The sequence below is a fragment of the Lysinibacillus sp. NPDC056185 genome (assembly GCF_047737915.1).
GTDB lineage: Bacteria > Bacillota > Bacilli > Bacillales_A > Planococcaceae > Lysinibacillus.
In genome coordinates this window covers 1-46,836 of the sequence record NZ_JBLLLQ010000012.1, presented here as the reverse complement: position 1 = coordinate 46,836, position 46,836 = coordinate 1, and the positions used below count along the sequence as shown (strand labels likewise).

The window sequence follows — 46,836 nt, the reverse complement described above, 5'->3', positions numbered from 1 at the left end:
GAGCCGAAGCGACGGAAGAAAACCAGAGCGACGAAAAGAAGAGTCAAAGCGACGGATAGGAAGTCCAGAGCGACGGAAAGAAGAGCCGAAGTGACGGAAGAAAACCAGAGTGACGGAAAGAAGAGCCAGAACGACGGATAGAAATGCCAAAGCGACGGAAGAAGAGCTGAAGTGACGGAAGAAAACCAGAGCGACGGATAGAAAGGCCAGAGTGACGGAAAGAAGAGTCAAAACGACGGATAGAAATGCCAGAGCGACGGAAAGAAGAGCCGAAGCGACGGAAGAAAACCAGAGCGACGAAAAGAAGAGTCAAAGCGATGGATAGAAAGGCCAGAGCGACGGAAAGAAGAGCCGAAGCGACGGAAGAAAACCAGAGCGACGAAAAGAAGAGTCAAAGCGACGGATAGGAAGTCCAGAGCGACGGAAAGAAGAGCCGAAGCGACGGAAGAAAACCAGAGTGACGGAAAGAAGAGCCAGAACGACGGATAGAAATGCCAAAGCGACGGAAAGAAAAGCCAGAATGACGGATTGAAACCAGAGCGACGGAAAGAAGAGTCAAAACGACGGATAGAAATGCCAAAGCGACAGATAGCTCAACAAACATCCGCAGGAAAGCGCTCGTTCGGAATGAAAATCAACCCCACACAATGGTATTGATCCATATTTTCATGCTATATTAGTTATTCTGAGATGGGCTGTTATGGTAGAATAGGTTAGATGTTGAGCGAACGGAGGAGTGTCTGTGTATAAATATTATGGATTGGCCGCATTCGTGATTCTTTTAGATCAATGGACGAAATGGCTAATTGTGAAAAATATGGAGTTACGCGAACGAATTTCAGTATGGGATCCGTGGTTTGGGATATTGTCTCATCGAAATAAAGGAGCAGCATGGGGAATGTTAGAAGGCCAAATGTGGTTATTTAGCATTGTCACGATAGGTGTTATTTGTGCCATCCTATATTTTTATCATAAAGAGGCTAAAGGTAAACCTATTTTTCAAGTGGGCTTAATGCTTTTATTAGGCGGAGCTGTAGGGAATTTTATTGACCGTATCTTTAGAGGTGAAGTGGTCGATTTTGTAAATGTATTAATTCCAGTAATTAATTATGATTTCCCAATCTTCAATATTGCGGATGCAGCTTTAACAATGGCGGTAGTAATATTAATGATTGGCATAATCATGGAGGATAAAAAAGGAAAGAAACAGGTGAAAGAATGACGCAAGTATCATTTACAATGGAAGAACAACAACAGGGAGAGCGCATTGATAAGGCGCTTTCGGGTGTGCAATCAGAGTGGTCGCGTACACAAATTGGTAATTGGATTACTGATGGTATTATCAAAGTAAATGGAGAGACTGTCAAGGCGAAGTATAAGGTAAAAGTAGGGGATATTGTAGAAATTGATGTACCCGAAGCAGAGCCATTAGATGTCATTCCTGAAAACTTAGATCTTGATATTGTTTATGAGGATGCAGATGTCCTTGTTGTGAATAAACCAAAGGGCATGGTTGTCCATCCAGCGCCTGGACATATGACGGGTACACTAGTGAATGGTTTAATGCATCATTGTAAGGATTTGTCGGGTATCAATGGCATTATGCGACCAGGAATTGTGCATCGTATTGATAAAGATACATCAGGATTATTGATGGTTGCTAAAAATGATGCAGCTCATGAATCGTTAGTGAATCAGCTAGTCAATAAAACAGTGACACGTAAATATACGGCGCTAGTTCACGGGCATATTGCACATGATAAAGGCACAATTGATGCACCGATTGGACGCGATCAAAAAGATCGTCAAAAACAAGCAGTTGTCGATAAAGGGAAGCATGCAGTAACTCACTTCCAAGTTATCGAACGCTTTGGTGAATACACTCTTGTAGAATGTCGTTTAGAAACAGGACGAACTCATCAAATTCGCGTGCATATGAAATATATTGGCTACCCTCTTGTTGGTGATCCAAAATATGGACCAAAAAAGACAATAGACTTTAATGGACAAGTATTACATGCAGGAATTTTAGGATTCGATCACCCTACATCAGGCGAATATATGGAGTTCGAAGCACCACTTCCTGCTGATTATGAACAATTATTACTAGATTTAAGAAATAAGCATTGACGTATAGGAAAAGAAGGTCTATACTAACGAAAGTGAATGAACAACTTAACTAAATATTCACCTTTAATGACAGTCCAGAGAGGCTGAGAAGGTACATGTGAATGTGTTGTAAAAAATTTGTGCTGCAAATTTTCCAACATACTATTTAAACACGTATATAACCCTCTCAGGCCATTCGCCTTGAGAGGTTTTTTTATGGACACATGACCAACAATAAATAAAAGAGAGGAGGAAACTTACATGGCACAAAATGAGCTATTAGATGGCCCATCTATGGCAAGAGCGTTAACACGCATTGCACATGAAATTATTGAACGTAATAAAGGAATCGATGAATGTATTTTAGTTGGTATTAAAACACGAGGTGCCTTTCTTGCAAGACGCCTTGCAGAACGAATTGAAAAAATTGAAGGCAAACCAATCCGTACGGGGGAGCTAGACATCACCCTCTATCGAGATGATTTAACGACAAAGCATGATAATGAACAGGCACATGTTGAACAAGTAGATATTGATGATGTGGTCGTTAATCAAAAAATTATTTTAGTCGATGATGTACTTTATACAGGACGTACAGTACGCGCAGCACTTGATGCAGTAATGGATTTAGGACGACCTTCACAAATTCAACTTGCAGTCCTGATCGACAGAGGACATAGAGAACTACCAATAAGAGCTGATTATGTTGGCAAAAATGTACCAACATCTGGAACAGAGCGTATTGTCGTAAATTTACAAGAGGTAGACGGAGAAGATTGCGTCATCATTTTTAAAGAAGACTAACTATAAAGTGAGGAAACATTATGTCAAATGCAGTATTAGATATTAAGGATAAACCGACCCCAGTCCAACTAGTGACATTAAGTTTCCAGCACATGTTTGCCATGTTTGGGTCAACGATCTTAGTTCCTCAGTTGGTTGGTCTTAGTCCAGCGATTGCCCTTTTAACAAGTGGAATTGCTACACTGTTCTTCTTATTAATTACGAAATTTCAAGTGCCGGCATATTTAGGTTCATCCTTTGCCTTTATTGCCCCGATTTTACTTGTCGCAGGTGGTTTAAATAAAGATGGTTCAAGTGTAAATCCAGGTCATGCGATGATTGGTGCAATGGCAGTCGGGATTACATATGGTATCGTATCCCTAATCATCTGGAAAAGCGGCTACAAATGGATTATGAAAATTTTACCACCGATTGTGGTAGGACCTGTTATAATGGTAATTGGTCTTGGATTATCAGGGACAGCGGTAAGTATGGCGATGAATGTTGATGGTAAATATAGCTTTTTACACTTCTCAGCAGCGTTAGTGACTTTATTTACAGCTATAATTTTCACGATTTTCTTTAGAGGTATTTTAAGCACAATGCCAATCTTAATTGGCTTAATCGTGGGATATATTTACTCAATGATGATCGGAATTGTAGATTATTCACCAATTACCAAAGCAGATTTCTTTGCAAAGCCTGAGTTTTTAATCCCAGGTGTTCATTACGACTTTGAAATCACAACAAAGCTACTCCTAACAATGGTACCAATCGTTATCGTCACTATTTCAGAGCATATCGGTCACCAGTTAGTATTAGGGAAAGTTGTTAATCGAGATTATATTAAAGAGCCAGGGTTACATCGTTCGTTATTAGGGGACGGAATTGGAACATTTATTAGTGCATTAATCGGTGGTCCACCGAAAACAACTTACGGTGAAAATATCGGTGTCCTTGCAATCACGCGTGTTTACAGTGTGTATGTCATTGCAGGTGCAGCAGTCGTAGCCATTTTACTATCATTCTTCGGGAAAGCAATGGCAGTTATTGCAACGATTCCAACAGCTGTACTTGGTGGGGTTTCCATCTTGCTCTTCGGTATCATTGCAGCAAGTGGATTACGAATGTTAGTTGATAATCATATCGACTTTGGGAATAGTCGTAACTTGGTCATTGCCTCTGTTATTTTAGTCATTGGCATCGGTGGTGCAAAGTTCGTTATTTCGGAATCACTAAGTATCGAAGGTATGGCATTAGCAGCGATTATCGGTGTTGTTTTAAATGCCATACTGCCAGGTAAAAAAGAAGCAGATATACCAGTACCGTACAATCAAAATAAAAATTCATAGAAGTACCTTTTAATGAATTGTCCAGAGAGGCAAAAAAAGGGAAGTTGTAGATAAGCTTGTAGTAGGAATGTATCCTGCTGTAGTTTGTCACGCCTCCTTATGCCTCGTTGATGACATCAACGGGGCTTTTATTATCTTCATTCATCCCACCTCTGAAGGTGAGATGCATGAAGGTAAAGCCTCCGGCGGATGTCACGGATTTTGAAAGGAATGAATTGTGCTCGTACAATTCAAAATCCGGACGCAATTACGCCAAGGCGAAATTGATTTTATAAAACGTTAGTTATACATAACGTTCATGAAACACAACCCAGTGGAGGTACATGATGAAGAACTTATTATCGATGGAACATTTAACAATTGAAGAGATTAACAACATTCTAGATCGTGCGCAAGCTTTTGAGAATGGTGAAGCATCATCATTATCTCGCCCACACAACGTCGCAAATTTATTTTTTGAACCAAGTACACGCACGAAAACAAGCTTTGAAATGGCAGAGCGCAAAGTTGGTTGTATCGTTATCCCATTTGACGGTAGCTTTTCGAGCGTCTCTAAAGGGGAGACATTGTACGATACGGTAAAGACGCTAGAAATGATTGGTATGGATGCAGTAGTCATTCGCGCAAAAGAAGATGCGTATTACAATGAATTACTTGAAGGCATCAATGTGTCAATCATTAATGGAGGTGACGGCACTGGTCAGCATCCTTCTCAATCATTATTAGATCTTTATACAATCAAAAAAGAGTTTGGTTCTTTTGAAGGGTTGAATGTGACAATCGCTGGAGATATATGCCATAGCCGTGTAGCGAAATCGAATGCGTTAGCGTTACAGCGCTTAGGGGCAAATGTTCATTTCCTTTGTCCGGAAGAGTGGGAAGGCAGTTTCGAAGCGCATCATTCTTGGGATGATTTAATCGAAATAAGCGATGTGATTATGTTACTTCGTGTGCAACATGAACGCCATAAGGTAAATAAAAGCTTCTCAAAAGAGAGCTATCATCAAGAGTACGGTTTAACAATTGAACGTGAGAAACAAATGAAGGAAAAGGCAATTATTATGCATCCAGCACCGGTCAATCGTGATGTAGAAATTGCGTCAGAGCTAGTAGAATGCGAGCGTTCTAGAATTTTCGAGCAGGTTCGTAATGGTGTCTATACACGGATGGCTATAGTTGAAACAATTTTAAAGGGGAGAGAGTAACATGACAAAGGTTCTTCAAAATGTACAAATGCTAAATGAACAAGGTGAGCTACAAACAGTAAATATCGCTATGACAGATGGCAAAATTACTGCAATAGGTCAAAATGTAAATGTAGCAGGCGCAGAAATGATCGAAGGAAATGGTTTAGTTGTTGCACCAGGCTTTGTCGATGTTCATACACATTTACGTGAGCCAGGCTTTGAACATAAAGAAACAATTGCTACAGGGTCAGCATCAGCAGCAAAAGGTGGCTTCACAACAATTTGCGCGATGCCAAATACAAAACCAGTACCAGATTCAGTAGAAAACATGCAGCTGATTAACGGACTTATTAAAGAAAGTGCAGCTATTCGAGTACTTCCATACGGCTCATTAACAAGGGACATTTCAGGTGAGGTTCGTACAAATATTGAAGAATTAAAAGCACATGGGGCTGTCGCATTTTCAGATGATGGTGTTGGGATCCAGCTTGCTTCAACAATGTATGAGCAAATGAAGGATGCCGCACAGCACGATATGGTAGTTGTAGCTCACTGCGAAGATAACTCATTAATTTACGACGGAGTGATGCATGAAGGGAAGCGTAATCAAGAGCTTGATTTACCAGGAATTCCATCAATTTGTGAATCCGTTCAAATTGCACGAGATGTTCTACTGGCAGAAGCAGCTGGAGCACGCTACCACGTATGTCACGTATCAACGAAGGAATCTGTACGTGCAGTACGTGATGCGAAAGCAGCGGGTATTCGTGTCACTGCAGAAGTTTGCCCACATCATTTATTACTTGAAGAAATGGATATCCCATCAGATGATGCGAACTGGAAAATGAATCCTCCATTACGTGGAGCAGATGATAAAGATTCACTTCACGCAGCTATGCTGGACGGCACAATCGATTGTATCGCTACAGATCATGCTCCACATACAGTAGAAGAAAAATGCTGTGGTATGGTTGGTGCTCCGTTTGGCATTGTAGGCTTTGAAACAGCGTTCCCACTGCTTTACACACAGTTTGTAGAAACGGGGAAATGGTCGTTAAAACAGTTGATTGACTGGATGACTGTCAAGGCAGCTCAAATTTTCGATTTACCATATGGCACATTAGAAGTTGGTGCTTCGGCAGATATGATTTTAATTGATTTAAATAAAGAGCAAACAATTGATGCAGAAGGCTTTGTATCAAAAGGACGCAATACACCATTCAATGGTTGGGTTGCAAAAGGGTGGCCGGTTCTAACAATTTTTGAAGGCAATATCGTATACCAGGAGGCAGAGTAATGAAAAAACGTTTACTTATTTTAGAAGATGGCACAGTATTTACAGGCACAGCGTTCGGTAGTGAGAGAGCTTCACAAGGTGAGGTTGTATTCACGACAGGGATGACAGGTTATCAGGAAACAATTTCAGATCCTTCATTCTACGGACAAATCGTAACGTTAACTTACCCTTTAATCGGTAATTACGGTATTAACCGTGATGACTTTGAATCAATCACACCAGCTATCCGTGGGTTTGTAGTTCGTGAATTAGCAAAAACACCTTCAAACTTCCGTTGTGATTTAACGGTAGATGAGTACTTAACTTCAAAGGATATTCCGGGGATTGAAGGAATTGATACACGAAAATTAACACGCATTATTCGCAGTAAAGGGTCAGTAAAGGCTATATTAACAGCGGCTGATGAAGAAGTGAATGTGGATGAAGTCGTAGCAAAATTACAAGCAACACCAGCGATTACACATCATGTTCGTGAAGTATCACCGAAAGCAGCCTACCCATCACCAGGTCGTGGCAAACGAGTAGTATTAATTGATTACGGTATGAAGCACGGTATTCTTCGTGAGTTAAACAAACGTGATTGCGATGTGCTTGTAGTACCTTATAATACATCAGCAGAAGAAATTTTAGCATGGCATCCAGATGGGATTATGCTGTCAAACGGTCCAGGTAACCCTGAGGACGTAGTAGAAGGCATTGAAACCGTACGTAATTTAATCGGAAAAGTGCCAATGTTCGGTATTTGCTTAGGTCACCAAATCTTCTCGCTAGCATGTGGTGCACAAAGCTTTAAATTACCATTCGGTCACCGAGGTGGTAACCATCCGGTAAAAGATTTACGCACTGGTCGCACAGACTTAACATCTCAAAACCATGGTTATGCGATTGACATCGATTCATTAAAAGATACAGATTTAGAAATAACACATATCGCATTAAATGATGGTACTTGTGAGGGTGTACGTCACAAGAAATATCCAATCTTCACGGTGCAATATCACCCAGAAGCATCACCAGGTCCAGAGGATTCAAATCACTTATTTGATGAATTTATCGAAATGATGGAAGTAGAAGCAGGGAAGGGGAAACAACATGCCTAAACGTACAGATATTGAAACTATTTTAGTAATCGGATCAGGTCCAATCGTAATCGGACAAGCAGCAGAATTTGACTACGCAGGAACACAAGCTTGTCTTTCATTAAAAGAAGAAGGCTATCGCGTTATCTTAATAAACTCAAACCCTGCAACAATAATGACAGATACAGAAATTGCTGACAAAGTATATATTGAGCCAATTACACTTGAGTTCGTATCACGAATTCTACGTAAAGAGCGTCCAGATGCAATCCTACCAACACTTGGTGGTCAAACAGGTTTAAACATGGCCATTGAATTAGATAAATCAGGAATTTTAGATGAGCTTGATATTGAAATTCTTGGAACAAAATTAGAAGCAATCCATAAAGCAGAAGACCGCGATCTATTCCGTAATTTAATGTATGAGCTAGGTGCTCCAGTACCTGAATCAGATATTATTCATAACTTAGACGAGGCGAAAAACTTTGTAGCGAAAATTGGCTACCCAGTAATCGTTCGTCCTGCCTTCACACTTGGTGGTACAGGCGGCGGTATTTGCTACAACGATCAAGATCTAGAGGAGATCGTTACATCTGGTCTAAAATATTCACCAGTAACACAATGTTTACTAGAAAAATCAATCGCTGGTTATAAAGAAATCGAATATGAAGTAATGCGTGATGCTGCCGACAACGCTATCGTTGTATGTAACATGGAAAACGTTGACCCAGTTGGTATTCATACAGGTGACTCTATCGTAGTGGCACCTACACAAACACTTTCAGATCGAGAAAACCAAATGCTACGTAATATTTCATTAGATATTATCCGAGCACTAAAAATTGAAGGTGGCTGTAACGTACAGTTAGCACTTGATCCATATAGCTTTAATTACTATGTAATCGAAGTAAACCCTCGTGTATCGCGTTCATCAGCATTAGCATCAAAAGCAACAGGTTATCCAATTGCAAAGCTAGCAGCAAAAATCGCAGTTGGTTTAACATTAGATGAAATCAAAAACCCTGTAACAGGTTCTACGTATGCTTGCTTCGAGCCAGCTTTAGACTACATCGTGGCGAAAATTCCACGTTGGCCGTTCGATAAATTCGAATCAGCAAAACGTAATCTTGGTACACAAATGAAAGCGACTGGTGAAGTAATGGCACTTGGTCGTACATTTGAGGAAGCTATGCTAAAAGCAGTGCGCTCTCTTGAAACAGGTCAAGTTCACTTAGAGCTAAAACATGCAGAAGAAAACTCTGATTCTTGGATTGAAAAACGTATTCGCAAAGCAGGTGACGAGCGTCTATTCTTCATCGGTGAAGCACTTCGTCGCGGTGTAACAATTGAGCAAATCCATGAATGGTCTGCCATTGACTTATTCTTCTTAAATAAATTCAAAAACATCGTAGATATGGAGCAAACACTTGCTGACAATAAAGACGATAAAGAAGTGTTACGTACAGCAAAACGACTAGGCTTTGCAGATAAGAAAATTGCTGAGCTTTGGGAAACAACACCAGAAGAAGTATATGCATATCGTAAAGAAAATGGCATTATTCCAGTATACAAAATGGTGGATACGTGTGCAGCGGAGTTTGAATCTGAAACACCATACTTCTACGGCACATATGAGGATGAAAACGAATCGATCAAATCAGACAAGCCATCAGTTATTGTACTTGGTTCTGGTCCAATCCGCATTGGGCAAGGGGTAGAATTTGACTACGCAACAGTACACTCAGTATGGGCAATTCAAGAAGCAGGCTACGAAGCAATTATTATTAACTCGAATCCAGAGACAGTATCCACTGACTTCTCGGTTTCAGATAAATTATACTTTGAGCCATTAACAATCGAAGACGTTATGCATATTATCGACCTTGAGCAACCAATTGGAGTAGTTGTACAATTCGGTGGTCAAACAGCTATTAATCTAGCTGATAAATTAGCTGCCAATGGCGTGAAAATCCTAGGAACAACTCTTGAAGATATCGACCGTGCGGAAAATCGAGATAAATTCGAGCAAGCATTACGTGAATTGAACATTCCACAGCCACTAGGTCAAACAGCTGTATCTACGGAGGAAGCACTTGCTATTAGTGGACGTCTAGGCTTCCCGGTACTAGTTCGTCCTTCATACGTACTAGGTGGACGCGCAATGGAAATTGTCTACAACGAAGAGGAATTACAACATTATATGGAGAACGCGGTAGAAGCATCTCCAGATCATCCAGTGTTAGTAGACCGCTACTTAACGGGTCAAGAAATCGAAGTAGATGCCATTTGTGACGGTGAAAATGTCTTAATTCCAGGTATTATGGAGCATATCGAGCGAGCAGGGGTTCACTCTGGCGACTCGATCTCTGTATACCCGCCACAAAAATTAACACAAGCACAAAAAGATACGTTAGTGGATTATACAACTCGCCTTGCAAAAGGTCTTGGCATCATAGGCTTAATGAACATTCAATATGTTATTTCACAGGGCGAAGTATTTGTCATTGAGGTGAACCCTCGTTCATCTCGTACAGTACCGTTCTTAAGTAAAATTACAAACATTCCGATGGCGAATATTGCAACGAAAGCAATTCTTGGGAAATCAATTGTAGAACAAGGCTATCCAACAGGTTTAGCGCCTGAACAAAAAGGTGTCTTCGTGAAAGTGCCAGTATTCTCATTCGCTAAATTACGTCGTGTTGACATTACACTAGGGCCAGAAATGAAATCAACAGGTGAAGTAATGGGGAAAGATGCGACATTAGAAAAAGCACTTTACAAAGGCTTAGTTGCAGCAGGTATGGAAATTCGTACAGAAGGAACAGTATTGTTCACTGTATCCGATAAAGATAAAGAGGAAGCAATTGCACTTGCAAAACGCTTCTCAACAGTAGGCTATCGTATTGTCGCAACTGAAGGTACAGCTAAAGCGTTTGAAGCTGCAGGCGTACGCACAGATATAGTTGGCAAAATCGGTGCAAAAGGTGAAACATTAATCGATTTAATTCAAAACGGTGAGGCACAGCTTGTTGTCAACACTTTAACAAAAGGCAAGCAACCGGCACGTGATGGCTTCAGAATTCGTCGTGAGTCTGTAGAAAATGGTGTACCTTGCTTAACTTCATTAGACACAGCGGAAGCAATGGTTCGAGTTATTGAATCAATGACATTCACAGCAGAACAAATGCCAAAAGCGGAGGTAGTACATTAATATGATTCGTCAAGAGAAAATGACGGTCGTCTCTCAAAAGCAAATTGCGACAAACATTTTCGAATTGACACTTCGTGGAGAACTGGTTCAGGATATGACACCTGGCCAGTTTGTCCATGTAAAGGTGTCAGATTCATTGGAGCCGCTTTTACGTCGACCAATTAGTATTGCAAATATAGATAAAGACAACAACGAATTTACAATGATTTATCGTGCGGAGGGTCGTGGAACACAAGTGTTAGCGACAAATCGCGAAGGGCAGCTTGTCAATGTCCTTGGTCCAATCGGTAATGGATTCCCTGTAGAAGCAGTAAAAGAGGGAGGCACAGCTCTACTAGTTGGTGGGGGAATCGGAGTACCCCCATTACATGAGCTTTCCAAGCAATTAAACGCACGCGGTGTTAAAACAATTCATGTGCTAGGCTTCCAATCGGAAGATGTATGCTTCTATGAGGAAGAATTCAATGCCCTTGGTGAAACACATTATGTAACGGTTGACGGTTCTAAAGGAACAAAGGGCTTTGTCACAAATGTTTTAGAGTCACGAGCACCTGAATTCGATGTCTTTTATTCTTGCGGTCCGCTACCAATGTTAAAAGCACTTGAAGGCTTTTATCCAGAAAAAGAAGGTTATTTATCATTTGAGGAGCGTATGGGCTGTGGGATCGGTGCTTGCTTTGCATGCGTATGTAAAACAACAGACCAAGTAGCAAAAGACTATGTAAAAGTATGCTCTGACGGTCCAGTTTTCCCGAAAGGTACGGTGGCATTATGAGTCGTTTAAACATTCAATTACCAGGCTTAGACTTGAAGAATCCAATAATGCCAGCATCCGGTTGCTTTGGCTTTGGACGTGAATATGCACAGCTTTATGATTTATCAAAGCTTGGCGCTATTATGATTAAAGCTACGACTGTGGAAACACGTCCCGGCAATCCAACTCCACGCGTAGCAGAAACAGCAGCAGGGATGTTGAATGCAATTGGTTTACAAAACCCTGGCATTGAAAAAGTAATGAATGAAGAATTGAAGTTCTTAGAAAAGTATGATGTGCCAATAATTGCAAATGTTGCTGGTACGGAAACAGAAGATTACGTGGAAGTAGCACGACGTATTTCAACTGCAGGAAATGTGAAAGCATTAGAGCTTAACATTTCTTGTCCGAACGTTAAATGTGGCGGAATTCAATTTGGGACAGACCCTGCAACTGCACGTGAGTTAGTTAAAGCTGTCAAAGCTGTTTCTGAAGTGCCAGTATACGTGAAATTGTCTCCTAACGTAACGAATATCGTAGAAATTGCACAAGCTGTTGAAGCAGGTGGTGCAGATGGCATTACAATGATTAATACACTAATTGGTATGCGTTTAGACGAGCGTACAGGTAAACCAGTGATTGCCAATGGTACAGGCGGCTTATCTGGTCCTGCTGTAAAACCAGTAGCAATTCGCATGGTTTATGAAGTGTATAAGGCTGTCAATATTCCGATTATTGGGATGGGTGGCGTGACAGAGGCGCAGGATGTTATTGACTTTATGTCGGCTGGCGCTTCTGCAGTTGCTGTTGGAACAGCAAACTTTGTCGATCACTTCGTTTGTCCAACTACTATTGATGAACTACCAGCAAAGCTCGATAAATTAGGAGTAGAGCATATTTCAGAAATTATCGGGAGGAGCCATCGTCTATGAATACAAAACCAATACTTGCACTAGATTTTCCTGGAGAAGCAGAAGTATTCAACTTTCTAAAGCATTTTAACGAGCCTCTTTTCGTAAAAATCGGTATGGAATTATATATGCAGGAAGGGCCGGATATTGTACGCAAAGTAAAAGATCTAGGTCATGATATTTTTCTAGATTTAAAATTACATGATATTCCTAATACAGTGGGCTCTGCTATGAAAGGCCTAGCAAAATTAGGAGTAGATTTAGTCAACGTTCATGCTGCGGGCGGACGTCCGATGATGGAGGCAGCACTTGAGGGGCTTGAAGCGGGTACTCCGGCAGGACGTGAACGAGCGGCATTAATTGCTGTAACACAGCTGACGTCTACAACAGAAGAGCAAATGCACGCAGAGCAAAAAATTGCTTTATCTTTACAGGAGTCTGTATTACATTATGCAAGCTTAACAAAACAAGCTGGTTTAAATGGTGTTGTCTGCTCCGTACATGAGGCAAAAGCTATTGCTGAAGCATGCGGTGAAGATTTCTTGCGTGTGACACCTGGTATCCGATTAGCAGGTGGCGACGCACACGACCAAAAGCGCATTGCAACACCAGACGGCGCAAAACGTGACGGTTCTTCATTAATCGTCGTTGGACGTGCCGTTACAGGTGCACAAGATCCAGTAGCAGCATATAAAATCGTAAGTGAATTATGGGAGGCATAACTATGACATTACAAAATGAAATCGCACACGCTATGTTAAAAGTAGGTGCAGTAGAATTAAATCCAACAGAACTATTCACATGGGCATCAGGCATTAAATCCCCAATTTACTGTGATACACGTCTGACAATTTCTGACCCTGTAATTCGTAAGCAATTAGCAAACGGTCTAGCATCTCTTATTAAAGAAAACTTTGGTACAACAGAAATCGTAGCAGGGACAGCAACAGCAGGCATTCCACATGCTGCTTGGGTAAGTGATATTTTAGAATTACCAATGGTGTATGTACGCTCTAAAGCAAAAGAGCATGGCCGTGGTAACCAAATAGAAGGAAAATACGCAGCAGGTCAAAAAGTCGTAGTAGTAGAAGACATCGTTTCAACTGGCGGCTCATCCATTACAGCTGTTGAAGCTTTACGCGCAGCAGGTTGTGAAGTACTAGGCGTTATTTGCGTCTACACATACAACCTTCCACGCGCTGAACAAGCATTTGAAGAGGCAGGCATAAAATATGTATCTCTAACAAATTTCGATTATTTAATTGAAGCAGCTAATGAATCAGGCACTATTAAAGAGGAAGATATTCCATTCTTAAAAGACTGGCATGGGAAATTAAAAGCAGGAGAGCTTTAAATTCCTTCAGCGGGTGTTCAAACACCCGCTGAAAGAATTTAAGCCTCCGGCGGATGTCACGGAATCGAAAAGGAGTTAATAAAGGATGTTAGTCTAAAATCATCGCATCCATGCGATAACGGCTAACTGACCTGCATCGGTAAAAACGCCACGTCCTGTGGCATTACCGAAATGACCGACATCGTGTCGGCCCTCACGCAGGCCTAAGCACAAAGTCGATTCCGGACGCAATTATGCCGAGGTATAATTGATTTAATAAAGGGTGGTATGAATTTTTTCATACCACCCTTTCATTGTGTCAAATTAAATAAAGTATGGCTCTCCGGCAAAACGAGGGGTTGATTTCCGTTCCGGCTGGGCGCTTTCCAGGGGGCGTCCGATGCTCCAAAATGCCAATCGCTGATAAAGTGCCGAGAATCGCTGATAAAATCGAGAAAACCGCTGATAAAGTGCCAAGAATCGCTGATAACAACATGAGAACCGCCGATAGCATCATGAATCGCACCTGTAGTAAAGCGGTAGGTTGGAATGGAAATCATCCTCATTTCAAGCACATCAACATTCACAAAGATTTCCTTGACCATTTCAGACGGTAAATATACCCGAACAATATCGGGTATGTTTACAGCCTTTTTTATTTTTTAGTAACTTACAGTAGAGGAGAAATGAGTCGCATAAGTGATTCAAGCATGCGCTTTTGAATACTTCGCTTTTGAAATGACGCCCATGTAATTTCTATGGATTCTTTAAAATCTTGTTCAAAATCATCTTTTATATCCAGAACTGTTTTAGATTCATAAAGGACCGCAATGATTTCATAATTAAGCTCAAAACTACGAATATCCATATTTGCTGTACCAATTGATGCAATTTCATCATCGACAAGTATAATCTTAGCATGCATAAAAGCATCTTTCACGCGGTAAATGGAGACACCCGCTTTTAGAAGCGGTGTAAAGTATGATTGGGATGCTTGATCACTAATGATGCTATCGCCTTTTCCTGGATATAAAATGCGGACATCTACTCCAGAAAGTGCACTCAAACGTAATAATGTTAATGTTTCCTGATCAGGAATGAAGTATGGAGTGGCAATCCAAATTGACTTTTTTGCAGAACTCATAATTTTCAATAAAGCATTTCGAATACTTGTATCATCTGAGCTAGGTCCACTTGCAACGATTTGTACGGCACCTTCTGCCTGATGAATCCCTTGACTTGGAAAGTATGTGCTATCCATAAATTGATTCCAAGACTCAGTATTTAAACTACTAGTGGCATAGAGAAAATCTTCTAGGAAAATGGCTTGCAGTTTATATAATGCTTTTCCTTCTATTTTTAAATGACTATCACGCCAAATAGGAAACTTCTTCGAACGACCAAGATATTCATCTCCGACATTAAGCCCACCTGTAAAACCAATCGTCCCATCTACAATTACAATTTTCCGATGGTTACGATAATTTACGGTTTCTAATAGCCAAGGTGAAAGAATAGAATCAAATTCAACTACTTCAATTCCTGCTTCTTTCATTGGTTGTAAGAAACGTCTACGTAATTTACTACTGCCGAGTCCATCGAAAAGAAAGCGTACGATCACGCCAGATTTTGCTTTTTTTATTAAGGCGTCTCGAATCGTTGTACCGATTTCGTCTGATCGATAAATATAGTATTGAATATGAATATGATGTGTAGCATTTTCAATTGCTTGTAGGATTTCAGTAAACGTTTCATCACCATTTGTTAAGAGTTTTGTTGCTGTTTCATTTGCAACAGGACCACCGCCAAATTTTTGGATAACTTGTGTCAAGTAGGTGGATCGTTCATTTAAAGGGGAAGAGAGTTCTAAATTAAAACTTCTTCCTTCTAAAATTCCACGGAATAACTTCCTTTTTTCTTCTGAACGATGTAAATGTTTCTTTCTTCTCCAGCGACTTCTTCCGAATAGTAAGTACAGAAGTAAACCGATAACAGGGAGAATGGCTAATACTAAAAACCAAGCCAATGTACTTTGTGGGGAACGGTTTTCAATAAAAATAACGAAGGAAATTCCTATAATTGTGATAGGCAATAGTATGCCTATTAAGGTATATAAGGAAATAAAGGACTTATTTAAGACTCCGAGCATAATTGCCGCAATTGTAAATACAAATAGTAATTGGACTACGCGATTTTTCATATGTATACATTTTCACCTATTCTTTTTTATTTTTTTATAAGACGAAGTAGTACTTTAATAGTTTTATGATAAATTGTTTTCTTTTTATTTACAATATAGACACTTCCACGCTAACGGATATTGTTAGTAATGAGCAAATCTATATAGCTAATCGCAAATGCTTCCTCTACTGTAAATCAAAAATCTTTAATATTGATCATTTTAAAACATTTAGAGCAATATTTTCTCAATTATACTTCTCGAAAATGATAAACCAACTTAACCGAAAATAATAATTTACAGTTTATTAAGCGTAATATTTTCCATTCAAAGGTATGGAATATTTGAAATATTCATAAGATTAAAATAATTTAAGTTAGAAACTTAAATAAAAAAATTTACAATTAAATATTAAGAGGTATGTATATCTTTGTTGAAGAAAAAAAGAGGGATAATATTATTTCAATAAAATGAAATACTTGTATTTTATGATATGAATTATTTTTAATAAGTAATAAATATTTATTATTAATGTTATTATGTTGTTTTTTTAGGGAATAAAAATAGTTTTTTGTGAATAATTAACTAATATCTGACATTAATTGTTTTATTAAAATAATAGAGTGTTGAGAAATGAAATAATAAATAATGAATAATTATGGACTCGATTTCTAATGATTTTGATTATGATGTAAAGTCTAAATTATATTTATTTTTACAATAATTTAAAAATGTACTTGATTTAATATATTAATTCTAGATAAAATGATGGTACAATTAATTGTCAGATAATTCTTTTGTTGGAATAATATTTTGAGAATGAGAGTGATTATTAATGACAACAATTTATATGAAATTAAGATGCTTATTATATTCAAGGATAAAACTGTTTTAATTTTTCTGAAAATTGAAATGCACAGTGGTGATAACATTAAGTAAATAAAAGCAAATTCATTTAAATTGAATGTGGTTCTTTAAAAGTTGGTTTTTTCTTTTGATTTGATAGGGAGGTAATCGTGTGACTAATAATCATGAAATGATTATTGAGATTAATAATTTACGTACAAGCTTTCGGCGAGCAGATGAATATTTCGCTGCAGTAGATGGTGTTGATTTGCGCATTCGAAAAAATGAGGTGCTTGCAATTGTAGGTGAGTCAGGTTGTGGTAAAAGTACTTTAGCTACATCAATTGTTGGGTTACATAATCCTATCAACACAAAAATTGAAGGTGAAATATTATATAAAGGTAAAAATTTGGTAGATATAACGGAGCAGCAATATACCGAGTTACGCGGGAGTGATTTCGGTTTTATTTTCCAAGATCCACTGGCAGCACTGAATCCGTTAAAGCGAATCGGTTCCCAAATTGAAGAACCGCTTATATACCATACGAATTTAAATGAAGCACAACGCCGTGAGCGTGCAATGGAGTTATTACAGCAAGTAGGTATACATAACCCGGAACGTATTTATAAGCAATATCCGCATGAATTATCAGGTGGTATGCGACAACGCGTAATGATTGCGACAGCGATTGCATGTAAGCCACCTCTTATTATTGCAGATGAACCAACAACGGCATTAGATGTAACGATTCAAGCGCAAATACTAGATTTATTAAAAGAATTACAAATAGAGACAGAGTCAGGCATTTTGTTAATTACCCATGACTTAGGTGTAGTAGCTGAAGTAGCAGATCGTGTTGCAGTAATGTATGCTGGACAAATTGTCGAAGAAGCACCGGTTATTGAATTATTTAGAAATCCTAAACATCCATATACACGTTCGTTACTTAACTCTATTCCTCAATCCCATAAGGTAAATGAAAAGTTAGAGGTTATTCATGGGATGGTTCCTTCATTATTTAATTTGCCACGTGGAGGTTGTCGATTTGCACCGCGTGTTCCGTGGATTGACGAAAGCGCCCATGAGGAAAATCCAATATTACATGAGGTTGGACCAGAACATTTTGTTCGTTGTACGTGTTGGAAAGACTTTCACTTTAAGAAGGATGAGGGAAAATAATATGAGCTTTATGCAAATTAAAGATTTATGCGTGCATTATCCTATCCGTGGTGGTTTCTTCAATACCATTGTAGATCATGTTTATGCGGTAGATGGCATTAGTATGGAGTTTGAAAGAGGAAAAACATATGGTCTTGTTGGAGAATCAGGATGTGGTAAATCGACAACTGGTAAGGCAATTATTGGTTTGGAGAAAGTAACATCAGGTCAAATAATCTATGAAGGACAAGATGTAACGACAATGCGTCGTAGCGGTAATTCAGGATTTAATCGAGATGTACAAATGATTTTCCAAGATTCTCATTCAAGTATGAATCCAAGAAAACGTATACGTGATGTTATTGCAGAGCCTATTCGAAATTTCCTGCGTTTAAGTGAAGAGGAAGAACGGAAACGAGTTAACGAACTTTTGGCGATTGTTGGAATGCAAGAGGATGCCCAATATAAATATCCTCATGAATTTTCTGGTGGTCAAAAGCAACGATTGGGTATTGCACGTGCTTTGGCATGTCGCCCCAAATTAATAATTGCAGATGAACCTGTTTCTGCTCTTGATTTATCTGTACAAGCGCAGGTTTTAAACTTTATGCAAGATATACAAGAGGAATTTGGCGTAACGTACTTATTCATTTCACATGACTTAGGTGTTGTAAAGCATATGTGTGATGAAATCAATATTATGTACCGAGGACGCTTCGTAGAAAAAGGACAAAGAGAAGATATATATAATGATCCACGTCATATTTATACACATCGTTTATTATCTGCAATTCCAGATATTGAGCCTGAAACTCGTGTAGAACGTAAGCAAGAGCGTTTAAAAGTAAGTCAGTATTATAAAGAAAATCAACATAAATTTTTTGATAAAGACGGAAAAGTTTATCCTTTACAATCAATTTCAGATACACATGCCGTAGCATTGGCGTCGATTGAAGGAGGAATGTGATTATGTGGAAAACGGTTCTTCGAAGAGTCATCATCATGGTTCCACAAATTATTATTTTAAGTATGTTAGTGTTTATCATTGCTAAGCTAATGCCAGGCGATCCATTTACAGGTTTAATGGGACCAGAGACAGATCCTAACCGTATTGAAGAATTACGCGAAGCAGCAGGCTTAAACGACCCATGGTATCAACAATATGCTAGATGGGTGTCAAATGCAGTACATGGCGACTTAGGTAAAAGCTACACATATCAACGTAGTGTAACATCACTTATTGGTGAACGTGCACTCAATACTTTCTACTTATCATTAGTTGCAATGATACTAACGTATTTAATTGCAATTCCATTAGGGCTTCTAGCAGGTCGTTATCAAGATTCTCGATTAGACCGAGGAATTGTGTTTTATAACTTTTTAAGTATGGCAATACCTCCGTTCGTCTTTGGTTTAATTTTAATTTATGTATTCGGCTATATATTAGGCTGGGTTCCAACATCAGGTTCAGTAAATGTATTAACTGAAAAAGGTACTTTATCTTACTATTGGGATAAATTGTATCATATTATTACACCTGCTATTACGATGGCGGTTTTGGGTACGTATACAATCATTCAATATTTACGTTCAGAAATTATTGATTCTAAAAACCAAGACTATGTTAAAACAGCACGCAGTAAAGGTTTACCAATGAATAAAGTATATACACGACACATTTTCCGTAATTCATTAATTCCGATTGCGGCGGGTCTTGGGTTCACTATTACAGGTTTACTAGGCGGAACAATCTTTATTGAAACAATCTTTAGTTATCCAGGTATGGGAGAACTATTCATGTCTTCAATTGCGAGTCGTGACTATAGTGTAATTACAGCACTTATCGTGTTGTATGGTTTCTTGGGGTTACTTGGAAGTATGTTATCAGATATTATTTTAAGCATCGTAGACCCACGAATACGTATCGACTAACTTGCAAAGAATAGAGGTGACTTTACATGGATAAAACAGAAGAGAAAAAATTAGAAGAACAACATCGCCCAGCAGTAGGTTTCCAAGTCGTTTGGCGTGAGTTTAAAAAAGATAAATTAGCGATGTTTTCATTAATATTTTTAATATTATTAATAGCGGCAGTGTTTATTGCTAGTTTTATTATTGATGTAGACGAAATAATGAAAGTTAAATTACTAGGTCGCTTTGCGGAGCCAGGTGTTGATGGATATATTTTAGGTGCAGATGACGCCGGGCGCGATATTTTTGGACAATTAATTATCGGAGCTAAAAACTCTTTAATTATTGCTATATGTATTACGATTATTGCAGCAGTTATCGGTATTGTTATCGGTTTAATCACTGGCTATTACGCAGGTAAAGTTGATCTTGTTATTATGCGAATTATGGATTTCATTATGATTTTACCTAGTTTTATGATTACGATTGCTATCGTTTCAACGCTAGAGAAATATTCACCAATCCACATCGTCATATTATTAAGTATGTTTGCTTGGATTGGGAAGGCAAGGTTAATACGTAGTAAAACATTAACTGAAGCTCGTCGAGATTATGTAAGTGCTTCAAAAACGATGGGTACAAGTGATTTTAAAATTATGTTTAGAGAAGTTCTACCAAACTTAAGCTCCATTATTATTGTTAACTTAACATTAAGTTTAGCTGGTAATATGGGTGCTGAAACAGGGCTTTCATTTTTAGGGTATGGCTTACCACCTTCAACACCAAGTTTAGGTACCCTAGTAAGCTATGCAAGAGATCCTGAGATTTTAGTAGATAAATGGTGGATTTGGTTACCCGCAGCATTATTTATTTTAGTAATGATGCTTGGTATAAATTATGTTGGTCAAGCGTTACGACGTGCGGCTGACTCAAGACAACGATTAGGCTAAGGAGGAAGGGTAAATGAAGAAAAAAAGTTATTTTCTTTTAACTTTACTATTGACACTAGTTTTAGCACTAGCGGCATGTAGTGGAGGAGGCAAAGAATCTTCAAAGGATTCTGATTCAAAAGGTGGTAATGATTCTGGAAAGAAAACTGAATCATCTCGTAGTTTTCCAATGGAAGTAGAGAATGAAGGAGAACCAATTAAAGGTGGCGTTTTACAAGTAGCTTTACCAAGTACATCACCGTTCAAAGGTATTTTTATACAAGAATTCTCCTCAGATACCAATGATTCAGCGATTATGAAATTTGCAAGTAACATTCTTTTTGATAATGACGGTGACTTTTTACTAACAGATACAGGTCTTGCAAGTCTAAAGGTTGACGCAGATGCAAATAAAGCAACTGTAAAAATACGTGAAAATGTAAAATGGTCTGACGGAGAGCCATTTACAATCGACGATGTTATTTTCCCTTATGAAATTATCGGTAGCCCTGATTATGAAGGTGTGCGTTACGATGATGATTTCCAAAATATTATTGGTGCTAAAGAGTATCATGATGGGAAAGCTGATACAATTTCAGGTTTAAAACGAGTAGATGATTATACATTAGAAATTTCGTTTAAATCAATTTCACCAGCAATTTACAGCGGTGGTGATGGATTATGGAGTTCAGCTGCACCAAAACATCAATTAAAAGATATTCCAGTGAAAGAAATGATAAGCTCTGATGCAGTGCGTGTAAATCCAGTAACTTTAGGGCCTTTCAAGTTCGATAAAATTGTTAATGGTGAGTCTGTGAAATTCGTTAAAAATGAAAATTATTGGAAGGGCGAACCTAAACTTGATGGGGTTGTAATAAAAGTAGTTTCCCCAGAGACATTACCGAAGGCATTAAATTCAGGAACCTATGACCTAGCAGTTGATGGTTTCCCAGGTTCAAAGATTACACAAATTGAAAATTCTAAGAACTTATCAATTCTATCGCGTCCTCGATTAGCTTATAACTATTTAAGCTTTAAGCTAGGTAAATTTGATAAAGCAAAAGGAATTAATATAACAGATAAAAATGCAAAATTAAATGATCCAAAATTACGTCAAGCATTAGCCTATGCAATCGATGTAGAAGGCGTTAACGAAAAATTAAGTAATGGTATTCATACACGTTCGACAACGTTAATTCCTCCGGCATTCGCATCATTCCATACAAAAGATATGCCAGGCTTCACATATGATGCTAAAAAGGCAAAACAATTATTAGATGAAGCAGGCTATAAAGATGTTGATGGCGATGGTATTCGTGAAGACAAAGATGGTAAACCATTTACAATCAAATTAGGTGCACAAGGTGGTACTGAGGTACTAGAATCTACGATTGAATACTACCGTCAAAACTGGAAAGAGGTAGGCATCAATGTTGAATTGGCTACTGGACGTCTAATGGAGTTTAACTCATTTAGTGATAAACTTAAAAAAGATGATCCAGAGATTGAAATGTTCTTTGGTGCTTGGAGTACAGGAACAAATCCATCTCCAAAAGGATTATATGGTGAGGGCGCATTATTCAACTACTCACGTTTTGTATCACCTGAATTAACTGCAATTTTAGATGATATTGATTCTAAAGAATCTTTAGATATAAATCATCGAAAAGAAGCATTCCGAAAGTTCGAAGAGTATATGTTTGAACAAGCTACAACAATTCCAACTGTAGCAATTACTGAGATTATTCCAGTTAATAAACGTGTTAAAAACTATAATGTTGACTATGCAAATGAAACTCAATATCAAGATATCGAGTTAACTGCTGATGCTCCATTAAAAAACTAAATAGCACATAGTTAAGTGTGAGAGTGTGTAAAGCTGTAGGCAAATTCCTTAAAAGGAATTTCCTACGGCTTTTTTACGTTTGTGTAACTTCAAATGTCCGTCGAGAAATTAATTTATTTTTTACAAAAAAATAAGGAGAAGTCCGTAACAAATAGTTGAATTAAATTATTTGTCTTCTGTAATAATTCTAGCTTTAAGGCGTTGATGTGTTAATAGAAAAAATTATTTATTAATAGTTATTAGGGAAAAGATGTGAAAGTGGTGAAATGTAAAAAATGGGATCAGCGTTATAGGTGAGACCCTGTAGCGCAATCGGACATCCTCAGCAAAGCACCCGGTCGGAATGGAAATCAATCACACGTTACGGTTACAGCTAAAATTCATCTAAAAACCTAATCCGAATAAATGTAGAATTTATGAGGAAAAGTATAAGGAATAAATGAATATTTGCTATATTGTCATAATAAAAAAGTAATACTTTAAACCGATAAAGTGGGAAGTCAACAAAATACTCATTGAAGAAAAAAACAAATTTATTGAGTGAAATTGGAATAGTTGTATGGATTAATTTGTATATAAGAATATAAGAAATGTAAAAATTCACTTGATTAAATGTATTATTTCTAGCTAAAATGATAATACACTTAATTATCAGAATATTATTTCATTTGGGATTTGCGCGAAAATTATTTGTGGAGTTGAGATTGATATTCTTTTAAATTGATGATTTTATACTTTGAAATGATTTTGAAATAAATTATTTTTGATGAACTTAATATCTAAATGTAATTTTTATGTAAAAAAGATAGTGCTTAACATGCAGCATCTAACTCAATACATTGGCAACAGTAGTTAAGTAAAAACTCTTAAAAGGTGTGATATAAAATGAGCTTAATGTTAGAAGTGAAAAACCTTAAAGCTGGTTTTGATATAGACGGGGAGCTATATCATGCAGTGGATGATGTTTCATTTTCAGTTAAATCTGGTCAGATCATTGGAGTGGTTGGTGAATCAGGTTGTGGAAAAAGTGTAATGTCTCTTTCTATTATGCAATTACTTCCCAAAGGAGTTGGTAAAATCACTGGAGGTGAAATAAGATTCCATGGGAAAAACATAGAGAACTATTCGAACGACGAGATGAATAAAATTAGAGGAAATGATATTAGTATGATTTTCCAGGAACCTATGACATCCTTAAATCCTGTTTTTACTATAGGCTCACAAATTGAAGAGATTATGCTTAATCATAGTAAAATGTCTAAAGCTGAGGCTAGAAGTAAGGCGATTGATTTGTTAAAACAGGTTGGCATTCCAAGAGCTGAAAAAATTGTGAATGAATACCCTCATCAATTGTCAGGTGGTATGAGGCAAAGAGTAATGATTGCTATCGCTATTGCTTGTCAGCCTAGACTTTTAATAGCGGATGAACCAACTACTGCACTTGATGTAACAGTTCAAGCCCAAATACTAGATTTATTGAAAAGTATTCAGGGGAAAAATAACATGTCTATTGTACTGATCACTCACGATTTAGGTGTAGTCGCGGAAATATGTGATGAAGTAATTATTATGTATGCTGGAAAGATCGTAGAACGAACAACTGTTGATAACTTGTTTTACAATCCCAAACACCCATATACGAAACTCTTAATGGAATCTATTCCGAGAATAGATACAGAAGTAAATGAGTTAGCTACTATTAAAGGCATTGTACCTTCTTTAAAAAATATGCCTCAAGTAGGCTGTCGTTTTGTTGATAGATGTCCATCGGCGATGCCTGAATGTAGCAGTGTTATGCCGCAGCTTACCTTCGTAGATGACAATCATGAAGTCTCTTGTTTACTTTATGAAGGCTGTAATTCTAGAAAGGGTGTGAGCAAACAATATGAATCAAACTTTAAATAATAAAGAAAATTTATTGGAGCTAATTAATTTAAAAACCTATTACCCGATTAAAGGTGGATTATTCAAACATACGATTGGACATGTTAAAGCAGTTGATAATATTTCTTTTGCCATAAAAAATGGTGAAACATTAGGGTTAGTAGGCGAATCTGGCTGTGGAAAGTCAACAACAGGTCGTACGATTTTAAGATTGTTAGACGCAACGGAAGGAAAAGTTATTTTTAATGGTCATGATATTACAAAATTGCAAGGAAAATCATTAAGAGAAATAAGGAAAGATATCCAAATGGTGTTTCAAGATCCTTATGCATCATTAAATCCTATGCAAATGGTAGGTAGTATCATAGCTGAACCAATCATGAATTACTATAAAAAATCACTTAAATCCTTAAAAAATGAAGTTTTAGAGCTTTTACAAAAAGTTGGCTTACCCGAAGATGCATATTACAAATATGCGCATGAATTTTCAGGTGGACAGCGTCAGCGGATTGGTATTGCTAGAGCACTTGCACTTAAACCAAAACTAATTATAGCGGATGAACCAGTTTCAGCATTAGATGTCTCTGTGCAATCTCAGGTTCTTAATCTGCTAAAAGAGTTACAGGATGAGTTTGACTTAACATTTTTATTTATTGCTCATGATTTAAGTGTTGTAAAACATATGAGTGATCGAATCGGTGTTATGTATTTAGGCAACATTGTGGAAATTGCAGATAAAGAACATATTTATGATGAACCACTTCATCCTTATACACAAGCGTTAATTTCTGCAATCCCGGTACCTGATCCAAGGAAAAAGAGTAGCCGTATCGTATTAGAGGGGGATATCCCTAGTCCGGCTAATCCTCCTAAGGGGTGCCCTTTCCATCCACGTTGTCCAAAGGCGATGGCAGAGTGTTCATTATCTAAACCAACCTTAAAGGAGGTGAAGCGGGGGCATAGAGTTGCATGCCATTTATATTAAAAAATAATAAGAAAATAGTGTGTTAATTATTTTCAAAATAAAATTCACGGGGGGATAAACAATGAAAAAATCAGCATTATGGGCTTTCATGCTAATGCTAGTAACAGCTTTGTTTTTAGCAGCGTGTAATAGCGACAACTCGACAACTGACAAAGATAAGGAAAAAGATAAAGGTGATTCCACAAAGACTAGTGAAACAGCAAAAAATAAGGTTGTAACTTTCGGTACCGACCAAGCGCCTGAAGGTGTATTTGATCCAGCCTTTAATGGAAGTATTGTAGATAGCTATATCCAAGGTTTTACAACGGAAGCTATCTACACTGTAAATGATGACTTAGAGTATGTTCCAAATTTAGCAACTTGGGAAATTAGTGAGGATAAATTAACTTATACGTTTACATTTAAGAAAGGTGTAAAATGGCACAATGGTGAGGAGTTAACAGTTGATGACTGGGTATTTGCATTAGAGACACTAGCTGATAAGGATTACGATGGTCCACGATTCAATTATGTAGAAAATATTAAAGGCGCAAAAGCAAAAAAAGAAGGGAAAGCTGACAAAATCGCAGGGATCGAAGTTGTTGATCCATATACTGTGAAAATTACTTTTGAAAAAGTGAAAATTAATAATTTAGAAAATCTTTGGTCTAATCCAATGCCAAAGAAACATTATGAAGGTATTGCTGTTAAAGATTTAAGCGATTCGAAACAAGTTCGTGCAAATCCTGTTGGCTTAGGGCCGTTTAAAGTGAAAAAGGTTGTAGACGGTGAATATTCTGAATTAGAGCGTTTTGATGATTACTGGAAGGGCAAGCCGCAGCTTGATGGGGTGATTGTAAAAGTAATTGACCCATCATTGGCAGCTGGTGCGTTCCAAAACGGAGAAATTGACATCATGGATATTAGACCACAAGCTGTGAAAGAATTGTCAGCATTGAAAAATGTACGTATTGAAGAAACGAATGGTGTAGCTTACTCGTATATCGGTCTTCGTTTTGGTCATCGTGATAAGGCTACTCTTAAAAATGTAGCAGATTTTGATAAGTTTAAATCAAAAGAATTGCGCCAAGCACTATTATACGCAATTAACCGTCCAGCAATGATCGATGCTTTCTTAGAAGGAAAAGCTAATGTTGCAAATACTGTGATTCCACGCTCCTTCTGGACTGCTGCAGAGGAATCTGACTTAAATCAATATGCATACAATCCAGAAAAGGCTAAAGAGCTTCTTAAGTCTGCAGGTTATGTAGATATTGATGGTGATGGCTTTGTAGAAGATCCTAAAGGTAAGCCATTTAAAATTTCATTTGGTCACTATGCCGGTCCTGCTGCCTTTGAGGGTCGTTCACAAGCGATTATTCAAGCTTGGAATGATATTGGAGTGAAAACAGAACAAGCAACTGGTACTTTAATCGAGTTTAACTTATATAATGATATGAAAGATAATGATGATGCTGCATTAGAAGCATTCTTCGGTTCTTGGAGTACAGGTGCAGATCCTGACCCATCTGGATTATGGGGGAACGATGCAGAATGGAACTACGGTCGCTATGTTGATGCTAAGAACCAAAAATTATTAGATAAAGGCTTAAGTGAAGAAGCATTTGACAAAGATAAGCGTAAGCAAACTTATGTGGAATGGCAAAAATACTTCAATGAAGAATTACCAGCTCTACCATTATGGGAAAACATGGATTTATATGGCATTAATAATCGACTACAAGGTGTTCATATTAACGCTGTTGGTTTCCAAACAGATGTTTATAAATGGTATATCGAGGAATAAATTGTAAACTTACAAAGAATTATTAAGCCTACTAACTAGGTCCACTTCATGAATTGGACCTAGTTAGTAAATTTCTAGATAAGGAGACGTCACATGCTTCAATACACACTTCGAAGATTTCTTGGCATGATTCCATTGTTACTCCTTATTTCTGTGGTGGTGTTCTTTTTAGCGAAAATGATGCCAGGGGATCCATTTGCTGGTGAAATCAATCCTTCTAATACGAATCCACAATACATCGAAGAAATGAGAGAAAAATTAGGCTATAATGACCCGATTATCGTGCAATATGGTAGATGGGTAGGTAAATTTATACAAGGGGATTTCGGGAAATCTACTGTTTATAAAAAACCGGCTGCAGAGATTATTGCTCAGCGAATACCAAATACAATATTTTTAGCGTTAACATCATTAGTTTTTACGTACATTTTTGCATTTTTTATGGGAATGTATGCTGGAAGAAAGCCTTATACACTCGGAGATAATTTAATTGCAACTTATAATTATTTAGCTTTAGCCATTCCATCGTTTGTTGCAGGGATTGTTGCTATTTATTTCTTTTCCTTTAAGCTAGGATGGTTTCCATTTAGTGGTTCCGTTGGTGTAGGCATAGGGGAGGGAACTTGGGGTTACTACATGAGTAGGATGCACCATGTTTTATTACCGGCACTTATTTTAGGATTAATGGGAACAGCGTCCTATACACAATTTTTACGAAATGACATTATTGAAAATAGTAGGAAAGATTTTGTAAGAACTGCGAGAGCAAAGGGAACAAAAGAGTCGAAAATATATAACAAACATATTTTACGAAATTCTATTATTCCAATAATAACGTTTCTTGGCTTTGATGTTGCAACATTAATTAGTGGTGCGGTAATAACAGAAACCATCTTTACTTATCCAGGAATAGGCGCACTCTTCTTAGAGTCCGTTGGAAGAAGAGATTATGCAGTCATGATGTCGATAACTATGCTACTTTCGTTTTTAACACTTTTTGGGAATTTGATAGCGGATATACTATATGGTGTAGTAGATCCACGTATTAGACTAGATTAAGGAGGGGAAATTATGACATTGGTAACTGATCAAGAAGTTTTATCTCCAAAAACACCGAAAAAAAGCCCCTCTCCATGGATGATAGCTAGACGAAAGTTTGTTAAAAATAAATTAGCTATGATTAGTCTAATTTTTTTATTAGTAGTTATCGTTTTATCTTTTTTAGCTCCTTATATTACAACAAAAGACATTGTACGTGTCGACTTTATGAAAATTAGTCTTCCTCCATCAAGTGAGCATTGGTTAGGAACAGATACGAATGGACGAGATGTTTTTACTAGAATGCTCTACGCTGGTAGATCATCTTTAACAGTTGGGTTAGGCTGTATGATTTTTATTGTAATAATCGGAACAGCTGTTGGCGCTATTTCAGGGTATTTTGGAGGGAAAATAGATCAAATGTTAATGCGATTTACTGACTTCGTGTTAATGTTTCCATTTTTAGTTTTCGTTATTGTTTTAAATACTATCCTTACTGGAAAAATATCTGGTTTATGGACATTAATAATTGTTATTTCACTTTTAGGCTGGGGAAGTGTTGCAAGGATTGTGCGTAGTAGGGTGCTAGCTGAAAAAGAAAATGAGTATATATTAGCAGCTCAATCAATCGGCTGTAAACCTTCAAAAATAATTATCAAGCACTTATTGCCAAACGTTGCTTCGACGATTATTGTACAAGCAACATTATTAATGGCTGTAACAATCGTTGCTGAGTCTAGTTTAAGCTTTTTAGGATTTGGTGTACCAGCTGATACTCCGAGCTGGGGCAATATGCTATTTGAGGCTAGAAACTCAGAGGTACTGAAAAATATGCTTTGGATGTGGGTACCACCTGCAACGGCTATTACTCTAGTTATTTTGTCGATCAACTTTATTGGAGAAGGATTAAAAGATGCTTTAAATCCAAAATCAAGAAGGTAATTGGCGCATATTGTTGCCACCTAGCTCAAGGAAATAGGACACCATAAAAAGTAATATTAGTTACTAAACTTTCATAGCAAGAAAATCCTTATAAACCTGTTGTGTTATCAGCTATTCAGCTTTTTAAAACTCGGCCAAGGACGTTCTTATGACTTGCTCATCAGTTATACGATAATTGTTTTTACGCGCTATATTTTCACCGCATGGCAAATGTGAAAAGAAGCGGGTCCCAAAACATTTGGCAATCTGTTTTATGAACGTGAAGACATAAGAGACATCGATTCCTGACAGCCAAATGAAAAAATGACTGGCGTCTCTACCTAGTTGTTTCAAGTAATGTCTAGGCATTTCAGGATGCTAGAGTTGAGTATTAATTAAAGATATTTTTCATAAGAATCAATTTTCTGTATATTCTAAAAAATAACTTGATAAATCTATTACTTTTTATTACAATTAAGTTATAGTTTTGTAATATTGTGTTTTCGAAGGAGGTGAATTGGTAAATGAAAAGAGATATTTTTGATTTAGATTTAAAAGTATCAGAAGTAAGCCCACAGATATCGCATCCAGAACAAGAACTACCAAGTTCTAAAGATGCTAACGCTAACCTTTCTTTTAAGCCACCTTGTCCAATAAGACCATAATTATAAATGCGGTGAAAAGTTATTTCTTTTCGCCGCTTTATATTTTTGCTAAATCCGAGATTTTAATAGAATAGGGAGGTTAAATTATGAAAAAAGACTGGAGTATATTGGATTTAAGTGTTGTGAGAACCCCATTATTCCCACTTTCATTTTATATGAGTAAATTATCCTTAGAAACAAATCCAGAAAATATTATAAATTTAGTTCTGAATAATCAAGTTATTAAAGAAGCAATATATTTTGCTAATCCAAATCTCTTAAATGAATTAAAAAAATATAACAATAAAAGTGATAAGAAAAAAAGAAATATTATAACCTCTTTATATAAATACCTTGCAAGAATTTCTACAAAATCAACTCCTTTTGGCCTTTTTTCAGGAGTTCAAGAAGTTTCGCAAAAAAATACTTCATATACCTCTTTAAATAATCAAACAGAAAAAAAAAATAATAAATATATAAGAGTAGATTCGATGTGGTTACTAGGTGTAATAGAAAAAATTGAAGTTCAGGAACAATTGTGGGATTTTATAAATGTTAAATTTGTGGATATGTATTTATTTGAGGGAGATAGGATATTTTTCCCGTACAAAACGATGTACGGACAATTTGATAGATATAAAGAACAAGGTGAAAAAAATGGTTTTTCCATTCGGAATAGCGAGCTAATTAATAAAATAAGGTTAATTGCAACTGACTTTATCCCACTTTCTGTTTTGTTATTTGAGCTGAAAAATATTTATACGGATTTTAATGTGACTGAAATTAAATCTTATTTGAAACAATTAATATCCCTTGAAATATTACATACAAATTTGCGTCCAAATTTAACAAATGCAAATAGTCTAGATGATTTACTATTATTTTTTAAAAGAAATAATTTAGCAGATCAGCCAATGTGTCAATTGCTTTATAAAATACAAGAATGTATTTCAGAATATTCCGATTTGGAATTAGGTAAGTTTGAAAGTATTGAGTTATTGAATGAAATAAAAGTGAAAATGGAGGATTTATATAAATGTAAAGATTATTTACATATAGATTTAAAATTTGAAAGTGATTATGAGCTTCCAAGAAACTGTAATGAGGATATAAAGAAAGCAATTGATATACTAAGTCTTTTTTTAATTCATCACAATCATAATCACAATCAAAGTTTAGAAACCTTTAAAAAAGTATTTATAGAAAAGTATGGCTACAATACAGAAATAAAATTAGTTGAATTACTATATTCTCTTGAAATTACTGATTATACGACAAAGAATATAACGACAAGAACTTTAGATGAGGTAGAGGATCATACAATTTATAATTATATGGAAAGCTTAATCACTAATGCTTTATTTCAAGGGTTTGAAGAATTGGAGATAACTGATAACGAAATAATAAAGTTTAAACAGTATCAAAAAATAGACTTCTCCTATGTATATGAGTCATTTGATATGCTATTCTCAATAGTCAAAAATAATGATCTTGTTTATTTGACAGTTAATAATGATAATTTTTCTGACAATGCTGGACAATTAATAGGAAGATTTTTTCCTTTGTTAAGTGATAAATATATAAAGGAAATTGAAATATTAAATGATTTTGAAAAGAATATTTATGGAGATAATTATGAGATAGCTGAAGTTGGTTGTCAAAGTGTTTACGGAAGAGCTTCTAATATAAGTTCAACTATAAATCCTAGGGATCATGAATTACCTATTCTTTCAGGTTTTTCTAAATTAAAAAATAATATAAAAATTGGTTCGATTCTTTCTGGAATTAATGATTATGGAGAATTATATTTGAAAAATTCTGACACAAACAACTTAATTGTTCCTAAAACAACAAATATGTTAAATGGTGTAAATTATTTTCCTGAGGTATATAAATTTTTATTAGACGTAGGAAAAGAGGGGGAGATTCCTTTTCAAACTTTCTTTCCGATTTTTTATAATAAATTTGTATTTACTCCTAGAATCAGATATAAAAATATTGTTTTGTCTAAAAAACAATGGAGAATTGACATGTATATTCTGCAGTTAGAGAAGCAGTTCAAATATGAGGATTGGGAATATGCAATTTCCAAATGGAGAGAAACGTACAAAGTTCCAAGAATAGTTGAAATGAAAAATTTAGATTCGACAATTTATTTTAATTTAGATAATTCATTGCATTTAAAAATTTTAAGAAAAGAATTTTCTAAATTAAATAAGCTTATTTTTACTGAAGTAGACTATGGAATTGATATTAATTCTATTAAAGAAAATCAATTTAAAGAAGAATTAACAGTATCTATATTGAATAAAAGGAGTATTAAAAAGAAATTTAATACAATGCATAATAATCCAGAAATCAAAAGGAAAATTATTCCTGGCGATGATTGGATTTATTATAAACTTTATATTAAAGAAGATTATCAAGATGAGCTATTAATAAAGTCTGTATTACCATCTATGAATAAATTATTGAAAGAAAATAAGATATATTCTTATTTCTATGTAAGATATATTGATTCTCGTCCTCATATTAGGCTGAGGATAAAAGTAGACTCAACAAATTTTAATTTTGTATTTTCATTTATGTATGATTGGATAAAAAAATATATTGAAGAGAATTTTATAGATAGTTTAAGTATTGATACGTATTATCCAGAATATATGAGATATGGTGGGCAACGATTAGAAGAACGATTTCATGAAGTATTTTTTGCAGACAGCCAATATTGTTTAGAGTTATTAAATCTAAACAATAAAATTGGGGAACCTATTGAGAAAATAATTATTTTTTCGGTAAAGTGTTTATTACAGGATATTGGTTTCGAAAAAGATAAGCAGATTAAACTTATAAATCAATATTTAGACCTACATAGGTTAAATAAAAAAATATTGAAATTAAGTTTCAAAGATTATATTTTAGAAAATTCAGGGATAGATGATTCTAATTTCGAATCTGAAGAAGTTTCAAAATTTAGAGCATGTGTGCTTAAACAATTCTCTAAAGAGTTAGAAATTGCTCAATTAGAAGGATTTGATATGAATGATATTGTCCTATCAGTAATTCATATGAATGTAAATAGATTAATGATTATATATAGAGAAAAAGAAAATCAACTAATGTATAGTTTATTAAAATTTCTTGAGAAAAATTAAATAAACTTCAAGTTCTTCTTACATCATATTACATTTTTTGTGATTTTTATAAATTGTATATGGGGGTAAAACCAATGCATACTTCTTCTTTAGAACTTCAAAAACAATGTTCAATACTTTTTGAAGAACATCTGAAAAACTTTGCTAACAATACTTTGAAAACAAATTTTGAAGATCAAAGTATTCATACTCTTAGTCATGGGATTCCGGGACTTTGTATTTTTTATGCAAGTTTAGATAAGTTGTATCCGAAAAATAATTGGGACTATTATGCACACAGGCATTTAGAAATATTAAATAAAAAGATAGATTTTAATATTATAGATGTATCACTTTACCGTGGAATAAGTGGAATTGGGGCATCAGTTTTATCTTTAGCAAAAGAGGGTAGATACCAACAATACTTAAAATCATTAAATGAAGTTTTAGAAAATCGAATTAGAAAATTACTAAATGAATTCCCTTCAGAATCTGACGTCTCAATATATGATGTTATTTCTGGAATATCAGGTGTAGTTAGATATATGCTATTTTTTAAAGAAAATAATAATATTAATCAGTTAATAAATGAACTAGTTAGTAAGATAATATTATTTGCAGAATCTGAAATGGATAAACTTTCTGGTGATTTTGCAAATAAAAATGATTCTGTTAACTTGGGAACCGCACATGGTTTATCAGGCATTTTATCAATTTTATCAATAGTCAAACTAGAAAAATTTGAAGTTGAAAAATTGAATCTAACTATAGTTAATCTAGTAGCGTTTTTTGAAAAAAATACATTCAAAACATTAGGTGTACTTACTTTCCCTGAACGCTTACCTTTTATAAATACACATAGACATAAAAAATATATTAATTCCTCTTGGTGTTACGGTCTAACGGGGATTACTAGATCAATGATTTTAGCATCTAAGGCAATAGATGATATGTTACTTAAAGAAAAATATATTAATAATTACAACATGTTCCTCAACTCTTTAAATTTAGAGAAAGGAAAGGTTTCTACCGTATTTTGCCACGGTGTTTCAGGGATAATTTATGAAACCTTCTTGATATATAAAGAATCTGGAAATATCAAATTTATTGAACACATTTTAAAGTTACTAACTATATTACATGACAATTCAGATTTTAATAATTTCAATTCATTTCCGGATCGCTCGTTAGAAGAAAACTATATTGAATACAAGGAGGGGATTTTAGACGGAACTATAAGTGTATACATAGTAATATTATCTATTTTGTTAAACGAAAGGGAAAATATGGATTGGATTTTTTTGAAAAGTTAATTTTAAAACGAAGGGGAATTGAAACTTAATTCATTTTCTTCTGAACAAATTAGTCTTTCTGATTGGCGTGATAAGTTTAGTTATATCACAAGATTTTCAAATATTTTCAGATACAATAATGAAAATACTAACTCCCATCACAGCGTTTATACTGTAGACGGGAGTTAGTGTTTTATCGATTAGCAACCCAAGTTTTCACAAGATCTGCAGTACCATAAACGTAATGCTGATTGCCAACTTCGTGGTATGCTGCGCTATCGTCAACCTCTGTATGCTTGTACGGAATACGTTGACGGCGTTTTTCTGACATAGGGTCAGGAAGTGGAATTGCTGATAATAATGATTTTGTATACGGATGAACAGGGTGATTATAAATATCATCTGCTTTACCGATTTCCAAGATTTTACCACGGTACATAACAGCGATACGGTCACTGATATATTTAACCATTGATAGGTCATGGGCAATGAAAAGATATGTTAAGCCACGTTCTTTTTGCAGTTCTTTTAATAAATTAACAACTTGCGCTTGAATTGAAACGTCAAGTGCAGAAATAGGTTCATCGGCGATAATAAATTTAGGATCTAAGCTTAGCGCACGAGCAATTCCAATACGTTGACGTTGACCGCCCGAGAATTCGTGTGCATAACGGTTTGCGTGCTCTTTATTTAAGCCAACAGCCTCTAACAGTTGATTAACTTTTTCACGACGCTCTTTTTTATCTTTGTAAAGACCGTGAATAGTAAAGCCTTCACTAATGATTTCTCCGGCTGTCATACGAGGATTTAATGAAGCGTATGGATCTTGGAAAATCATTTGCATTTGACGATTGAATTTCTTTAAGTCATTTTTTGATTTTTTCCCATGGACGTTTTCGCCTTCGAAAGTAATTTCCCCATCGGTAATGTCGTACAGGCGTATAATAGAACGACCCGTTGTTGATTTACCACAGCCGGATTCTCCTACAAGACCGAGTGTTTCACCTTCGTATACATCGAAGCTAATACCGTCAACAGCTTTAATAGGGTTATTTGCTGAACCGAAATGCTGCTTTAAATTTTTAATTTCTAAAATTTTCTTTGCGCCCGTTTTAGTCATTTGATTGTGCCTCCTTTGCTAAATATCCTTCAATACGTTTAGCAACCGCATCTGGAAGCGGAATTTTTGGTGCGTCAGGATGCATCAACCAAGTTTTTGCAAAGTGTGTTTCACTTACTTGGAACATCGGTGGTTCTTGCTCATAGTCAATAGCCATTGCAAATTCATTACGAGCGGCAAACGCATCGCCCTTCGGAGGGTTTGTAAGATCTGGTGGTGAACCAGGAATTGTACGTAATAGCTCATCAGTATCATTATCTAAGTCTGGCATTGAACCAAGCAAACCCCACGTATAAGGATGCTTAGGATTATAGAAAACATCATTAACAGTACCATATTCAACGATTTGACCTGCATACATAACTGCAACACGGTCGGCAACGTTTGCCACGACACCTAAATCGTGGGTAATGAAAATGATCGATGTTTTCGAAGTTTTTTGGATTTCTTTCATTAGCTCTAAAATTTGCGCTTGAATAGTAACGTCTAATGCTGTTGTTGGTTCATCAGCAATTAGAAGCTTAGGATCAGCTGCAAGTGCGATGGCAATAACAACACGTTGACGCATACCGCCTGAAAATTCATGCGGGTATTGGTTATAACGTTTTTCAGGGAAGGGGATACCTACCTGCGTTAAAAGTTCGATTGCACGTTTTTTAGCATCAGCTTTTGATACTTTTTTATGTTTCAAAATTACTTCAGTTATTTGACGTCCGACCTTCATAGTCGGATTTAAGCTTGTCATTGGATCTTGGAAAATCATTGCAATTTCATTTCCGCGTACTTTTGACATTTCTTTATCGCTTAAAGGCACTAAATCACGGCCATTAAATAATATTTGCCCTGACTCATAAATACCAGGTGGCTGTGGAATTAGTTTCATTAATGCGTTACTCGTAACACTTTTACCAGAACCGGATTCACCAACGATTGCTAGTGTTTCACCTTCTTTTAAGTCAAAGTTTACACCACGAACAGCATGAACAAGTCCTGCATACGTTTTAAAGTTTATTTTTAAATCTTTTACTTCTAAAATTGTTTTACTCATTTTCGGCCACCTCCTTATTTACGTAGTTTTGGATCTAATGCATCACGTAAGCCGTCACCAATTGCGTTAAACGCAAAGATTGTTAGTGAAATGAACAGTGCAGGGAATATTAAACGCCAAGGAGCATTTGCAATCGCGCCATTTCCTTCAGAAGCCATTGTTCCCCAAGAGGCTTGTGGAGCAGGAACCCCAAGTCCTAGATAACTAAGGAAAGACTCTGTAAAAATAGCAGTTGGCACAGTTAATGTCATTGATACTAAAATCGCACCAAGTGCATTTGGCACTAGATGTTTTAAAATTAAATGTCCTGTTCTTGCGCCCAGAGTACGAGCCGCTAAAACATACTCTTGATTTTTAATAGATAATACTTCACCACGTACAATACGGGCCATATTAATCCAACCTGTAATGGATAATGCGATAATCATTGGTATAACACCTTGTTCTAATACTACTAAAAGTACGATTACAACTAAAAGGTAAGGAACAGCTGTTAAAACATCGGCAATACGCATCATAATATTGTCAACACGACCGCCTGCCAAACCAGAAATACTTCCCCATAATACGCCAATGAACAAGTCAATAATTGCCGCAGCAAAGCCGATGAATAAAGAAATACGAGCGCCTGCCCATACACGAACGAAAATATCTCGACCTAAATCATCTGTACCAAACCAAAATTCTGATGATGGTGGGGCATTATAAGCACCTAATTGATCACTATAGTGGTATTGTGAAAACATCGGCACAAATGTAGCCATTAAAACAATAACTATTAAAGCGATTAAACCGAAAATCGCCATTTTATTATGGGAAAAACGAATAAATACTTCCTTCCAAAAGGAGGCAGATTTATCTGTTAATTTTTCAGTTGCTTCATGATTTCCGCCAACAATTTTAAATTTATCTTTTTCGATTTGTTGCTGTGTCATTACTTTTTCGCTCCTTTCAGTCTAATTCGCGGATCGATCACGCTATATAAAATATCTACGATGAAGACCGCAAATAAAAGAATGATTGCGTAGAACACGGTTGTCCCCATAATAACTGTATAATCACGGTTCGTAATACTTTGCACAAAGTGTTTACCTAATCCAGGAACCGCAAAAATTTGCTCTACGATGAAGCTACCTGTAACAACAGCAGCAGTTAATGGACCTAAATAAGTAACAACTGGTAAGAGGGCGTTACGTAAAGTATGGCGGAAGACAATTGTCCATTTGCCTATACCTTTTGCACGAGCCATTTTTACGTAATCACTATTATTTTGTTCAAGCATACTTGAACGTATCAGTTTAGCGATAAAGCCCATATGCGTTAATGCAATAGCTAAGGCTGGCAATATACTATAACTAAAACCTTTCCATCCGCTAATTGGGAATAACTGAAGTTTGTATGCAAGGAAATATTGCATGAGTCCAGCTAATATAAAAGATGGAACGGAAATTCCAAGCACCGCAAAGGTCGTTGCCAAATAATCTGGGAACTTATTATGATAAAGCGCTGCAATTACGCCGATTAATACACCAAATCCAATCGCTAGCAGCATCGCTTCAATTCCTAAAGTTAAAGATACAGGGAAGCCTTCTGCAATCATATCATTCGTAGAACGCGCTTTATATTTCATAGATTCACCGAAATTAAAAGTGGCCGCATCGATTAAATAATCTTTGTATTGAATATACCAAGGGTTATTTAATCCATACGTTTCGTTTAACTTTTCCTCTATTTGAGGAGGGAAATTACGCTCAGATGCAAAAGGGTTACCTGGGGCAAGACGTAATAAGAAAAACGTAGCCGTTACGATGACGAAAAGCGCGAGAAGTATATACATCAGCCTTTTCAAAATATATTTAATCACATAAAACTCCTCCTTCAATTTGTCAATTATCTGACAAAATAGTGCCTTCGTATTTTAAAAAGAGCTGACTCGCGCCGCAGTGGCTACGAGGCAGCTCTCCGCTTAGAGCTTAAAAGAAATTATTATTTCATCTTTACATATTTAAGGTGAATATCACCAGTTGGATTTGGATCTAAGTTTTCAATATTCTTTTTAACTACTGACAAGTTAGTGTAGTAGTAAATAGGTGCAACTGGTAATTCTTTCATAATAATTGCTTCCGCTTGTTTTAAATAATCCATACGTTTTGCTTCATCTACCTCAGCAACTGCTTTGTTCAATAAACCTTTGTATTGAGCATTTTCCCAGCCTGTTTGGTTGTTACCGTTTTTAGCCGTATCGAACGTTTCAAGGAATGTATATGGATCTTTATAGTCAGCTACCCAGCCCATACGACCAATTTGATAATCACCAGTTTTTAATTTATCAATATAAACTTGCCATTCTGAGTTATCTAACTGAGATGAAATACCAAGTTTTTTGCTCCATTCTTCTTGAATATATTGAGCGATTGCCGCATGTGCTTCAGAAGTGTTAAATGAAATGTTAACTTTAATATCTTTAGGGTCTTTAATACCAAGTTCTTTCATCCCAGCTTCAAGAGCAGCTTTTGCTCCATCAACATCATTATCTTTCATGTAACCACGGTCATTTTCAAATCCAGGGATTACTACAGGAACCATACCTGTAGCCGGTTTTTGTTCACCTTTAGTTACATTGTCAATTAATGTTTGACGATCGATTGCTAAAGTAAGAGCTTTACGGATATTTGCATTAGCCATAATTTTGTCTTTTGTATTGAATTTATACCAATAAATACTTGCTTGGTCTTTAATTCTTAAAGATTTATCTTTTTTGAATTCATCAATTACATTAAGATCTACTGTTTGGAATGGAGCACCGATATAGTCAAGCTTGCCAGCTTTATAATTAGTAGCAACAACTGATTCTTTTTCAATCATAGCAATATTTACAGTATCAATATCAACATTTGATGCATCCCAATAATCTTCATTTTTTGTAAGAACGATAGAATCGCTGTGTTTCCAATCGCCTAATGTATAAGGACCATTTGTTACGTAATCTTTACCAGCGTCTGCATACCATTCTTTATTAGCTTCAGTCACTTTTTGGTTAACTGGTAAATAAGTTTTAAATCCTGTTAATTCTAGGAAATATGGAGTTGGGTTTTCTAAAGTTACAACTAAAGTTTTGTCATCTTCAGCTTTGATACCAACGCCATCTGCAGAACCGTTTCCTTCGTTGTAAGCTTGAGCCCCTTTAATTGGGTAGAAAATAGAAGCATACGCAGAAAGGTTTTCTGGATTTAACGCCCATTTCCAAGCATATTCGAAGTCACCTGCTACAACTGAATCACCATTTGACCATTTTGCATCACGTAAGTGGAAAGTATAAGTCTTTTTATCATCACTCATTTCCCAATTCTCCGCCATACCTGGAGTAGGATCACCATTAGCGTCTGAAACGGTTAGACCCTCAAAAATGTTAATTAAGATAGCACTAGATGTAGTATCCTCTGCAAGTCCTGGGTTTAAAGATGGTGGTTCTGAAGCAATTGCTAAGTTAATTTCTTTAGTTTTTGAACCAGAATCTTTTCCGTCGTCTGAAGATGAAGAATTCTCAGACTTTTCACCACCGAAGCCACATGCAGCTAGTACTAATGAGAATACTGCAAGGACAGTTAATAATAAAAACTTTTTGTTTTTATTCATGTAAATCCCCCTTATACATTTTTAAGCCTTCTATGAAGCTCTTATTTAATATACCAAAAAAATCATTGTGTACAAAATAAAAAATATTCCAATTTATATAGTATTATCTGACATTTTCGAAGATGATAATTTTTTTCGGTTTATCACTTTAAATTAAGAAAGCGCTTTCATGATAAAAAAATGATGTTTATTTATTGTATATATCAAAAATGGAATAAAAATCAAAAAGTAACTCACTATATCGAAAATTCGTATTCTTCAGATAATGATATTATTATCTGAAAAATGAATCAAAAGTCATGTGTGTGATATATAAGAAATTTATGTAGATTTGTAGAAAATCGTAGTAAAACTGAGTGATTTATATTCCTGAGTAGGGATTTTTTGTAATTTTTATTCCCGAAGAATGAATATTTTTATCTATTAATGATATATAAGAAACTTGTTTTGTATTTTTTTTAGATTAACCAGTATAAAAGAGAAGAAAGGAAAATTAGAGCAAAATGTGCCTCACTTAAAGAATAAATATCGGGTATTTAAGTAAAATTTGTTTTTTTGAAATAACTTACACATTACTTGAATATACAATGATGTATAAAAAACAGTGCATTGAATCAATTATATGAATGCAGGATTTGACATGTAATAAATGGAGAAATGCATATGTTTTTTTGTATTGTTTTATGGAGAAATCCAATTGTCTTGCTTAGGAGGAAAGCTCCTACATAAAGTTACTAAACAATGTGTAGGTAGAACTTGATGAGTAGAGAATTACTGCATTTCTTTATATGGTCCATTTTACCATATTTACTAAGTTAAATGGTAGTCTTCCTAAAAATAAACAGAAAAGTACGGTTAACGGTAGTTAAAGGTGAACGTTTCCTTAGGCGAGCGAAGGGTTATTAGCGTATATGTTGTTAGTCTCCTTAACTATGGTAGCTCCATTGCACTCGCGCTTTCGATATCAGGAATGTAGATAAACATTAATAAAGCAGAGCATTTCGATTATAGAAATACTCTGCTTAAATGTTTAAAGCTTAAATTGATTAATTTGGGTTTGTAAGTCCGAGGATTTTTCACTTAAATCTGTAGCAACCTGATTTACTTGTTGCATTGTTGCTGCTTGTTCCTTACTAGCTTCAGCAATGAGCTGTGTATTGGCTTCACTAGAAGAAGCGCCCTGAGCAATTTCTGCAACAGAGGCTGCTACTTGTTCAGCGCTTGCAGAGATTTCTTCAGTAGTAGATGAAATGTCTTCTATTTGATCTGTCATTGTAGTGATCGCTTTTGCGATTGCTTCGAAAGAGTTGCCAGCATCGCCAATAATTCTCACACCATCTGTGACAGAATGTAGCCCATCTTCGACAGCCTTCTCTACATTTTGTGTATCTTCTTGGATTTCTTGTGTTAACGTAACGATTTGATTGGCTGATTGCTTTGATTCTTCTGCTAGCTTACGAACTTCATCTGCTACAACAGCGAAGCCTTTACCGTGTTCACCTGCACGTGCAGCTTCGATTGCAGCGTTGAGCGCTAATAAATTCGTTTGATCTGTGATGGCTGTAATTACTGTAGTTATATTGCCTATTTCTTCTGATTGCTTACTTAACTTTTGAACGAGCTTGTTAATCGTTTGAGTAGAATCATAAATCACGTTCATTTGTTGTTGAGCTTCATCAACTGTACTATTACCGTTATTCGCCAATTCAGTTGTTGTTACTGCGCTTTGGTGAAGTTGTTGAGTTGCTTCTGCTATACGTTGTACACCTAGTGCTGTTTCATCCATTGCATGTGCACTCTCATTGGAAGCAATTGTAGCAGTAGATGCTGCATTCGCTGTCTCGTTAATGCGTTCAGTAATCTCATCAGCAGAAGCAGAAATTTCTTCGATAGAGGCGGATAGCTCTTCAGCAGAAGCTGATAAATGTTCCGCATTGCCTTGGATATGTGTTAATAAACCTCGTAAGCTACTTTTCATTATGTTAAAGGCTGTAGAAAGCTGACCGATTTCATCTTTAGATTGATGAGAAAGATCTTGATGATATAATTCACCATTAGCAATATTATTGGCAGCCATAACAACGGATTTCAAAGGTCGTGAAATTGTACGCTGTACATAATACATCAGAGATACCCCAAGTATTACACCAATAATGATAGCAATGATTGAGATTGTTTGAGAATTTGATACTGCTTGTTTAGATGCTTTCGTGACAATATCAAGTTGATTTTTTTGATAACTTACAATTTTCTCTGATACTGCTAACAAATCTGTATTTGCTTTTTGAACAGCGCCATTAACTTTTTGTATCGCTTCTTCTAATTTTCCAGCATCATGAAGTGCTAATGCTTCTTCAGCTGCTTTGTTAAAAGCTTCATTATATGTATTTAGATCCTTTGCATAGGTCTCCATTTCGGATGAATCAGATTTTTCATTGATCTCTTTTACATGCGCATCTAGCATTCTAGCATGCTTTGTAAAGTTATCTTTATTAGCTGCTGAGTCTTCAAGGAGTATTGCCCGAATGTAAAGACCTTGCATTGCTCGTTCAGTTTGAATATTATTAGCTAATTCTACTAGCGTTACACGGTTTTCTAGTGCATTTTCTACCTTCTTATCAATGTTTGAGAATTGAATAAACATAATGACTAATGAAATAATTAAGGTCAGAATGATGGTTAAAAAACCAAAGCTTAATTTTTTGCCTACAGACATAAAGATACGTCCTTTCTGGAATACTATTTACTTTTTATTTAAATTTAGCCATTTAGAAGGGGGGAAGTCAATAACCTCGGAATAAACAGTACGGAATATCATCAGTTTTTTTAGGGTTATTATAATAAGGAACAATAGATACAAAAATCAATCAAGATAAAGGGGAATTTAATAGTCGTATAGTACAGATTTCGTGGTCATTGTCATAAAAATTGAATACGATACATTTCATCATTGAGGTAAGCTCCCCATGGAGATGACGAGACGTATTGAAGCTCCCCACAAAATACTGAATATGGAGTTTTACGATTAAATCGCTATATAACTTTAACAACCAAAAAAATTACATAAGAAAAGCGTGAGAAATCAACATTTCTAAAATTGATTTCTCGCGCTTTTTAAGGTTTTATCCAGTTATGTCCTAGCCTCAACCTTTAAGATTGTTTTTTTAACTGTAAAATGACAGTTTCATCAGGGTCGATGTATACAGTCTTTTGTTCAAAGTAAATTACAAACCCGGGTTTAGCGCCATTTGGCTTTTTTACCTGACGTATTTCTGTGTAATCTACTGGAACAGAGGAAGAGTCTCTTGCTTTTGAAAAATAGGCAGCAAGTGTTGCAGCTTCTCGTAATGTTGTTTCGTCAGGTTCACTTGTATGGATGACAACATGTGAGCCTGGAATATCCTTCGTATGCAACCAAATATCTGTGCGTTTAGCAATTTTAAATGTAAGCATGTCATTTTGTTTGTTATTTTTTCCTACAGAGATCGCTACACCTGTTGAAGAGACATAACGTTCAGGCTCAGGCTTCGCTTGTTTTTTCTTTTTTCGTGCATGGCGTAATTTCAAATAACCTTGTTCTGCTAATTCTTCGCGAATTTCTTCAATATCTCCAGGAGCAGCTTGTTGTACCTGCTGAGCAAGCATTTCGAAATAGGCAATTTCTTCTTTCGTTTTTTCTAACTGTTCTTGAACCATAATAAGGGCATTTTTTGCTTTTGTGTATTTTGTGTAATAGCTTTGAGCATTTTCAACAGGTGTTTTACGTTCACTCACTGGAATGGTGATTTCTTCATCCCCAGTTTCACTATAATAGTTAGTGACAGTTACTTCCTTTACACCTTTTTCAAACGCGTAAACATTCGCCATCAGTAATTCTCCAAATAATTGAAACTGATCTAGCTTAGATGCGCGTTCGTAGTCTTTATTTAACTTTTTAGTTTTTAATATAAGCTTGTCAATTTCATTTTGTAGCCATCGCTCCAAATCACCAGCCTGCTGTTTAACACGATCACGCTCAGCTCGAGCGAAGAATACACGGTCAAGTAGCTCATGGACATTTGGATAAATCGTTACATCTCCTTGTAAATGTGTAAGCGCGATTGGTGAGAAGTACGTTTTATTATTTGCGATTACATACATCGGCTTTGTTCCACCATTATTAAAGGAAGCTATAAAATTTTTAAAGCAATTTACACGATCATCTGTATCTGCTAATCGGAATAATAATTCCTCAGCATGTATAGGAGAGAAACCAATAAATTGCGAAACTACTTCCTTAGCCGTTTTTGGTTCAGAGAAAAACAGTGTAAGCTGTTCGTCGGTTACTGCTAGAGGGTGCCATTTATTCTGTGCGGGCGGTGCGATATAAGGCTGACCAGGTAAAACTGTACGGAAACTATTCACGGAAGGTGACAAATGCTTTAAGCTGTCGACTATTTTTCCCTGTTCCTTATCTATTAATAACAGGTTACTGTGGCGGCCCATAATTTCAGCATGTAATTCCCTTACAATAGGGTCGCCTATTTCATTTTTACTTTCAATTTCTACTATTATAATTCGATCAAAATCGTGCTGTTTAATAGAAGAAATAAAACCACCCTCTAAATGCTTTCTCAACAGCATACAAAACATAGGGGGTTCTGCTGGATTTTCTATAGATTGCTCGGTAAGGTGAACACGTGCGTAAGAAGGATGAATCGAATAAAGTAATTTATGATTGCTTCCGTTCGCACGGATATGTAGAACAACTTCCTGAGCGTTTGGTTGATGTATTTTAGTGATCCGACCTGTTACTAATTGTTGTAAGTCGGCTGCCATTGAATAAGTAAATAAGCCATCAAATGCCATATGAATTCCTCTTTCCAACGATATAAGCATCCTTGGTACTTTCGTATTTTATATTTTAACAGGTGTATTGATTAACCATTTCTATTGCAAATTACATAAAAGGTGCAGATTTCCGTTACGTGCTACTTGCTTTCCTGCGGGCGAGCGTCGAGCCGCTTCCTCCACTTCGCTCCGTGCAGGGTCTCGTCTGTCTCGCTTTCCCGCGGGAGTCAAGTAGCCCTTCACTACAATCTGCTAAAAATGGGCACATTTAAGCAAAATATCAACAAAAAATCGCTCGATAGCATAACAAGGTTTTCTTAATCAACACACCTTATAGTTAAATCCATTTATATGCTCATCACCATAGTTTGTGGTTGATTTTCGTTACGGCTGGGCGCTTTGTTGTTGACGCTTCGCTTTCGCGCAGATAAAACATTTGTTGTTGCTGTCGCTACGCTATCGCACAGAGCAAAGCTTCCTGGGGGCGGTGGGCCAGCACGATGCTGGTCACGAAGGCGTTATCACAGGAAGTGATGGTTTTAGCCTTCTTTCCTCTATTGCTGATTCCCGAGGAGTCGCCCAGTCTCCACTTCAATCAACTTCTGGACATGGCATAAATTTTACCAAAGGTCAGCTCTTCTTTTGGTGATGAGTTTTTTCTTATGTTTATCATAGCATTTTTTAGGTGAATATTAAAATATAGCTTCATATGTGGTAGAATTAACTTTTGCTCTATCTTCATTCAGCAGGTGTTTATCCACCTACTGAATGAAGATAGAGCCTCCGGACGCGATTACGCCAAGGCGAAATTGATCTAATTTTTTACGGAGAGACACGTCATAAATGACAGAGCTTATGTTATAATAATCCCAGTATGCAAAGAAAGGTGTGACGAACCTTGGTGCGTAGTATGACTGGTTTTGGCAGAGGTGTCACAACAACAACAGACTTTCAATTAACCGTAGAAATGCGCTCGGTCAACCATCGATTTTTAGAAATTAATGCAAAATTCCCGAAAGAATGGCTTGAAGCAGAAATTTTTGCAAAGAAATTAATTTCGCAAGCTTTGTCACGTGGCAAAATTGATGTGATGGTTTATGTTAAGGATTTAGAGAACGTCGAGCAATCTATTGAAATTAATTGGTCATTAATTGAAGCGTATCGTAAGGCAAAAGAGCAATTAGCAAGTAAAGTACCACTAGAAGAAAAATGGACAATGCAAGAGCTACTATCGCTTGAACAAGCGCTTGTACAGGAAAAGCCACAGCTTACACCTGAGGATTTACTCTGTGCTGTTGAAAAGGCTATTTCACAAGCACTTGAACAGCTCATTCAAATGCGTGAGCGTGAAGGGCAAGAATTGCATGATGTTGTTGTACAATATAAAGAACAGTTAGTGGAACAAGTGAACCACATTCGTTCATGTGCCTCTCTTGCTGTAGAAAAATATCGTACACGATTATCGGAAAGAATTTCTCAACTGGCGGATGGAGCGTTGTTAGAAGATCGTCTACTTGCCGAAGTAGCGATATTCGCAGAACGTGTGGACATCACTGAAGAATTGGACCGATTAGATAGTCATTTTAATCAACTGGAAGAAACATTACAAGAAACGATTTCAGTTGGCCGTAA

The 46,836-nt window shown here is 36.3% G+C and carries 37 protein-coding genes; 26 read left to right on the top strand and 11 right to left on the bottom strand.

Annotated elements, in window-relative coordinates:
* Positions 1–43: 43 nt before the first annotated feature.
* Positions 44–313, bottom strand: a complete 270-nt coding sequence (locus ACMZ42_RS13375; RefSeq protein WP_415731772.1) for a hypothetical protein — start codon at positions 311–313, stop codon at positions 44–46.
* 78 nt (positions 314–391) lie between these two features.
* The gene (locus ACMZ42_RS13370; protein WP_415731771.1) at positions 392–604 is read right to left on the bottom strand and encodes a hypothetical protein; all 213 of its coding nucleotides are present in this window, start codon (positions 602–604) and stop codon (positions 392–394) included.
* A gap of 138 nt (positions 605–742) precedes the next feature.
* Between ACMZ42_RS13370 and lspA the strand changes: the two genes are divergently transcribed.
* The 12 genes from lspA (at position 743) to pyrE (ending at position 14,037) form a co-directional block, all read left to right on the top strand.
* Positions 743–1,222 carry a signal peptidase II gene (gene lspA / locus ACMZ42_RS13365; RefSeq protein WP_370075304.1) on the top strand — a complete coding sequence of 160 codons (480 nt, stop codon included), beginning with the start codon at positions 743–745 and terminating at the stop codon, positions 1,220–1,222.
* The gene (locus tag ACMZ42_RS13360) at positions 1,219–2,130 is read left to right on the top strand and encodes an RluA family pseudouridine synthase (RefSeq protein WP_415731770.1); all 912 of its coding nucleotides are present in this window, start codon (positions 1,219–1,221) and stop codon (positions 2,128–2,130) included. Before lspA ends, ACMZ42_RS13360 begins: the two co-directional genes overlap by 4 nt.
* Before the next feature lie 240 nt (positions 2,131–2,370).
* A complete protein-coding gene (pyrR, locus tag ACMZ42_RS13355; RefSeq protein ID WP_370075302.1) occupies positions 2,371–2,913 on the top strand; it encodes a bifunctional pyr operon transcriptional regulator/uracil phosphoribosyltransferase PyrR in 543 nt (180 codons plus the stop codon).
* 20 nt (positions 2,914–2,933) lie between these two features.
* The gene (locus ACMZ42_RS13350) at positions 2,934–4,244 is read left to right on the top strand and encodes a solute carrier family 23 protein (protein ID WP_415731769.1); all 1,311 of its coding nucleotides are present in this window, start codon (positions 2,934–2,936) and stop codon (positions 4,242–4,244) included.
* A gap of 326 nt (positions 4,245–4,570) precedes the next feature.
* Complete coding sequence (locus ACMZ42_RS13345; RefSeq protein WP_415731768.1) at positions 4,571–5,449, top strand: aspartate carbamoyltransferase catalytic subunit; 879 nt, start codon at positions 4,571–4,573, stop codon at positions 5,447–5,449.
* A gap of 1 nt (position 5,450) precedes the next feature.
* Entirely contained in the window at positions 5,451–6,728 is a 1,278-nt protein-coding gene (locus ACMZ42_RS13340; protein WP_415731767.1) for a dihydroorotase, read from the top strand.
* Positions 6,728–7,828 (top strand): carbamoyl phosphate synthase small subunit, encoded by a 1,101-nt coding sequence (locus ACMZ42_RS13335; protein ID WP_049668365.1) that lies wholly within the window; start codon positions 6,728–6,730, stop codon positions 7,826–7,828. The genes ACMZ42_RS13340 and ACMZ42_RS13335 overlap by 1 nt, the downstream gene beginning before the upstream one ends.
* Entirely contained in the window at positions 7,821–11,018 is a 3,198-nt protein-coding gene (gene carB / locus ACMZ42_RS13330; protein WP_415731766.1) for a carbamoyl-phosphate synthase large subunit, read from the top strand. Before ACMZ42_RS13335 ends, carB begins: the two co-directional genes overlap by 8 nt.
* A 1-nt stretch (position 11,019) precedes the next feature.
* A complete protein-coding gene (locus ACMZ42_RS13325; protein WP_403014878.1) occupies positions 11,020–11,793 on the top strand; it encodes a dihydroorotate dehydrogenase electron transfer subunit in 774 nt (257 codons plus the stop codon).
* Positions 11,790–12,704: a dihydroorotate dehydrogenase gene (locus ACMZ42_RS13320; RefSeq protein WP_415731765.1), complete on the top strand. Its 915-nt coding sequence runs from the start codon at positions 11,790–11,792 to the stop codon at positions 12,702–12,704. Before ACMZ42_RS13325 ends, ACMZ42_RS13320 begins: the two co-directional genes overlap by 4 nt.
* A complete protein-coding gene (gene pyrF, locus ACMZ42_RS13315; protein ID WP_370075296.1) occupies positions 12,701–13,405 on the top strand; it encodes an orotidine-5'-phosphate decarboxylase in 705 nt (234 codons plus the stop codon). Before ACMZ42_RS13320 ends, pyrF begins: the two co-directional genes overlap by 4 nt.
* Positions 13,406–13,407: 2 nt before the next feature.
* Positions 13,408–14,037 carry an orotate phosphoribosyltransferase gene (gene pyrE, locus ACMZ42_RS13310; protein WP_370075295.1) on the top strand — a complete coding sequence of 210 codons (630 nt, stop codon included), beginning with the start codon at positions 13,408–13,410 and terminating at the stop codon, positions 14,035–14,037.
* A 290-nt stretch (positions 14,038–14,327) separates the two neighbouring features.
* Here the strand turns inward: pyrE and ACMZ42_RS13305 are convergent, their stop codons facing one another.
* Positions 14,328–14,603, bottom strand: a complete 276-nt coding sequence (locus tag ACMZ42_RS13305; protein WP_415731764.1) for a hypothetical protein — start codon at positions 14,601–14,603, stop codon at positions 14,328–14,330.
* Positions 14,604–14,686: 83 nt separating this feature from the next.
* Complete coding sequence (locus ACMZ42_RS13300; protein WP_415731763.1) at positions 14,687–16,216, bottom strand: cardiolipin synthase; 1,530 nt, start codon at positions 16,214–16,216, stop codon at positions 14,687–14,689.
* 1,015 nt (positions 16,217–17,231) lie between these two features.
* Between ACMZ42_RS13300 and ACMZ42_RS13295 the strand changes: the two genes are divergently transcribed.
* The 13 genes from ACMZ42_RS13295 (at position 17,232) to ACMZ42_RS13235 (ending at position 34,591) form a co-directional block, all read left to right on the top strand.
* The gene (locus ACMZ42_RS13295; protein WP_415731801.1) at positions 17,232–18,221 is read left to right on the top strand and encodes an ABC transporter ATP-binding protein; all 990 of its coding nucleotides are present in this window, start codon (positions 17,232–17,234) and stop codon (positions 18,219–18,221) included.
* A gap of 1 nt (position 18,222) precedes the next feature.
* Positions 18,223–19,167, top strand: a complete 945-nt coding sequence (locus ACMZ42_RS13290; protein ID WP_415731762.1) for an ATP-binding cassette domain-containing protein — start codon at positions 18,223–18,225, stop codon at positions 19,165–19,167.
* A gap of 2 nt (positions 19,168–19,169) precedes the next feature.
* On the top strand, positions 19,170–20,132 hold the full coding sequence (gene opp4B, locus ACMZ42_RS13285; RefSeq protein ID WP_132357499.1) for an oligopeptide ABC transporter permease: 963 nt from the start codon (positions 19,170–19,172) through the stop codon (positions 20,130–20,132).
* Between the two features lie 26 nt (positions 20,133–20,158).
* Positions 20,159–21,061 carry an ABC transporter permease gene (locus tag ACMZ42_RS13280; RefSeq protein ID WP_415731761.1) on the top strand — a complete coding sequence of 301 codons (903 nt, stop codon included), beginning with the start codon at positions 20,159–20,161 and terminating at the stop codon, positions 21,059–21,061.
* Positions 21,062–21,074: 13 nt separating this feature from the next.
* Positions 21,075–22,886, top strand: a complete 1,812-nt coding sequence (locus ACMZ42_RS13275) for an oligopeptide ABC transporter substrate-binding protein (protein ID WP_415731760.1) — start codon at positions 21,075–21,077, stop codon at positions 22,884–22,886.
* Between the two features lie 885 nt (positions 22,887–23,771).
* The gene (locus ACMZ42_RS13270) at positions 23,772–24,791 is read left to right on the top strand and encodes an ABC transporter ATP-binding protein (protein WP_415731759.1); all 1,020 of its coding nucleotides are present in this window, start codon (positions 23,772–23,774) and stop codon (positions 24,789–24,791) included.
* On the top strand, positions 24,772–25,755 hold the full coding sequence (locus ACMZ42_RS13265; protein ID WP_415731758.1) for an ABC transporter ATP-binding protein: 984 nt from the start codon (positions 24,772–24,774) through the stop codon (positions 25,753–25,755). The genes ACMZ42_RS13270 and ACMZ42_RS13265 overlap by 20 nt, the downstream gene beginning before the upstream one ends.
* A gap of 61 nt (positions 25,756–25,816) precedes the next feature.
* A complete protein-coding gene (gene opp4A / locus ACMZ42_RS13260; RefSeq protein ID WP_415731757.1) occupies positions 25,817–27,541 on the top strand; it encodes an oligopeptide ABC transporter substrate-binding protein in 1,725 nt (574 codons plus the stop codon).
* 93 nt (positions 27,542–27,634) lie between these two features.
* Positions 27,635–28,600: an oligopeptide ABC transporter permease gene (gene opp4B, locus ACMZ42_RS13255; protein ID WP_415731756.1), complete on the top strand. Its 966-nt coding sequence runs from the start codon at positions 27,635–27,637 to the stop codon at positions 28,598–28,600.
* Between the two features lie 12 nt (positions 28,601–28,612).
* Complete coding sequence (opp4C, locus tag ACMZ42_RS13250) at positions 28,613–29,521, top strand: oligopeptide ABC transporter permease (protein ID WP_415731755.1); 909 nt, start codon at positions 28,613–28,615, stop codon at positions 29,519–29,521.
* A 503-nt stretch (positions 29,522–30,024) separates the two neighbouring features.
* Positions 30,025–30,165, top strand: a complete 141-nt coding sequence (locus ACMZ42_RS13245; RefSeq protein ID WP_370075284.1) for a hypothetical protein — start codon at positions 30,025–30,027, stop codon at positions 30,163–30,165.
* An 86-nt stretch (positions 30,166–30,251) separates the two neighbouring features.
* The gene (locus ACMZ42_RS13240; protein WP_415731754.1) at positions 30,252–33,299 is read left to right on the top strand and encodes a lantibiotic dehydratase; all 3,048 of its coding nucleotides are present in this window, start codon (positions 30,252–30,254) and stop codon (positions 33,297–33,299) included.
* A gap of 74 nt (positions 33,300–33,373) precedes the next feature.
* The gene (locus ACMZ42_RS13235; RefSeq protein ID WP_415731753.1) at positions 33,374–34,591 is read left to right on the top strand and encodes a lanthionine synthetase C family protein; all 1,218 of its coding nucleotides are present in this window, start codon (positions 33,374–33,376) and stop codon (positions 34,589–34,591) included.
* Positions 34,592–34,763: 172 nt separating this feature from the next.
* Here ACMZ42_RS13235 and ACMZ42_RS13230 read toward each other — a convergent pair whose 3' ends face one another.
* The 7 genes from ACMZ42_RS13230 to ACMZ42_RS13200 all read right to left on the bottom strand — a co-directional run bounded on the left by ACMZ42_RS13230 (position 34,764) and on the right by ACMZ42_RS13200 (position 45,222).
* Positions 34,764–35,690: an ABC transporter ATP-binding protein gene (locus ACMZ42_RS13230; protein WP_415731751.1), complete on the bottom strand. Its 927-nt coding sequence runs from the start codon at positions 35,688–35,690 to the stop codon at positions 34,764–34,766.
* Positions 35,683–36,738, bottom strand: coding sequence for an ABC transporter ATP-binding protein (locus tag ACMZ42_RS13225; RefSeq protein WP_415731750.1), 1,056 nt, complete (start codon positions 36,736–36,738; stop codon positions 35,683–35,685). The genes ACMZ42_RS13230 and ACMZ42_RS13225 overlap by 8 nt, the downstream gene beginning before the upstream one ends.
* A 14-nt stretch (positions 36,739–36,752) precedes the next feature.
* On the bottom strand, positions 36,753–37,673 hold the full coding sequence (locus ACMZ42_RS13220) for an ABC transporter permease (RefSeq protein ID WP_415731749.1): 921 nt from the start codon (positions 37,671–37,673) through the stop codon (positions 36,753–36,755).
* Positions 37,673–38,602, bottom strand: coding sequence for an ABC transporter permease (locus tag ACMZ42_RS13215; protein ID WP_415731748.1), 930 nt, complete (start codon positions 38,600–38,602; stop codon positions 37,673–37,675). Before ACMZ42_RS13215 ends, ACMZ42_RS13220 begins: the two co-directional genes overlap by 1 nt.
* A 122-nt stretch (positions 38,603–38,724) precedes the next feature.
* A complete protein-coding gene (locus tag ACMZ42_RS13210; RefSeq protein ID WP_415731747.1) occupies positions 38,725–40,374 on the bottom strand; it encodes a peptide ABC transporter substrate-binding protein in 1,650 nt (549 codons plus the stop codon).
* 1,030 nt (positions 40,375–41,404) lie between these two features.
* On the bottom strand, positions 41,405–43,090 hold the full coding sequence (locus ACMZ42_RS13205) for a methyl-accepting chemotaxis protein (RefSeq protein ID WP_415731746.1): 1,686 nt from the start codon (positions 43,088–43,090) through the stop codon (positions 41,405–41,407).
* Between the two features lie 434 nt (positions 43,091–43,524).
* On the bottom strand, positions 43,525–45,222 hold the full coding sequence (locus ACMZ42_RS13200) for an Rqc2 family fibronectin-binding protein (RefSeq protein ID WP_415731745.1): 1,698 nt from the start codon (positions 45,220–45,222) through the stop codon (positions 43,525–43,527).
* 883 nt (positions 45,223–46,105) lie between these two features.
* Here ACMZ42_RS13200 and ACMZ42_RS13195 point away from each other — a divergent pair.
* Positions 46,106–46,836: YicC/YloC family endoribonuclease (locus ACMZ42_RS13195; RefSeq protein ID WP_415731744.1), on the top strand; the 731-nt coding region annotated here is incomplete at its 3' end.

What these genes read in the sequence shown, in the direction of transcription:
- ACMZ42_RS13290 (WP_415731762.1), top strand. Translation starts at nt 18,223, where the DNA reads ATGAGCTTTATGCAAATTAAAGATTTATGCGTGCATTATCCTATCCGT.
- opp4B (WP_415731756.1), top strand. Translation starts at nt 27,635, where the DNA reads ATGCTTCAATACACACTTCGAAGATTTCTTGGCATGATTCCATTGTTA.
- ACMZ42_RS13225 (WP_415731750.1), bottom strand. Translation starts at nt 36,738, where the DNA reads ATGAGTAAAACAATTTTAGAAGTAAAAGATTTAAAAATAAACTTTAAA.
- ACMZ42_RS13280 (WP_415731761.1), top strand. Translation starts at nt 20,159, where the DNA reads ATGGATAAAACAGAAGAGAAAAAATTAGAAGAACAACATCGCCCAGCA.
- ACMZ42_RS13205 (WP_415731746.1), bottom strand. Translation starts at nt 43,090, where the DNA reads ATGTCTGTAGGCAAAAAATTAAGCTTTGGTTTTTTAACCATCATTCTG.
- ACMZ42_RS13265 (WP_415731758.1), top strand. Translation starts at nt 24,772, where the DNA reads ATGAATCAAACTTTAAATAATAAAGAAAATTTATTGGAGCTAATTAAT.
- ACMZ42_RS13320 (WP_415731765.1), top strand. Translation starts at nt 11,790, where the DNA reads ATGAGTCGTTTAAACATTCAATTACCAGGCTTAGACTTGAAGAATCCA.
- ACMZ42_RS13220 (WP_415731749.1), bottom strand. Translation starts at nt 37,673, where the DNA reads ATGACACAGCAACAAATCGAAAAAGATAAATTTAAAATTGTTGGCGGA.
- ACMZ42_RS13200 (WP_415731745.1), bottom strand. Translation starts at nt 45,222, where the DNA reads ATGGCATTTGATGGCTTATTTACTTATTCAATGGCAGCCGACTTACAA.
- ACMZ42_RS13210 (WP_415731747.1), bottom strand. Translation starts at nt 40,374, where the DNA reads ATGAATAAAAACAAAAAGTTTTTATTATTAACTGTCCTTGCAGTATTC.
- opp4B (WP_132357499.1), top strand. Translation starts at nt 19,170, where the DNA reads ATGTGGAAAACGGTTCTTCGAAGAGTCATCATCATGGTTCCACAAATT.
- ACMZ42_RS13325 (WP_403014878.1), top strand. Translation starts at nt 11,020, where the DNA reads ATGATTCGTCAAGAGAAAATGACGGTCGTCTCTCAAAAGCAAATTGCG.
- ACMZ42_RS13245 (WP_370075284.1), top strand. Translation starts at nt 30,025, where the DNA reads ATGAAAAGAGATATTTTTGATTTAGATTTAAAAGTATCAGAAGTAAGC.
- ACMZ42_RS13360 (WP_415731770.1), top strand. Translation starts at nt 1,219, where the DNA reads ATGACGCAAGTATCATTTACAATGGAAGAACAACAACAGGGAGAGCGC.
- opp4A (WP_415731757.1), top strand. Translation starts at nt 25,817, where the DNA reads ATGAAAAAATCAGCATTATGGGCTTTCATGCTAATGCTAGTAACAGCT.
- ACMZ42_RS13270 (WP_415731759.1), top strand. Translation starts at nt 23,772, where the DNA reads ATGAGCTTAATGTTAGAAGTGAAAAACCTTAAAGCTGGTTTTGATATA.
- carB (WP_415731766.1), top strand. Translation starts at nt 7,821, where the DNA reads ATGCCTAAACGTACAGATATTGAAACTATTTTAGTAATCGGATCAGGT.
- pyrR (WP_370075302.1), top strand. Translation starts at nt 2,371, where the DNA reads ATGGCACAAAATGAGCTATTAGATGGCCCATCTATGGCAAGAGCGTTA.
- pyrE (WP_370075295.1), top strand. Translation starts at nt 13,408, where the DNA reads ATGACATTACAAAATGAAATCGCACACGCTATGTTAAAAGTAGGTGCA.
- ACMZ42_RS13350 (WP_415731769.1), top strand. Translation starts at nt 2,934, where the DNA reads ATGTCAAATGCAGTATTAGATATTAAGGATAAACCGACCCCAGTCCAA.
- ACMZ42_RS13370 (WP_415731771.1), bottom strand. Translation starts at nt 604, where the DNA reads ATGTTTGTTGAGCTATCTGTCGCTTTGGCATTTCTATCCGTCGTTTTG.
- ACMZ42_RS13340 (WP_415731767.1), top strand. Translation starts at nt 5,451, where the DNA reads ATGACAAAGGTTCTTCAAAATGTACAAATGCTAAATGAACAAGGTGAG.
- ACMZ42_RS13230 (WP_415731751.1), bottom strand. Translation starts at nt 35,690, where the DNA reads ATGACTAAAACGGGCGCAAAGAAAATTTTAGAAATTAAAAATTTAAAG.
- ACMZ42_RS13300 (WP_415731763.1), bottom strand. Translation starts at nt 16,216, where the DNA reads ATGAAAAATCGCGTAGTCCAATTACTATTTGTATTTACAATTGCGGCA.
- ACMZ42_RS13335 (WP_049668365.1), top strand. Translation starts at nt 6,728, where the DNA reads ATGAAAAAACGTTTACTTATTTTAGAAGATGGCACAGTATTTACAGGC.
- opp4C (WP_415731755.1), top strand. Translation starts at nt 28,613, where the DNA reads ATGACATTGGTAACTGATCAAGAAGTTTTATCTCCAAAAACACCGAAA.
- ACMZ42_RS13275 (WP_415731760.1), top strand. Translation starts at nt 21,075, where the DNA reads ATGAAGAAAAAAAGTTATTTTCTTTTAACTTTACTATTGACACTAGTT.
- ACMZ42_RS13295 (WP_415731801.1), top strand. Translation starts at nt 17,232, where the DNA reads ATGATTATTGAGATTAATAATTTACGTACAAGCTTTCGGCGAGCAGAT.
- ACMZ42_RS13240 (WP_415731754.1), top strand. Translation starts at nt 30,252, where the DNA reads ATGAAAAAAGACTGGAGTATATTGGATTTAAGTGTTGTGAGAACCCCA.
- ACMZ42_RS13345 (WP_415731768.1), top strand. Translation starts at nt 4,571, where the DNA reads ATGAAGAACTTATTATCGATGGAACATTTAACAATTGAAGAGATTAAC.
- ACMZ42_RS13235 (WP_415731753.1), top strand. Translation starts at nt 33,374, where the DNA reads ATGCATACTTCTTCTTTAGAACTTCAAAAACAATGTTCAATACTTTTT.
- pyrF (WP_370075296.1), top strand. Translation starts at nt 12,701, where the DNA reads ATGAATACAAAACCAATACTTGCACTAGATTTTCCTGGAGAAGCAGAA.